Origin of the sequence: Nocardia sp. NPDC050717 (genome assembly GCF_040654275.1) — a bacterium.
GTDB lineage: Bacteria > Actinomycetota > Actinomycetes > Mycobacteriales > Mycobacteriaceae > Nocardia.
The window spans coordinates 114,571-169,322 of record NZ_JBFAHR010000003.1 but is presented as its reverse complement, the minus strand read 5'-3'; the positions used below and the strand labels follow the sequence as shown (position 1 = coordinate 169,322).

The following is a 54,752-nucleotide window of genomic DNA, read 5'->3' as shown; positions in this document are numbered from 1 at the left end:
GAACTGCTCGCGAACTGGCACGAAGACCTCCGCTGGTTCCCCTCCTGGTCCGACGAGCAGCGCGAACGCGGCTACCGCCGCTGGCTCAAGGCGGTCGAACGCACCCTCGACTGGGCCGAACTCGACTGATGACCGATCACCTCACCAAGGAGCAAGCCGTGTCCGTTTCCCTGGACCCCACCTACCGCGCCGCGGCGATCGCCGCCCTCGGCGACCGCGAGATCGACGTGCTGGTGATCGGCGGCGGTGTCACCGGTGCCGGCGCCGCGCTCGACGCGGCCGCGCGCGGCCTGTCGGTGACCCTCGTCGAGGCCCGCGATTTCGCCGCGGGCACCTCGAGCCGCTCGTCCAAGCTCATCCACGGCGGCCTGCGCTATCTCGAGCAGCTGGACTTCGCGCTGGTCCGCGAGGCGCTGAAAGAGCGTGGGCTGCTGCTGAACACGCTCGCCCCGCACCTGGTGCATCCGGTGCCGTTCCTGTTCCCGCTGCAGCATCGGGTCTGGGAGCGCGCCTACATCGGCGCAGGCGTCGCGCTCTACGACACCCTCGGCGGAGCGCGCGCGGTGCCGATGCACAAGCACCTGACCCGTTCCGGCGCACTGGAACTCGCCCCAGCCCTGCGCGAGGACGCGATGACCGGCGCGATCCGCTACTACGACGCCCAGGTCGACGACGCCCGCCACACCATGATGATCGCGAGGACCGCCGCCGGCCACGGCGCGACCGTGCTGACCCGCACCAAGGTCACCGGGCTCGTGCGTGACGGCGAGCAGGTCGTCGGCGCGCACGTGGTCGACCTGGAAACCGGTGCGGCCCACACGATCCGGGCTCGCAGCGTGATCAGCGCGACCGGCGTGTGGACCGACGACATGATCAAGATGACCGGCGTCGATTTCCCGTTCCACGTCCAGATGTCCAAGGGCGTGCACATCCTGGTGCCGCGCGACCGGCTCGACCTGCACACCGGCCTGATCATGCGCACCGAGAAGTCGGTGCTGTTCGTGATCCCGTGGGCCGAGCACTGGATCATCGGCACCACCGACACCGCGTGGTCGCTGGACAAGGACCACCCCACGGCCACCGCCGCCGATGTCCGCTACATCCTCGACCACGTCAACGCGCTGCTGCGCGAGCCGCTGACCAGGGCCGACATCGTCGGCACCTACGCCGGGCTGCGCCCGCTGATGACCGGCGCGTCCAAGGAGACCGCCAAGCTGTCCCGTGAGCACGCCGTCGCCGAGCCGGTGCCGGGGCTGTACGTGATCGCGGGCGGCAAGTACACCACCTACCGCGTGATGGCCGCAGACGTGGTCGACGCCGTCACCGCCCGCCTCGGCGGCGACATCCCCGCCTCGACGACCGCGCGGCTGCCGATCGTCGGTGCCGAGGGGTATGCCGAGATGCTCGCCGAGGCCGCCGACCTGGCCGCGTCGGTGGGGCTGCCGCTCGATGTCGTCGAGCACCTGCTCGGGCGCTACGGGTCGCTGGCCGCCGACATCTTCGAGCTGATCGCCGCCGACGCCACGCTGCGCCTACCGATTCCGGGCGCCCCCGACTACCTCGCCGCGGAGGCCGTCTACGCGGTCACCCACGAGGGCGCGCTGCATCTGGACGACCTGCTGACCCGCCGCACCCGCATCTCCATCGAGGTCCCGGACCGTGGCCTGGCCGCCGCGCCGGAGATCGCCCGGCTGATCGCGCCGCTGCTCGGCTGGGACGCGGAGCGCACGAACACCGAGATCAACCGCTACTTCGATCGGGTACACGCCGAACTGGCCGCGAACGAGGCCGTCGACGACGAGTCGGCGAACTCCGCCCGGCTGGTCGCCGTGCGCTGACCGGATCGGTGACGCCGGGGGCGCCGGGTGGCTACCGTGGGCGCATGGAATCCCACATCGAGCCCGTGTCGGCCCCGGCGGTGACGCCGTGAGCCGGGGCACCATCGTGATCACCGGCGCCAGCTCCGGCCTCGGCGCGGAGATGGCCCGCCAGTTCGCGGCACTCGGTTATGACCTCGGCCTGTGCGCGCGCCGCACCGAACGCCTCGACGAACTGCGCACCGAGATCCTCGCCGCGCACCCCGAGCGCATCGTCTCGGTGAAACAGCTCGACGTCACCGACGACGCGGCCGTGTTCACCGTCTTCGACGCCTACGCCGCCGAGTTCGGCGCCATCGACCGGGTGATCGTCAACGCGGGCCTCGGCAAGGGCGCGCCGCTGGGGACCGGCAAGCACGCCGCCAACCGCGAGACCGCGGTGGTGAATTTCCTTGCCGCCCTGGCGCAAACCGAGGCCGCGATGACGATCTTCCGCGCCCAGGGCCGCGGCCACCTGGTGATGATCTCCTCGATCTCCGGCCTGCGCGGCATGCCCAAGACCCTCACCACCTACGCTGCCACCAAGGCGGGCGTCGCCGCGCTCGCCGAGGGTCTGCGCGCCGAAGCCGTTCCCGGCGTGGATGTCTCGGTGATCTATCCGGGCTACATCCGTTCGGAGATGAACGACCGGATCAAGCACGAACCGAAGTTCATGGTCGACACCGAGACCGGCGTGCGCGCCATGGTCGCCGCGATCGAGAAGCGCCGCGCCAAGGCGTATGTGCCGGACTGGCCGTGGATTCCGATCGCCTTCGCCCTGCGCACCCTGCCGCTGCCGCTGGTCCGCAAGCTCCTCTGACAGCCTCACCCAACCACTACGCCCCGACCTCGAGGAGGGGAGGCCGACGCAGTCGGCCGTCCCGGCGGGACAGAAGGGGCCGCGACTCGAGCGCGCCAGCGCTCCAGGACTACTGCCGCGGCAGCAGGTGCCTGCCCTCGCGGTCCGTGGACAGTGCCAGCGAGCTGATGTACTGGACTTCACCCTCGGGCCCCGGCACCGCGGAGGCGATCATGTCGGGCCGCTCGAATTCGAGCCCGGTGACGTGGCAGGGCAGCAGGTCGCCCGACGGGTTGCCGTGCTCGTCGAACATCGGCAGCTCGATGCCGTCGTCGGCGCGGCGCAGGTAGTACTTGCCCTTGGTGAGGATCGCGGTGAGCGGGGTGGCGATGAAGGCCACCAGCACCGCGACCAGCGGCGAGTAGGGCTTCAGCAGCTCGCCGAAGAGGCCGAAGAAGGTCATGATCGACAGCACGGCCGAGAGCCCGAAACCGACCAGGCCCACCGGGTTGAAGTCGTAGAGCATGCCGCGCCGGAATTCCGGCACCTTCGGCGAGATCTTCAGCAGGTACTTGTTCACCGCGATGTCGGTGGCCACGGTGACGATCCAGGCGATGCCGCAGTTGGCGTAGAAGCCGAGGATGTTGTTGAGGAAGTCGAACATGTCGGCTTCCATCAGCACCAGCGCGATGGCCAGGTTGATCACCAGGAACACCAGGCGGCCCGGGTAGGTCTTGGTGACGCGGGTGTAGGAGTTGGTCCAGGCCAGCGAGCCCGAGTACGCGTTGGTGACATTGATCTTGATCTGGCTGATCACCACGAGCACCACGGCCAGCGTCATGGCCAGCCAGCCCGGCACCATGTCGCGGTAGATCTCCAGGAACTGGTGCACCGGCTGGTTGGCGATGCCCTGCGCGGCAGGCAGATTGGCGATCAGGTAGACGGCCAGGAACAGGCCGACGACCTGCTTGGCGGCGCCGAAGATCACCCAGCCCGGCCCGGCGAGCAGCATCCAGCCCCACCACTTGGCGCGGTTCTCGGGGGTGCGCGGCGGCATGAAGCGCAGGTAATCGATCTGCTCGGCGATCTGCGCGATCAGCGACAGGCAGACACCGGCGGCCAGCAGCGCGCCCGACAGGCTCACCCCGGCGCCGTCCTTGCCGCCGTAGGCGAAGAACGACCCGACCGAGTCGGGGTGGCGCAGCAGCAGGAAGCCGAACGGCGCGACCATCAGCAGCAGCCACAGGGGAGTGGTCCACACCTGCAGTTTCGCCAGCGTGTTCATGCCGTAGATGACGAGCGGGAAGATGATCACCGTCGAGGCCAGATAACCCAGCCAGAGCGGAATTCCGAGGCCCAGTTCCAGGCCCTGGGCCATGATCGAACCTTCGAGCGCGAAGAAGATGAAGGTGAACGAGGCGAACACGATATTGGTGATCACCGAGCCGTAATAACCGAATCCGCTACCGCGCGTGATCAAATCCAGATCGATGTTGTAGCGCGCCGCGTAGTAGGCGAGCGGGAAACCGGTGAGCATCACGACGATGGCGAAGATACCGATCCCGATCAGGGCGTTTCCGGTGCCGTGGGCGATGCCGATATTCGCGCCGATGGCGAAGTCGGCCAGATACGCGATACCGCCGAGCGCCGAGATTCCGACCACCGCCGGGCTCCATTTGCGATAGCTCCGTGGGGCGAAACGCAGCGTGTAGTCCTCGAGTGTTTCTTTGGCAGCGGTATCTGCTCCGGCCATTGCCTCTCTCCCTCGTCTGCTCGCCCCACGAATTCGTGCGACTCACCGACGGTCGTCGATGGATGTAGACGGGGATTTTCCGAACCGTTACGCCGCTGTTACGCGCCCCGATGGTGACCGGCGTCACCGAAACCGGGGCACGGCGCGACACGCCGGTCGCGGACGGCCTCGGTGTCGTCGGGTGTTCAGACCGCGCGCAGGTGTCCGCGGCTGGCGTAGATGTGCTCGGCGATGAGGGTGGCGATTCGGTCCGGCGCCTCCAGCATCGGCACGTGGCCGACCCCGTGGACCAGGATGCGGTCGGCGGATTCGGGCAGTTCGCGCAGGTAGCGGGTGGCGTAGACGTGGTTGGGGATGATCCGGTCGTATTCGGCCAGCAGCATCCGCACCGGGGTGGTGAGCTCGCCGAGATCGTCCATCCCCGGTGCGCGCAGGCTGCCGAGGATCAGCGGGAGCATCGCGTCGCAGTGCAGCACCGCGGTGATGATGGTCGCCAGGTCGCGGCGGGCGACGGCGCCGGTGTTCTTGCTCAGCAGGAACGCGGCCACCTGCTGGATGAGGGCGTTGTTGCTCGCGAACCCGCCCAGGCGCTTGCCGATCTGCACGAACGGGATCATGGAGGCGAATTTCAGGCCGATCCGGATCTGGCTCACCGACGGTGAGGCCCAGCCGCCCGCCGCCGCCACCGTGGTCAGCGTGCGGGCCCGGCCGCGGCGCGCCAGTTCGAGACCCACCCAGCCGCCGAGGGAATTGCCCGCGATGTGACACGTACGCCAGCCCAGCTCGTCGAGCTGATCCTCGATCTGGTCGGCGAGCGCGTACACATCCAGCAGTGAGCCCTCGACGCGCGGGCCGCCCCAGTGCCCGGCGAAGGCGGGCGCGTAGACCTCGCAACTGGCCGACATCCGGCGCGCGACCTGCTCCCAGCAGTGCGGCGACAACAGGAAACCGTGCAGCAGCAGCACCGGGTCACCGGTCCCGAGGTGCAGGGCCGCGACGGGTGCGGGCGGGGCAGCGGGCTTGGCGGTGCGTGACGTCATCGTCATTCACCCCTTCCTGGACGACGGTGTCCTCAGGGCGCTTTCCTGACCTGTCATTGTACGGTTTCCGGATGGCTCTCATCCTCTCTACCGTGAACGTCAACGGCGTGCGTGCCGCGGCGACCAAGGGCATGGTGCCGTGGTTGGCCGCGACCGAGGCCGACATCGTCTGCCTGCAGGAGACCAGGGCGACCGACGCGCAGGTCGCCACCGCCCTCGCCCCCGCGCTGGACTCGGGATGGGTGCTCACGCACGCCGAGCCGGAGTCCAAGGGCAGGGCCGGGGTGGCGATCCTGTCGCGGCGCACGCCCGACGCGGTGCGGATCGGGTTCGGGAGCAGCGAGTTCGCCCAGTCGGGACGCTACCTCGAGGCCGATTTCGGCGATCTCACCGTCGCCAGCGTCTACGTGCACTCGGGCGAGGAGAACACCCCGAAGCAGGACGAGAAGTACCGGTTCATGGCCGAGTTCGGCGCCTACCTGAAGACGCGCACCGGCGATTTCGTGGTGAGCGGCGACTGGAACATCGCCCCCGCCGAGGTGGACCTGAAGAACTGGAAGGGCAATCAGAAATCGGCGGGCTTCCTGCCCGAGGAGCGGGCCTGGATCGCCGAGCTGCTGGCCGCCGGCTACGTCGACGTGGTGCGTGCCCTGCATCCCGACGTCGCGGGCCCCTACAGCTGGTGGTCCTACCGCGGCCGCGCCTTCGACAACGACTCGGGCTGGCGCATCGACTACCAGCTCGCGCGGGGCGAACTGCCGGGCCGGGCCAAGCAGGCCGTCGTCGAACGCGCCGCGGCCTACGACCAGCGCTGGTCCGACCACGCACCCGTCACCGTGCAGTATCGCTGACCTGGGCCGCGCGGGGAGTCTCCCGCTCAGCGGAAACGGTGACGCACGCCATATCACCGGGTTCCTACGGTTCCGCACGGGGCGACCGGAAGGAACGCGCATGGGCGAGAACGAGTTCGGCTTCCTGACCGGCTCACCGACGTGCCGCTGTGGGGCTGTACGCGGCGGGCGCGGTGAGCTTCACCTACAGCTGGGCCAAGGACGGCGGTTTCCACATCGCCGACTGCCTGGCCTTCGGGCGGGTGGCCGGTCGCGAAGCGGCTGCGCGCCGGTAGCGGCCGGAGCCGGGGACGCCGGGCCGCCGCCGAACGCGCCACGGCCGAGGGGCGGCGCCGTTTCGGCGGCGCACCGATTACGGTGCAGTATCGATGAACCTTTCACGGAAAACTCTCGGACTGCTCGGTGGGCTCGTCCTGCTCGTCGCGGCGGTGGGGCTGACTCTCCTCACCGGCCGCGGCGGTGACACCACCGCGACGACCAGCGCTCGTCCCGTCCCAGGGGTCAGCACCACCGCGGTGGCGCCGAAACCGGGTCCGCCCGCCGGGAATTCGAGTGCCGCGCCGGTCACCAAGACCGCGGGCGTGCCCGATCGCGCCTACGCGACCCTCGTGGAGATCGACGCGGGTCGCTGGCCCGGCTCGGCGAACGCGCCCGGCACCAAGGGCGGCGAGCAATGGATGAACCGGGGGACCAAACTGCCGCCCAAGGATTCGGCGGGCAAACCGGTGACCTACCAGGAGTGGGATGTCAATCCCAAGCAGCGCAACCGGGGTCGCGATGCCGAACGCATCGTCACCGGCAGCGACGGCACCGCCTGGTACACCGGCGACCACTACGAGACCTTCACGAGGATGCGCTGATGACACAGCGAATGACGCTGTCGCAGTTCCTTGCTCGTCCCGCCACCGACGCACCGGCCACCGTCGCGCGGCCGGTGCTCGGCGCCCTCGCGGTCGACGCGTCGGCGTTCAGCGGCGTCCGCTACGACGCCCCCGCCGACTACCGCGTGCGCGAACTGCGCGGGGCGAAGATGCGTGACATCGCCGCGCTCTTCGACGAGTTCGCCGCCGCCTTCCAGTTCCCGTACTACTTCGGCGCCAACAAGGACGCCTTCGACGAATGCCTGCGCGACCTGGACGATTTCGTCGGCGACGCGCCCGGTTACGTGGCCGTGGTGCGCGACGGGGCCGACCTGCTCGCCGGGCAACCCGACGAGCGCGCCTGGTTCGACAGCGCCATGCGCGACTGCGCGGCCTACTGGTCGCGTCGCGACGTCGTGTTCCGGGTCGTCCTGCAGGGCGAGCCCGGGGCCTTCGGCGCGGTGTCGCTCACCGACTGACCGCGCCTCAGCGGTGCCGCTCGGCCAGGTCGTCACCGAGGAGCACGAAGACCTCGGTGACCTGGTCGATCAGTTCGTCGCGGGTGAGATCCAGGTCGCCTGCCAGCCAGGTGGTGAGGGTCTGGGTCAGCCCGCCGATGAGATAGATCGCGCGGAAGTCGACGAGCTTCTGCGGCACCTCGACCCCGTAGAAGCCGGTGCCCTCCGCGGCGACCAGCCGGGAGAACGCCCGCACGGTGCGGGCGGTGCGGGCCCGCAGTTCCGGTGTCGCCATGCCCGCGATCAGCGCGGCCTTCGCCTTGCGCGGGTCGTCGATGAGCACCGCGATGCCCGCCTCGATCGCCGCGTGTGACTGGGACCTGCTGTCGGCGGGAGCCGTGGTCAGCGCGGCGACGATGGCGCCGGTCAGTTCCTCGGCGATGCGGTCGAGCAGGGCCTCCAGGACGCCGTCGCGGTGCTCGAAGTTCTCGTAGTAGTAGCGCTCGTTCAGTCCGGCGCGGGCGCAGAGCCCGGCGACGGTGAGCTTGGCCTGCCCCTCTTCGGCGACGATGTCGAGCGCCGCGTCCAGCAGGGCGGTCCGGCGTTGGGCCCGGCGTTGTTCGGCCGAGACGCCACCGTAGGTGCGTTGTGCTGCCACAGCTCCCATTCTGCGTCCTGCCGTCGGGTGCCCTATTTCTGGTAGAGACTCTTGCCAGATTACCAATTCTGGTGGATTCTATTGCCAGATGCACTCGACGAGGAGGCGCAGCATGGCCGCACGGCAGGGCGAACCCGGATATTTCGCCGACGATTCGATGATCCGACGGGTGATGAGCAAGCGGGCGGTCGGCCTGACCTACGGCGTGCGAGCGCTGGTGATCGGCGCGGTGCATCCGTTGCTGTTCGTCGGCACCAGCGAGCACACCGCTCATCGCGCGACGCCCTACACCCGGCTTGCCGTCACCGGCGCGCTGTTCGAGGCGGTCTTCCTCGGCAGCAGGAGCGAGGCCGACCGCGCGCTGGCCTTCACCCGGCGCAAGCACGAGCGGGTGATCGGCACCCTGCCCGAGGACGCGGGCGTCCACCACCCCGCGGGCACCCCCTACGCGGCCCACGATCCGCACCTGATGTTCATGACCATGGCGTTCACCTTCGATTCCGCGGAGGCGATGTACGACCGGCTCGTCCGCGCGCTCACGCCCACCGAACGCGAGGACCTCTACCAGGACTACGTGCGCTGGGGCGAGCTGTTCGGGATGCCCCGTGCTGCCGCGCCTGCCGACTACCCCGCTTTCCGCCGCTACTTCGACGGCTACCTGAACTCGGCGGAGCTGTTCCTCACCGACGAGGCCCACCTGGTCGGGTCCTATCTGGCCGGCCACCGCAAGGCCTATCGCCTGCGGCCGCCCGCCGAGCAGGTCGGCGCGACGCTGTACCTGCTTATCCAGGGCAGTCTGCCGGAGCGGATCCGGCGGATGTACGGCATCGACTGGGGTCTGGCCGATCAGCTCGCCTACAGCACCCTGTGCCGCAGCCTGCGCACCGCGCACGTCGCCCCGCCGCTGGCGCCGCGCGTCCTGGCCGGTGCGCTGGCCGGACCGAGCGCACCGTCCTACCAGCTGCTGGCCCGCCGCGAGCGGCGCATGGTGCGCGCGGGCAAGCCGAGCATGCCGGGTGTCGATCCGCGCAACTGGGTGCAGCGAAATTCCGCTTGATGGTCATGGAAAGATCGGGGGCATGTCCAGTCCTGCCCCGGCCGCGACGGCCGAACGTAAGCAGCGGGTGCTGTCGGGCATCCAGCCCACCAGCGACTCCTTCCACCTCGGCAACTACCTGGGTGCGCTGCAGTACTGGGTGACCATGCAGGACGAGTACGACGCGCTCTACTTCATCCCGGACATGCACGCCATCACCGTCAGCCAGGACCCCAAGGCGCTGCGCGGCCGCACCAAGGCCGCCGCCGCGCAGCTGCTCGCGCTGGGAATCGACCCGGCCAGGTCCACGCTGTTCGTGCAGAGCCAGGTCCCCGAGCACGCCGAGCTCGCGTGGGTCCTGAGCTGCATCACCGGTTTCGGCGAGGCGAGCCGGATGACGCAGTTCAAGGACAAGTCGGCCAAGCAGGGTTCGGAGAACGCGACCGTCGGCCTGTTCACCTACCCGGTGCTGATGGCCGCCGACATCCTGCTCTACCGCCCGCACCAGGTCCCGGTCGGCGAGGATCAGCGCCAGCACCTGGAGCTGACCCGAAACCTGGCCCAGCGCTTCAACACCCGCTTCAAGAAGACCTTCGTCGTGCCGGAGCCGCACATCGTCAAGGGCACCGCGAAGATCTTCGACCTGCAGGATCCGACCGCGAAGATGAGCAAGTCGGCCAGCACCGACGCCGGGCTGATCAACCTGCTCGACGATCCGAAGGTCACCGCGAAGAAGGTCAAGTCGGCCGTCACCGACACCGAGCGCGAGATCCGCTACGACCCGGAGCACAAGGCGGGCGTGAGCAATCTGCTGGTGATCCTGAGCTCGCTCACCGAAACTCCGATCGTCACCCTGGAGGAGAATTTCGCGGGCAAGGGCTACGGTGATCTCAAGGCCGAGGTGGCCGACGCGCTGGTCGAATTCGTGACACCCGTGCAGAAGAAGGTGCAGGAGTATCTGTCGGATCAGGCAGAACTGGACCGGATTCTCGCGGCGGGTTCCGAGCGGGCGCGGGAGATCGCAGGCAACACACTGGCCCAGGTGTACGATCGGGTGGGCTTCCTCGCTCGCTGAGACGTTGTGCGCCTGGGGTTTCGGCTGAAGGGGCGCGCGGGGTATGCAGGTCATCGACAACATCTCGGCCACCGTCAAGCGGCAGGTCGAGCAGCGGCCCTGGCTGGATCATCTGGTCAGGGCGGGTGCGCGGTTCCAGAGCCAGCGCGGCGACTATTTCGCCGCGGGCATCACCTACTTCACGGTGCTGTCGCTGTTTCCGCTGCTGATGGTGGCGTTCTCGGTGGCTGGCTTCGTGCTGGCCGGGCGCCCGGAACTGCTCGCCGAGCTGGAGGCGAGCGTCGTCGAGAACATCCCCGGCTCGTTCGGCGACCAGATCAACGACCTCATCGACCAGGCGATCTCCTCGCGCGGCACCGTCGGTGTGATCGGTCTGCTCGTCGGCCTCTACACCGGGCTCGGCTGGATCGCCAACCTGCGGGCGGCGCTCACCGAACAGTGGGACGTCAAGAGCCCCGAAAAGCCTTGGTGGCTGGGCAAATTGTCAGATCTGGGCGCGCTCGTCGGCCTCGGCCTCGCCTTCGTCGTCTCGCTCGGGCTCTCGGCGATCGCCTCGAGCGGGCTGGCGCGGAAGCTGCTGGAGCTGGTCGGGGCCGATCAGCTGCCGGGCGCGTCGGTGGTCCTGCGCGTCTTGTCGATCGCGCTCGGCCTGCTGGCCTCCTGGGCCGTCTTCGCCTGGATGATCGCCCGGTTGCCGCGCGAACCGGTCTCGCTGCGCAGTGCGATGCGCGCGGCCGCGCTGGCCGCGGTGGCCTTCGAGGTGTTCAAGTTCGTCGCGGCGATCTATCTGCAGATGGTGCTGCGCAGCCCCGCGGGCGCCACCTTCGGCTCGATCATCGGTCTGATGGTGTTCAGCTACACGACCTACCGGATCCTGCTGTTCGCCACCGCGTGGGCGGCGACCTCGGCCGAGAACGAGCACGCGGCCGCGATCGCGGCGCCGGGCGCGGTGGTCATCCGGCCGCGCGTGGTCGAGCACGGCATGTCGACCGGGGCAGGCGCGGCCTATTTCGGCGCCGGCGCGATCGCGGCGCTGGCGCTGGTGCTGTTCGGCAAGCGCCGCTGACTCAGCGGCCGCGCCGGTACACGCGCCGGATCCACAGCAGCAGCACCAGCACCAGCAGCGGCGCGCCGATCAGCACGCCGACCCGGGCGGCCTGATGCGGCGGCTGGTCGGGCTGGACCTGGGTGCCGTCCGCGCGTGGCGGCGGTGAGGCCAGCGGCACGCTGGGTTGCACTGCCGCGCTGCCGGATTCGGGCAGCTTGCCGACCCTGGCGTCAGCGTCGAGCGCGAAGCCGTAGTCGAGCAGCCGGGCGGCCTGTTCCCACGGGCGGATCGGTCGCACGTCGGCCTTGAGCAGGGTGACGACGAGGCGATGCCCGTCGCGCTCCGCGGCGGCGACGAAGGTCTGCCTGGCGTCGTCGGTGAAACCGGTCTTGCCGCCGATCGCGCCCGCGTAGTTGTAGAGCAGCTGGTTGTCGTTGGCGATCGGGAAGCCGGGGTGGTCCTCGTCGCCGGGGATCTTCGGGTCGGCGGGGTAGCCGGGAAAATCGACCTGTTCGGTGTGGAGCAGCTCGGCGAACAGCGGGATGGTCATGGCCTCGCGGAACAGCACCGACAGGTCGTAGGCCGAGGTGCTCATGCCGGGCCCGTCGAGGCCGGAGGGCGTGGCCGCGCGAGTGTCCATGGCGCGCAACGACTTCGCGAGATCGTTCATCTTCGCCACCGCGGCCTTGTCGCCGCCGAGCTGGGCGGCGATGGCGTGCGCGGCGTCGTTGCCCGAGCACATGATCAGCGCCTGCATGAGCTGGCGGTTGGTGTAGCGGCCGCCCGGCCCGATCCCGACCCTGGTGCCGTCGACATCGGCGTCGGCCTGGGTGCCGGTGACGACGGTGTCCAGGTCGAGGGTGCGCAGCGCGACGACGGCGAGGGCGACCTTGATGGTGCTGGCCGGCCGGTAGCGCCCGTGCGGGTCCTTGGCGGCGAGCACCCGTCCGGTGTCGAGGTCGGAGACCATCCAGGCCGTCGCGGAGATGTCGGCGGGCAGTGCGGGCGCGCCCGCGGGCAGCACGACGCCGCATTCGCTCATCCGGTCGCCGCCGATAGCGGGGGAGGGCACCGGCAGTGCGCTCGGGGTCGGCTCGCCGGGGGCGGGGACCTCGGAGGTGTCGATCGGCGGCGGCGGTTGTGTCCGCTGCGCGCAGTTGTCGGTGTTCGGTGTGGTGAACGGCGGCGTGGTGGTGGTGCTGGAGCCGCCGCTCGGCGGCGTGCTCGGCGCCGGGACGGCGAGAACGGGAGCGGCGGTGAGGGCGGCCGCGATGGCGGCGGCGCCGAAAGTGCTGGCGGCGCGCACGCCGTGTTCGCGGAGCTTCATCGCCTCAGAGCCTAGCGAGCCGCCGCGAGCGGGTCGCGGCGGCCGGACTCGACTATTGACATGCACGGTCAAATGAGAGTTACTGTCAAATGATTGTAACTCTCATTTTGGAGGAGATATGCGGACGGAATCCACGCGCCGCTGGCTCGCCCTCGGCGCACTGGCCCTGGCGATGCTCACGATCGGGCTCGACGTCACCGTGCTGACGGTCGCGATCCCGACCCTCGCGGTCGATCTCGACGCGAATACCGCGGCGCTGCAATGGTTCAGCAGCGCCTACACCCTCGCCCTCGCGGCGCTGATGCTGCCCGCGGGCGCGCTCGGCGACCGGTACGGGCGCAAGAAGGTCCTGCTCGCCGCCCTGCTGCTGTTCGGCGTGGCCTCGGTGGCCTGCGCCTTCGCCGGCTCGGCCGGACAGCTGATCGCGGCCAGGGTCCTGCTCGGCATCGCGGCGGCGGCGCTGATGCCGCTGTCGATGTCGGTGCTGCCGGTACTGTTCACCGATCCCGGCGAGCGGCAGCGCGCGCTCACCATCTGGGTCACCTCGACCGCCGTCGGCCTGCCGCTCGGCCCGATCCTCGGCGGCTGGCTGCTGCAGCACTTCTGGTGGGGGTCGGTGTTCCTGATCAACGTGCCACTGGTGCTCGTCGGCGCGGTCGCGGTGGCGGCGCTGGTGCCGGAATCACGCAGTGACAACGAGTTTCGCGTCGATGTCGCCGGTGCGCTGCTCTCCGCGGGCGGCATGCTCGGGCTGACCTACGGATTCATCCGGATCGGCGAACGCGGCTGGGGCGACCCGCTCGCGTGGCTCGCCGTCGGCGCCGGAGTCGGGCTGCTCGCCGTTCTGCTCTGGTGGCAGCGCCGCAGCAGTCACCCGCTGATCGATGTCACGTTGTTCGCCGCGCCCGGCTTCCGGTGGGGCACCCTGATCGCCATCGGGGTCAGCTTCGCGATGTTCGGCCTGTTCTTCACGGTCCCGCAGTACTTCCAGGCGGTGCTCGGCGTCGACGCACTCGGTAGCGGCCTGCGGCTGCTGCCCCTGATCGGCGGACTCGTCGTCGGCAGCAGATTGGTCGACCCGCTGCTGCCCCGCCTCGGCGCGCGGGTAGTGGTCACCGTGGGGCTGCTGGTGGTGGCTGGCGGTGTCGGCCTCGGCGCGTTCACCCGCGTCGACAGCGGCTACGGGCTCACCGCGCTGTGGACGACGGTGTTCGGCGCCGGGCTCGGCGTGGTCATGCCCGCCGCCATCGGCATGGCGATGGGGGAGCTGACAGCGGACCGATCCGGGTCGGGTTCGGCTCTGCTGCAAGCACTTCGGCAGGCGGGCGGCACGATCGGCGTCGCCGTGCTCGGCACCGTGCTTTCCACCGCCTATCGCGCCGATCTCGGCGAGCTGGACCGGGCGCCGATCTCGGACGGAGTGAACGCCGGTGTCGCCGTGGCGCGGGCGACGGGTGATCCGGCGATGCTGGCCCAGGTGCGGCACGCCTTCGTGTTCGGCATGGACACCATGCTCGGCGTGTGCGCGGCACTGTGCCTGGTCGCCGCGCTCGCCACGGGGCTGCTGCTGCGGCAGGCGCCCCCGGCGCGGCAGCCGGATGCGGCAGAATCGATGCATGTCGGTTGAGATGTCGCTGCGCGAGCGGAAGAAGGAGCGGACCCGCCGAACCATCAGGGTCGAGGCGTTCCGGCTGTTTCGGGAGCAGGGCTACTCCGAGACGACGGTCGAGCAGATCGCGGCGGCCGCCGAGGTCTCCCCGAGCACCTTCTTCCGCTACTTTCCGACCAAGGAACAGCTGGTCGTCGCCGACGATCAGGACGCGGTGATGATCGAGGAGCTGGCCACGCTGCCGCGCGGCATGAATCCGATCACCGCCATCCGCACCGCGGTCGCGGCGGTGTTCGGGCGGATGTCACCCGCCGATCTGGCCTTCGAACAGGAACGCCAGGCCCTGCTGTTCCACGTGCCGGAACTGAGCTCGGCGATCGGCCTGGAGTTTCTGCGCAGTATCGAACTCGCCGCCCAGATGCTGGCCGACTACACGGGCCGGTCCGCGGAGGATTTCGAGGTGCGGGTGGCCGCCGGCGCGATGATCGGCGCGATGCTCGCCATCGCGCCGGCGACCCCGATGAATGTCGGCAATGTCAGCGCCGCGCTGACATTCCTGCAGGCAGGCCTGCCGCTCGACGAGAAGCCCTGATCACTCGGGCGTGCCGTGCGGCACCGGGCAGCCGTGCGCCAGCGGGCCGAGCAGCTTGTTGTTGTCGTAGAAGTGCTCCAGCTCGAGGATGCGCAGGTCCTCGCTCACGCGGGCGATGGTGACACCGAACATCTCGATCTGCTCGCCGGTGGGCTGGTGGCCCTTGTACTCGCCCTCATACTTTCCCCAGTGCCGCCACCGGAAGCTCACCGACGGCGGGCCCGAGAGCACCTCGACGACCTCCCAGAAGAAGCCGCCGGGGAACGCGGTGTGGAACACCTTGTGCGAGGACTCGAAGGTCTCGTTCGCCGCGTCGTAGAACGGGTTGTCGCCGATCAGAATGTTGTAGCTGCCGATCCGCGCGAATTCCTCGGCGTCCTGCCACTGCCCGCCGTTGACCCGCCCGCGGTACTGCTCGGCGACCACCGAGAGCCAGGTGGCCGGGTCGCCCTTGTGCGAGACCTCCATCTCGAAGACCTTCACCAGATCCTCGACGATCGCCTCCAGCGAGCCGGGGGCGTGCTCGGTGCTGCGCTCACGCGGGATCACCACGTGGCTGAGGTGGTAGTCGGGCGCGCCGTCGCGCCATTCCTCCGGCGCGGCCGCGGCGATGACCGCTTCGCGGCCCTGCAGCCACAGAGGCGTCGCTGGTTCGGTGTTCTGCGTATCCGTCTCGTCCACAGTCATTTTCGGTCTACCGACCCTTTCGCAAAGCTCGAACAACCGGACGAAACTAACAGCCGACCGGAGTCCGCGCGCGGCCAGATCTCAGTAGGTGAGACGGCGCGAAATGATGAACTGCGTTCTGTGGCAACGATTTCGAGGTTTGCTAGGCGACCGGATGGAGTCGTGCGGGGGTGTCGTCGTCCATGGTCGCGAAGAATTCGCCGAGCACGTCGACGATCTGGTCGACGGATTCGGCGCAGAACAACACCGGCTGGTAGTGGGTGATGTCGTAGGAGATGGTGCCCATCTCGGCGACATTGAGCGGGCGTAGCCGGGCCTGCCGGAATTCGTCGATCTCGCCGTAGGAGGAAAGCAATCCGGCGCCGTAGCAACGGACCTCACCGGCCTCGCGCACCACCCCGAATTCCAGCGAGAACCAGAAGACGTCGGCGAGGAATTTCAGCGCGGTCTCGGTCTCGAGGCGGCCGACCGCGTTGCCGACCGTCTCGTAGAGCGCGGCGAATCGCGGACTCGCGATCTGATTGGCGTGGCCGATGATCTCGTGGATGGCGTCGGGTTCCGGGGTGTACAGCGGCGCCGAGTGATGGCGGATGTACTGCGTCGAATGGAAGGTGCGCTCGGCGAAGGAGCCGAAGAATTCGCGCAGCGGAACCAGCCCGGCCGCCGGGACGTACCGGAATCCGGTCAACGGCGCGAGCAGCGCGGAGACCTCGTCGAGCTGGGGGATGTGATCGCGTGGCAGGGCGAGCGCGGCCGCCGCGTCGCGCACCTCGGCGCAGGCGTAGATCTCGTGCTTGCGGGCCAGCTCGGCCGAGGCGATCCGCCACACCCGCTGCTCTTCCTCGGTGTAGTCGACGTGTGGCAGCGGCCTGTCCGGCGTGTAGTCGAGCGCCATCGCTGCGATCGCGTTGCGCCTCGCGCGGTAATCTCGATCGTTCACACCGGGGTGGTCGGCGCTCAGATGAACGGTGACATCGCCGTCGTTCGCGCGCGTCACCGGAGAATACAGCTGCGCCTCGGTGAACATGACTCAAGGCAAGCACCGGACCGGCACTTCGACAACAACGACGCGCACAACTGTGCAAACTGCGCAGTTTCGGCCGGGCTCTCGTCGCGATTCCGACGATCATCAGGGTTTTCTGTGCGCTTGCTGACGGCAGCGACGGGCCGCCGGAAAGGTGCGATGTGCGTGTTTGCGAACGAGCGCGTCCGGTAACGAGACGGTGAATAGACCGACGCGTCCGCGGCGCATAACGCAAGATTGCGATCAGACGAAGGAGGACGATTGCGATCCCTGCGGATAGATCTCGATCAGCACCTGCTTGCCGCGGCGGCCGACATCATGGGCACAGCCGACAGCAACGCGACCGTCAACGAGGCGCTGCGCCGCATCGTCGTCCACGAGCGCCAGCTTCGCAATCTGGAGCGTTTGATGGCCGATTCGATCTTCAGCACACAACCGGAGGATGAGTCCGGCCTCGCACTCGACGGCGAACCGGTGGCCGAACGATAGCTCCCGCGCGAATCTGTCGGTACCCGCTGGGAACATCGAGCCCGTCACCGATCCGCAGGGGGAACGATGTCGGTACCGATCGCGCACTTGCCGGCGGCCCAGCGCCCGCGTGAGCGCCTGTTGCTGCTCGGCCCGCACGCACTGAGCGACGGCGAGCTGCTCGCGCTGTTGCTCGGCCAGGGCACCAGAGGGCTCTCCGCGCTCGAGCTGGCCGCCCAATTGCTCGGCGAATACGGCGGACTGGCCGAACTCGCCGCCGCGCGCCCGGAGGAACTGGCTCGAAGGGCCGGCATCGGCCCGGCCAAGGCGGCGACGGTGATCGCCGCATTCCACCTCGGCACCCGCTCACGCACCACCGGGTCGGTGCCGCAACTGGCCACACCCGCCGACATCGCCCGCGTCGCGGTGCCGCTGTTCGCCGGAGCCAGGGTCGAGCGCCTGCTCGTGCTCATCTGCGACACCCAGAACCGCCTGCGCCACCGCGCTTTCGTCGCCGAGGGCGCCATCGACCACGTCGCGGTCCCCGTCCGCGAGGTGCTCAACACCGTGCTCCGCCACGACGGCCGCGCCTTCGCCGTCATCCACAACCACCCCTCCGGCGACCCGACCCCGAGCACCGACGACCGCAGAGCCAGCACCCTCCTCGCCACCGCGGCCACCACCGTCGGCCTGCGCTACCTCGACCACCTCGTCATCGCGGGCGAATCCTGGTGCACCGCACCACCACTGGACTAGCGCTCGATGTCGGCGGCGGCGAGGCGGGCCATGGCTTCGGGGGAGGGCCAGGTGCGGGCTTCGAAGCGGGTGGGTTCGATGGTGGGGAGTGGGGTGAGGCCGAGCACCTCGACGACGGTGGGGAAGGGGACGGTGCAGACCAGTTCGACCTCGCCTGCCTCGTCGCGGCGCAGGAAGCGGACCACGTCGGTCTCCGGGAGCAGGTACTCCACGCCCTCGCCCCACACCGCCGAGGTGAACGCGCCGTCGGTGGACTCCTCGTAGTTCACCGAGGCGGCGTAGGCGGGTTCGATGTCGAGCTCGGGCAGCTCCAGGTACTCCTCGAAGGTGTTGTTCAGGTACTCGGTCTGGATGCTGTACTCGGTCGCGGCCAGGCCCGCGCGTGCCCGCAGGGCCAGCGGCATCGACGGGTGCTCGCCCGCCTCGTCGAACGGCACGACAGCGCCGTCGGCGTTCACCGTGTAGCCCTGCGGCGAGATCGGCCGGGCGGCATCGCGGTACTGCTGCTCGATCATCTCGAACACCTCGACGAGCAGCTCGGGATCGTCGGGAACCACGAGCAGCGAATCGTTCTCGGCGATGAACGCGACCGGCCGGAACCGCCCGCCCGCGTACCCGGCCAGCCAGCCCGGCACCAGCAGCCACGAGGCCGCGTAGGAGTCGCCCGCGTCGAGGAAACGCAGCACCTGCAGGTTCTCCGGCGCACCCGGCTGCGCGAGCGCGGCGAGATTGGCCCGCGCCTGCGCGAACACCTGGTCAGCGCCGACACCCCACTGCGCCGGCTGGGTCACCGACACGAAGGACCTGGTGCGCGGCAGGTCGACAACGACCACCTCGTCGATGAACGGGAACGCGGCACGGTGCAGCGGGCGCGGCCCGTCCTGCCCGAGGGTCACCGGCCGCAGCACCGAACGCAACAGCGGACGCACCGACTCCCAGTCGGCAGGGACTTCGTCGGAGCTGGTCAGCGCGGCGACGAAGGCGTCGATGCGGTCCTGGCTCTGCGCCGGGTCGAGCTGCTCGCATTCGCGGAAGATGTTGCCGAGGAAGATCACCCGGCCGGTGCCGAGCCGCACACTGAACTCGTCGTCGGCGTACTCGGCGTCGTCGATGCCGTGATCCCGCACGCTCGCCAGCACGGTCCGCACGAACTGCTCGCGCTCCATCGCTTGTCACTTCCCGTCCCTGTCGGTGTCGTCTCGATCTTGGCCCACCGCAGTGGGTTTCGTCGAGGCGAGGCCGGGTTAGGAGGCGAAGCCGGTGGTGCGGGCCAGCTCGGCCAGCATCGCGTCGAACATGATCTCCGGCTCGGCAAGCGGGATCGGGTAGTTGCCGAACACCTCGAGCGTGACGTGCCCGAACAGCCTGGCCCAGATCTGCACCATCAGGTACGTGACGCCGAGGTCGAGCTTCTCGGCGGGAAACTTCTGCCCGGACTCCGAGAGCATGGCGAGCAGTTCGGTCTGGAAGCTGACGAGGTCGTCGCGCAGTGCGGGCGGGATGGTCTCGCCCGGCGGGGTGGCGATGTCGAAGTTCGCCAGCAGCCTGCCCGCCGCGGCGAGGAAGATCCGGCCGAAGGGTTCGTCGAAACGGCCGATCATCGGCCGCCCCGACGCAGGCGAGGCGAAGACCAGCGTGAACGCCCGGGGATTCGCCAGCGCCCAGCGCCGGAACCCGCGGCAGATGGCGAGGAACTGTACCGCGCCGTCGTCGGGCAGCGGTGCGATCTCGGTGGAGAGGTATTCGGCCAGATCGGCGCAGAACTCCACCCGCATCCGCTCGATCAGCTCGTCGCGGGAGGCGTAGTGCCGGTACAGGGCGGGAGCCGTCACCCCGAGCGCGCGGGCGATGGCCCGCAGGGTGACGGCTTCGGGCCCCTGCTCGGCCAGCAGCGCCCTGGTGACCCGCCGGATGTCGGCATCGGTCACCACGGGCGCCCGGCCGCGCGCCTTTCCCGTCACCCGGCGGTCCCTTCGATCATGGTCTTGCTCAAGCGTATTCGACTTCCCAGCGCTTGATGCCGTTGAGCCAGCCGCTGCGCAACCGCACCGGCTCGGCCACCTGGCGCAGGTTCGGCATCGCGTCGGCAATGGCATTGAACATCAGGTCGATCTCCAAGCGGGCCAGATTCGCCCCGACGCAGTAGTGCGTTCCGGTTCCGCCGAAGCCGACGTGCGGGTTCGGGTTGCGCAGCACGTCGAAGGTGAACGGGTCGGCGAAGGCCTCCTCGTCGAAGTTGGCCGAGCTGTAGAACAGGCCGATGCGCTGGCCCTTCTTGATCTGCTGCCCGCCGAGTTCCAGGTCGCGGGTGGCGGTGCGCTGGAACGCGGTCACCGGGGTCGCCCAGCGCACGATCTCGTCGGGGGCCGTGCGCGGCCGCTGCTCCTTGTAGAGCTCCCACTGCTCGGGGTTGTCGACGAAGGCCTTCATGCCGTGGGTGATCGAATTGCGGGTGGTCTCGTTGCCCGCGACGGCGAGCAGGATGACGAAGAACGCGAACTCGTCCGAGCCGAGATGTTCACCGTCGACGTCGGCGTTCACCAGCTGGGTCACGATGTCGGCGGCCGGACAGCCGCGGCGCTGCTCGGCCATGTTCCACGCGTAGCCCATCACCTCGGCGGTGGCGGTGTGGTGGTTGCCCTCGAACTCCGGATCGTCGTAGGAGATCATCTGGTTGGTCCAGTCGAAGATCTTGCGGCGGTCCTCCTGCGGGACGCCGAGCAGTTCGGCGATCGCCTGCAGCGGCAGTTCGACGGCGACCTGCTCGACGAAGTCGCCGCGGCCGGACTTCTTGGCCTCCCACACGATCCGCTCGGCGCGCTCGGTGAGCGCGGCCCGCAGGTTCTCCACCGCGCGCGGGGTGAAGCCCTTCGACACGATCCGGCGGATCTTGGTGTGCTGCGGCGGGTCCAGGTTCAGCATGAGCATGTTGCCGAGCATGTCGATCTGCTCGCGCGTGGTCTCCTCGTTGAACCGGATGATGGCGGTGTTCTCGTGCGAGGAGAAGTCGTCGGGGTTCTTGGAGATCTCCTTGATGTCGGCCAGCTTCGACACCACCCAGTAGCCGCCGTCGTCGAACCCGCTGGCCCGGTCGGGCTGTGCGCACCACCAGACCGGCGCGGTCCGGCGCAGTTCGGCGAACTCCGCGATCGGCAATCGGCTGGCGAGCAGGTCGGGATCGGTGAAATCGAATCCCGCGGGGATGTTGGTGCTGGTCACGACTGTCTCCTCCGGTCTCAACGTGATGCGGACCACGTCCAGCATCGATGAAACCACGGATCGGCCCTTTATGAACAGTGTTTAGTAATACCTGTTCAGAAAGTGATCCGCCTGGCGCGGGAGCCCGATCGGCCACCACCGCACGAGCGCCTGGGCACAATGGCAGCCGTGGACCTGCCGTACCTGCGCGCGAACCCGCACCTGCTGCCCACCTTCCTCGCCCATCAGCGGCTGCGGACGACTCCCGTCGGTGGTGGATCGATCGCCGTCGCCGAACGGATCGGACTCGACGACGGGACACAGCTGTTCCTGAAGACCTGGCCCGGCGGCGTCTCCGCGGCCCCCACCGACGGTGCGCCCGCCGCGGCGCCGCCCGGGTTCTTCGCCGCCGAGGCCGCGGGGCTGACCTGGTTGCGGGCGGCGGCCGGCGTCGCGGTGCCGGAGGTGTACGCCGTCTCCGACGATCTCCTGCTCATGCAGTGGGTGGACCACGCCGAACCCGGCGCCGCCGCCGCGGAGCGCTTCGGTCGCGGGTTGGCGGACACCCATCGCGCGGGAGCGTCCACCTTCGGTGGTGGCGGCGACGGCGTCGGCTACCTGGGCAGCCTGCCGCTCGACACCACCCCCGGCGACGACTGGCCGACCTGGTTCCGCGAGCGCCGCGTCATCCCGTACCTGCGACTCGCCGTCGACGCGGGCGCCCTCGACGCCGCCGACGCCCGCCTCGTCGAAACCATCCGCATCGAAGCCCCCACTGAACCACCGTCGCGCATCCACGGCGACCTCTGGCCCGGCAACATCCTCTGGGGACCCGGCGACACCCCCTACCTGATCGACCCCGCGGCCCACGGCGGCCACCGCGAAACCGACCTCGCCACCCTCACCCTCTTCGGCGGCGCCCCGCGCCTCTCCCGAATCATCGCCGCCTACAACGAAACCCACCCCCTCGCCGCCGACTGGCGCACCCGCGTCCCCCTCCACCAGCTCCCCCTCCTGCTCGTCCACGCCGTCCTCTTCGGCAGCACCTACCGCTCCGCGGTACTCGAGGCGGCCGCGCACTACCGATAGCCGGATTCCGCGCGCTCGAGTGCGGGTGTTCTAGGCTCACCTGCGCGGAATCCAGTCGGTGCGGCACAGGGGAGGCGCGGTCGATGGGCTACATCCAAATCGGCGTCGTTGTTCTCGCGCTGCTCCTGCGACTCACCGCGTTCGGCTGGTTCGCCATGATCTATGCCGGTATCAGCGTGTTCACCCTCGGTCTGCTGCCCGCCCTCACGTTCGGGCCGTTGATCTTCGCCGGATTCGCCGCCCCGCCGATCGTGTGGCCCCTGCTCATCGTCGCCGACGCGCTGCTTCTGGTGTGTGCGTTGACCTTGGACGACGGCGGCGACAACGAATCCGCCAACCCGATGAGGGTGCTCACCGGACACGACGGTGGCCTCATGGCCGAGAAGGTGTTCCGATACAGCGGGATCACCTACCTGAGCACCCTGCCGCTGCTGGTGATCTGGACGCTCGCGACCCAGGTGTGACACGACCGCAGCGGGTCTGGCGTCCCGGTGGATACACTGGCTGAGCAGGCTCGATGGATCGAGGTGGCCGACATGTCCTGCCTTCGCCACGGTGTTCGTCGTGTGCTCGCGGGCGAGGTCGGCCTGGAAGTGGTCGTCGGCGGAACCGGGCCTCCGCTGGTGCTGATCCAGACCGGGCTGCTGGCCGAGGAATGCGCGCCGTTGGCGGACGCGCTGGCGCGCGATTTCACCACGATCCGCTACCACCGGCGCGGCTACGCGGGTAGCGACCCGGTAACCGGTCCCGGCTCGATCAGCCGCGACGCGCGGGACTGCGCGGCCCTGCTCGCCGCGCTCGGCCTCGACTCCGCGCACGTGCTCGGTCTGTCCTACAGTGGCGCCGTCGCCCTGCAACTGGCGGCCGACGCGCCGGACCGCGTCCGCTCGCTCGTCCTGATCGAACCGCCGCCGGTCCATGTCGCCGAATTTCGTTCGGCCAGTATCGAACTCCAGCGTGAGTACCGGGCGGCGGGTGCCGCCGTCGCCCTCGACCACCTGATGGGCATCGTCAGCGGCCCCGACTGGCGCGCTGTCCTCGACCGGCAGCTCCCCGGAGCAAGGGCGCAGGCGACGGCCGACGCGAGCACCTTCTTCACCACCGACCTGCCCGCACTCCAGACCTGGACCTTCACCGCCGCCGACGCCACCCGCGTCCGGGCCCCTCTGCTCTATCTCGGCGGAACCGCGAGCGGCTCCTGGTTCGCCGAGGTCAACGACCTGATCACCACCTGGTTCCCGCACGCCCGATCCCTCCTGCTCCCCAACGCCGATCACGGCCTCGCCCTCACCCACCCCACCGCCCTCGCCACCGCCATCACCACCTTCGCGGCGGAGCTATGAGGACTTTCGGCACCGGAGGAACCCTCAGTCGACGGTGCCCGCTGGGACGACCAGACATGCGGCTGGCGGATGACGGCGACGATGTGTTCGAGACCGACCCGTGCCGGAACGGTGCGCGGGGCGATGAGTTCACGGGCGCTGTACCGTCCTATCAAGCGACCCACTCAGCTCGCCAGAGGAGAATCTCGATGCGGAAAATCACCGCCGGACTGTTCATGTCGATCGACGGCGTGATCGCCGACCCCCAGGATTGGCACTTCCCCTACTTCGACGATGCCATGGGCGCCGCGGTCGATGCCCAGCTCGGGAGCGCCGACACGCTGCTGCTCGGGCGCGCCACCTATGACGGCTTCGCCGGCGCATGGCCGGACCGGGAAGCCGAGGACGGGCCGGACGCGGGGTTCGCGACGAAGCTGGGCGACGCGCGCAAGCTCGTGGTCACCCACAAGGACCAGGAGTTCACCTGGCGCAATTCCGAGCGGCTCGACGGTGAGCTGACCGAGGCCGCGGCCGCGCTGCGGAACGAGGACGGCGGCGACATCGCGATCAGCGGCTCGGTGTCGGTGGTGCGCCAGCTGCTGGCCGCGGGCCTGCTGGACGAACTGCACCTGCTGGTGCATCCGATCGCGGTGGGGAAGGGTGAGCGGCTGCTCGAGGACAGCGCGCCGATCCCGCTTCGCCTGCTGTCGTCGGAGACCTTCGGAACCGGTGTCCTGCACCTGGTCTACACCAGCGACGACAAGGCGCCCAGCGGTTCCTACGAGGAAGCCAAGACGCACCTCGAGTGACGAACGACGAAGGCCGCCTTCATCTTTCGATGGAGGCGGCCTTCGTGGACCTGGGGGAGATCAGCGGGCGAACAGCAGGGCGCGCTTGACTTCCTGGATGGCCTTCGTGACCTCGATGCCACGGGGGCACGCGTCGGTGCAGTTGAAGGTGGTGCGGCAGCGCCACACGCCCTCGACGTCGTTGAGGATGTCGAGACGCTCGCGGGCGCCCTCGTCACGGCTGTCGAAGATGAAGCGGTGCGCGTTCACGATCGCGGCCGGGCCGAAGTAGCTGCCGTCGCTCCAGTACACGGGGCAGGAGGTGGTGCAGCAGGCGCACAGGATGCACTTGGTGGTGTCGTCGAAGCGGGCGCGGTCGTGCTGGGACTGGATGCGCTCGCGGGTGGGCTCGTTACCCGAGGTGATCAGGTACGGCTTGACGGCACGGAAGGCGTCGAAGAACGGCTCCATGTCGACGACGAGGTCCTTCTCCACGGGCAGGCCGCGGATCGGCTCGACGGTCATGGTGAGGGTCTTGTCGCCCTTGGGCAGCAGGTCCTTCATCAGCACCTTGCAGGCCAGGCGGTTCACGCCGTTGATCCGCATCGCGTCCGAACCGCACACGCCGTGGGCGCAGGAGCGCCGGAAGGTGAGGGTGCCGTCCAGGTAGGACTTGATGTAGATCAGCACGTTGAGGAAGCGGTCGGTCGGCAGGACCGGCACCTGGAACGAATCCCAGTACGCGCCCTTGTCGTTCTCGGTGCTGAACCGGGCCACCTTGACGGTGACCATGACCGAGCCCTCGGGAACGGGCGCGGGCTTCTGCGTGGTGGGTTCGGCGACAGCAGTCATCAGTACTTACGCTCCATCGGCTCGTAGCGGGTCTGCACCACCGGCTTGAAGTCGAGGCGGATCTCGGAGATGAGTTCCGGCCCCTCCTTGTACGCCATGGTGTGCCGCATGAAGTTCACGTCGTCGCGGTCCGGGTAGTCCTCGCGGGCGTGGCCGCCACGCGATTCCTTGCGGTTGAGCGCGCCGACGACGGTGACCTCGGCCAGCTCGAGCAGGAAGCCCAGCTCGACGGCCTCGAGCAGGTCGCTGTTGTAGCGCTTGCCCTTGTCCTGCACCGTGATCCGGGTGTAGCGCTCCTTGAGCGCGTGGATGTCGGTGAGGGCCTGCTTGAGGGTGTCCTCGGTGCGGAACACGGCGGCGTTCATGTCCATCGTGTACTGCAGCTCGGTGCGGATGTCGGCCACGCGCTCGTTGCCGTGGTCGGACAGGATCAGGGTCAGCCAGTCCTGCACCATCTGCGCCGGGTTCTCCGGCATCTCGACGAACTCGGTGCGCTGGGCGTACTCGGCGGCCGCGATGCCGGCGCGACGGCCGAACACGTTGATGTCGAGCAGCGAGTTGGTGCCCAGGCGGTTGGCGCCGTGCACGGACACACACGCGCACTCACCGGCGGCGTAGAGGCCGGGGACCACGTCGGTGTTGTTGCGCAGCACCTCGCCACGGATGCGGGTGGGGATACCGCCCATCACGTAGTGGCAGGTCGGCATGACCGGCACGAGCTCCTTGACCGGGTCGACGCCCAGGTAGGTGCGCGCGAACTCGGTGATGTCGGGCAGCTTCTCCTCGAGCACGTCCTCGCCGAGGTGGGTCACGTCGATGTAGACGTAGTCCTTGTTCGGCCCGGCGCCACGGCCTTCCAGCACCTCGAGCACCATCGAGCGGGCGACGATGTCACGCGGCGCGAGGTCCTTGATGGTGGGGGCGTAGCGCTCCATGAAGCGCTCGCCGGAGGCGTTGCGCAGGATGCCACCCTCACCACGGACGGCCTCGGAGATGAGGATGCCCAGGCCGGCGAGGCCTGTCGGGTGGAACTGGTGGAACTCCATGTCCTCGAGCGGCAGGCCCTTGCGGAACACGATCGCCATGCCGTCGCCGGTCAGCGTGTGCGCGTTCGAGGTGGTCTTGTACATACGACCCGAGCCGCCGGTGGCGAACACGATCGACTTCGCGTGGAAGACGTGGATCTCGCCGGTGGCCAGCTCGTAGGCGACGACACCGGTGGCGACGGGGCCACGGTCGGTGTCGGTCATCACCAGGTCGAGCACGTAGAACTCGTTGTAGAACTCGACGTCGTGCTTGACGCAGTTCTGGTACAGCGTCTGCAGGATCATGTGACCGGTGCGGTCGGCGGCATAACACGCGCGACGCACGGGCGCCTTGCCGTGGTCACGGGTGTGGCCACCGAAACGACGCTGGTCGATCTTGCCCTCGGGCGTGCGGTTGAACGGCAGGCCCATCTTCTCCAGGTCCATGACCGCGTCGATGGCCTCCTTGGCCATGATCTCCGCGGCGTCCTGGTCGACCAGGTAGTCACCACCCTTGACGGTGTCGAAGGTGTGCCATTCCCAGTTGTCTTCCTCGACGTTGGCCAGCGCGGCGCACATGCCGCCCTGGGCCGCGCCGGTGTGGCTGCGCGTCGGGTACAGCTTGGTCAGGACCGCGGTGCGAGCCCGGGGACCGGCCTCGATCGCCGCGCGCATGCCCGCGCCACCGGCGCCGACGATGACCACGTCGTAGCGATGTTCCTGAATCGGACGGGATTCACTCATGCGAGGTGGCCTGTTCCTAACCGGTGATGTTGGGGTCGAAGGTGAAGATGACGTACGTGCCGACGCCCATCACCAGGATCATCGAGACGACCAGGATGGTCTTGAGCCAGAACCGGGTGGAGTCGTTGCGGGCGTAGTCGTCGATGACGGTCCGCAGACCGTTGCCGCCGTGCAGCTGTGCCAGCCAGAGCATGGTCAGGTCCCAGAGCTGCCAGAACGGGCTGGCCCAGCGGCCGGCCACGAAACCGAAGTTCAGTCGCTTCACGCCACCGTCGATCATCAGCATGATGAACATGTGGCCGAGCACCAGCACGATCAGCAGCAGGCCGGAGAAGCGCATGAACAGCCACGCGTACTTCTCGAAGTTGCTGTTCGACTTGGCCCGCGGGGAGCGGGGCGCGTCCAGGCTGGCCGGGCGGTCGTAGGACTTGCCGAGGACAGGTGCAGACATATCAGTGCTCCGTCAGCAGGTAGAAGAACTGGCGGCCGACGCCGGCGGCGGAGACCAGAACCCAGATGGTCAGCACGATCCACAGCATCTGCTTCTGGAAGCGGGGGCCCTGCGACCAGAAGTCGATCAGGATCACGCGGACGCCGTTGAGCGCGTGGTACAGCACGCACACCACGAGACCCATCTCCAGCAGCGCCACGATGGGCGTCTTGTAGGTCTCGATGATCTGGTCGTAGGTGTTCGGGTTGACCCGGACCAGCGCCGTGTCGAGCACGTGCACGAAGAGGAAGAAGAAGATGGTGACACCGGTGATCCGGTGCAGAGCCCAGGACCACATGCCCGGGTCGCCGCGGTACAGCGTCTTCCGCTTCGGCTGGGCCGGAGCCGGAGCTTCTATCGTGGTCATAGAGTGCGGTGCCTCCAACGTCGTTGATGGACCCGGTCACAGATCCGACGCCAGCGTGCGTGGAGAGGCAAATGCCCAGGTGGCTGCGCTGTGTTCGCGAGCGCTGGCCCGCCGCCGGGAACCTGAACCGATCTTCGGCTGACTCTAATCCTCTCTGTTTCGCGGAACTAATTCGGCGTGCCGTGCGTTGCGTGCGAATCCGCCGAGTTAGGTTTACCTTTCTCAATGCCGGATACTGGTGCGGAGACCGCTTCGCCGACGCGTTCGGCGGTATCGGCTGGAGGTTCGTGATGCCCGAAATCGACTGGAATACCTTGCATGACAAGGCAATTCACGCTATGGGCCTGGCGTATGCCCCGTACTCGGGTTTCCCGGTCGGCGCCGCTGCTCTCACCGCGGATGGCCGAATTGTGAGCGGATGCAATGTGGAAAATGTCTCATATGGGTTAACCCTGTGCGCCGAATGCGTACTCGTCGGTAACTTATTCGGTTCGGGTGGCGGCCGTCTCATCGCGGTCTCGGTGACCGATTCCAGGGGCGAAATCCTGATGCCGTGTGGGCGCTGCAGGCAGCTGCTGTACGAGCACGGCGGCGCCGAGTTGCTCGTCGACCACGCCGCGGGCCCCAAGCCGCTTGCCGAGCTGCTGCCCTACGCGTTCGGGCCCGACGATCTGGCGGCCGGTCAGGCTGGCGAACGCGGGTGACCACTGGTTGAGTGGGCCCATGGGCAACAGCCACGACGCGGTATCGGTCATCAGGACCAAACGGGACGGCGGGGAGCTGTCGGACGGGCAGATCGACTGGGTGGTGGACGCGTTCACCCGGGGGATCGTCGCCGACGAGCAGATGTCGGCACTGGCCATGGCGATTCTCTGGCGGGGGATGACCCGCCGCGAGACCGCCCGCTGGACCGCCGCGATGATCGGCTCCGGCAGCCGCATGGACTTCACCGACCTGCCGCGCCCCACCGTCGACAAGCATTCGACCGGCGGCGTCGGCGACAAGATCACCCTGCCGCTGGCCCCGCTGGTGGCGGCCTGTGGCGCCGCCGTGCCCCAGCTGTCCGGGCGCGGGCTCGGGCACACCGGCGGCACGCTGGACAAACTCGAATCGATCCCCGGCTGGCGGGCCGACGTCACCGTCGCCCGGATGCGCGAGATGCTCACCGACCCGGCGATCGGCGCGGTGATCTGCGCGGCGGGCGCCGACCTGGCCCCGGCCGACAAGCGGCTCTACGCGCTGCGCGATGTCACCGGCACGGTCGAGTCGATCCCGTTGATCGCCAGTTCGATCATGAGCAAGAAGATCGCCGAGGGCACCGCGGCGCTGGTCCTGGACGTGAAGGTCGGGTCGGGCGCCTTCCTCAAGACCCTCGACGGGGCGCGGGAACTGGCGACCGCGATGGTCGAACTGGGCCGCGACGCCGGTGTGCGCACCGTCGCCCTGCTCACCGCGATGGACACCCCGCTCGGCCGCACGGCGGGCAACGCGCTCGAGGTCGCCGAGTCGGTCGAGGTGCTCGCCGGCGGCGGCCCGGCCGACGTGGTCGAGCTGACGTTGCTGCTCGCTCGCGAGATGGTCGCCCAGGCTGGCCTGCACATCGACCCGGCCGACGTGCTCGCCGACGGCCGCGCCATGGACCACTGGCGCGCGATGATCCAGGCCCAGGGCGGCGACCCCGACGCCACGTTGCCCACGGCGCGCCACACCGAAACCGTCCGCGCCGACGCCACCGGCACCCTCACCCGCCTCGACGCCATGGACGTCGGCATCGCGGCCTGGCGCCTCGGCGCGGGGCGGGCCAGACAGGGCGAGCGCGTGCAGGCCGGTGCCGGGGTCGTCATGCACGCCAAGCCGGGCGACCCGGTGACCGCGGGCCAGCCACTGTTCACCCTGCACACCGACACCCCGGACGCCTTCCCGGCCGCGTCGAGCGTCCTCGCCGACGCGGTGACCATCGAGTCGACCTCCGAGTTCAAGCCCGGCGAACTGTTCCTCGGTCGCATCGGCTGAGCCGCCTGTCCCGGCTACGCTGTGCGGTATCTGCCGGGAGTTCTGTGGGGGCGTCGATGACCGAATGTCGTGCGGGCGATCGGCGGACGGCTGTCGTCGCCCAGGTACTCACAGGCGTCAGTGCTCTGGTCATCGTCGCGATCGTCGGCCACATGGTCTCCGAGATCGTCCACCAGCTGACCGCGGAGCCGAACCAGGACGGAGCCGACTTCCGGCTGGTCAACGCGGCCTTCGTGCTGATCATCGCCACGATTTCCGGCGCGATCGGCGTCCTGCACCTGGTCGGTCTGCGCCTGTTGCTCGCGCGGAACCGGCGCGGGCGCGGCGTGGTGCTCCTCGCGGCGCCGCTGGCCATGACGGCGGCCTTCCTGTTCAGCGCGTTGGAGATACCGCTGATCACGCTCACGCTGATGGCGCTGTTCGCCACCCCCATGGTGGCGGTCGCCCTGCCGGGAACGAAACGCTGGCTTCTGACGAAGCCTGCGGCGCCCGAGCCTGCGTGGCCGGCGGAGCCGGAATGGCCCGCCCGCTGAGCCGGCGGGGTGCACTCCGGGTGGCCCGCACTGGTCCGTCACCGGTCGGGTAGTCAACGAGACGGTTGCCACGGCGCGAGTTCGCTGCCGGGAACCGCCCGCACGGCTACCGTCTAAACATGACTGGACCGGCGCCCCTAGACCTTGCTTCGATCCGACGCGCACCGAAGGCCCTGCTGCACGATCACCTCGACGGTGGTCTGCGGCCCGCGACGGTGCTCGAGCTCGCCGCCGACTGCGGCTATGACGAATTACCCGCCCACGATGCCGAGAGTCTCGGCGCGTGGTTCCGCGATGCCGCCGACAGCGGATCGCTGGAGCTGTACCTGGAGACCTTCGCGCACACGGTCGCCGTGATGCAGACCCCGGAGGGTTTGCGCCGGGTGGCGCGCGAATGCGCGATCGACCTCGCCGCCGACGGCGTGGTCTACGCCGAGGTGCGGTTCGCGCCCGAACAGCACCTGGAGAAGGGCCTCACCCTCGACGAGGTCGTCGAGCACACCATCGAAGGGTTCCGCGAGGGTGAGGCGATCGCGGCCGAACAGGGCCACCGCATCCGGGTGACCTGTCTGCTCACCGCCATGCGGCACGCGGCGCGGTCCCGCGAGATCGCGGAGCTGACGGTGCGGTTCCGCGATCGCGGCGTCGGCGGGTTCGACATCGCGGGCGCCGAGGCCGGGTACCCGCCCACCCGTCACCTCGACGCGTTCGAATATCTGCGGGCCAATCACGCGCACTTCACGATTCACGCGGGGGAGGCGTTCGGCCTGCCGTCGATCCACGAGGCGCTGGCGTTCTGCGGCTGCGACCGGCTCGGCCACGGCGTGCGCATCACCGACGACATCAGCGTGCCGGGGGGCGAGATCGCGGACGCCCAGCTCGGCCTCGTCGCCAACTATGTGCGCGACATGCGCGTACCGCTCGAGCTGTGCCCGTCGTCGAATGTGCAGACCGGCGCGGTGCCCTCGCTCGACAAGCACCCGTTCGACCTGCTGGCCCGACTGCGGTTCCGCGTCACGGTGAACACCGACAACCGGCTGATGAGCGACACCAGCATGAGCGAGGAGATGCTCAAGCTCGTGACGACCTTCGGGTACGGCTGGAGCGATCTGGAGCGGTTCACCATCAACGCCATGAAGTCGGCGTTCATCCCGTTCCCCGACCGGCTCGAGATCATCGACGAGGTGATCAAGCCCGGGTACGCGGTGCTGGTGGGTTGACGGAAACGGGGTGGGCTCGCGCCCACCCCGTTGCCCGGTCTATTCGCTGATCAGCCGCGCTTCGAAGGCGCGCTGCAGCTCGCGGAAGCTCTGCGCCTCCGCGGCGAACGGCGGGTTCGGCGCCATCCGGTTCGGGTCGGGGTTGAGCAGGTAGGAGACGTACCAGCCGAGCGGGTTCGACGGCGCCAGCGCCTGTTCCACGCTGTCGTCGTCGGCGTAGTCGGCCGCGTCGCTGAACAGTTCGACCGCCAGGTCGAGCTGTTCGATGTCGACCGCTTCCGGACCCTCGGCCAGGTCGTCGACCAGACCGGTGAGCACGTACACGTTCTCGTCGGTCACCTCGACCTCGAGCGAACCGTCCACCGCCGCGGTCTGCACGTCGGCGAAGGTGGAGACGCGCGCCAGCTCGTGCTCGTGATCGTCGGCCAGGTACCGCGCCAGCGCCCGCTCGGAACCGAACACGGTGATGGTGCGGCCGTTGCCGAGGAAGATCGGCTCGTCGTCGAGGTAGCAGCGCAGCGTGTAGTGCTCGCCGTCGGAGGTGACGATCTTGACCGGGTCGATGCCGACCTCGTGCCAGAAGGAGTCGTCCTCGTCGTCTTCGTCGTCGTCCTCGGCGTCGAGGTCGACGGGCTCGAACTCCTCGTCCTCCTCGGCGGCGTCGTCGGCGTCGACCTCGTTCTCCTCGGCGGCCAGCAGCTCGGCCTCGGCGACCGCGACCGCGGCCGCGTCGACCTCGGGCGTGGTGACCACACCGTCGATCGCGTCGAGCACGTCGTCCCAGCCCTTGACGATCGCGGCGCCGATCTGGTCCCACAGCTCCTCGCCGTCGCGCCCGGCGTAGGTGTTCACACCGCCTGCCAGGGTGTCGAGCACCGGGTTGGAGCCGAAGAACTTCGTCACCACGTCGAGCTCGCACACCTCGCCGATGTTGCGCACCATCGCCAGGGTGTCCTCGAGCTCGCCGACGACCTCGACATCCGGATCGCCCGCGGCGAGCTCGGGCACGGCGACCAGATCGAAGCTGAAGTTCTCCTCCGGCTCCAGCTCGGCGGCCGACAGCCCGGCGATGATCGCCCAGGCGGGGTGGTCGACGAGGTCGTTGTCGGAGTTGGTGCGGATGAACGCCGCCAGCTCCGCAACGGACTCGAATCCGTAGAGGTCGTCCTCGTGACCGAGGAACGCCTCCCACTCGTCGTCACCGTCGCGCCAGCGCGGTGCCCACAGGGTGACGAGATCGCCATCGGTCAGACCGAGCTCGATCGGGACGATGTCTCCAGAAGCCATGACGCGAAGCCTATCGACCTTCAGCCCCGCGCACTATCCGGCCCGGGTGCCAATTGCTCCGACGCCTTCGGCGCCGACCCGGTGAGTGATTCGTTCAGTGTCGCAATGATGTTGGAACGTGCCGAACCGGCCGTCTCGGTGGCCTGCTTGCAGGCGTGCAGGATGAGCTGCGAGGCCTCGGCGGGGGCCAGTGCGGTGATGCCCTCGTCGAGGGTCAGCGCGACCAGGGCGCCGTCGCTGTTCACCTCGGCGGTGACCAGTCCGTCCTCGGTGGTGAAGCGTCCGTTGACCTGCTTCAGCCCGTACAGCGCCGCCTCCAGCGCCTCGAGCTTGCCGGTGACCCCGGCGACCAGGGCGTCCATTTCCGCGCTCACAGCGGCCTCATCCAACTCGTCTGGCCGGTGTCGGCGTCGTCGATGCGGTCGAGCTCGTCGACCGCCTGGCGGCGGGTCGGCAGGTTCATCCGGTCGAGCAGGTGATCGGGGATCTGTGCCTGCTCGCTGTAGATCTCGCGCAGCCTGGCGGCGGCGGCGATGGTCGAGCGTCTGGTCAGTCGCAGGATCTCATCGGCGAGCGCCTGCGCGCCGTACTGGTATTCGCTGCGCTCGAACTTGATCGCGATGGGCAGACCCATGCTGGTCGCGCGGACCGAGATCGTGCCCGACCGGTTGGTGCTGACCGCGGATTCCACATTGGGAACCTCGGGGATCGGCGTGCCGGTCATGAGGTAGGCCTGTAGAAGCCGTAGAACTCCATGCCACTGTTCTCCGTTCGGATGGAACTGATCGAGACCGGGTCACCGGCCTCGACGAGCTGCCCGTTGCCGACCACCATGGCGACGTGGCCGTCCCACACGGCCAGGTCGCCCGGCATCAGATCACCGGGGGAAACCTGAGGATGTCCGATGTGCTGTTCCTGCGCGAGCCGGGGCAGCTCCACCCCGGCCTCCCCGTAGGCGTACTTGGTGAGCCCGCTGCAGTCGATGCCGGAGCCCGGGGTGTTGCCGCCCCACACGTACGGCGTGCCGACGGCGCTGATGGCCGAGCGCACCGCGGTCGCGGCCTCCTCGTTGGGCGCCTCGACCACGCTGCCGTCGGGCAGGGTGATCTTGACGCCGGTGCCGTCGGCGGAGCCGGTCGAGGAACCCGCCGACGAGCCGGTCGGGGTCTTGCTGCCGTTGTTGCCACCCGAGGTGGCCGTCTTCGACCCGTTCGAGGTGCCGCTCATGGCGGTGGACAACCCGGACGACACCGCGCTGAGCACCGTGCTGCCGCTGCCGGAGAGCAGGCTGGACGCCGTCGAGGCGAGGCCGCTCGCGCCCGAGGACACGCTCGCCAGCGAGGTGCTCGACGGCGCGGGGGTGAGCTCCTGGATCGCGGCGGTCTGGGTGCCCAGCTCGTCCTGCACGCGGCCGACGACGCCGAGGCCCTGGCCGATGTGGTCGATCGCCGAGCTCACGACCGCGGCCAGGCCGACCGGGGTGCCGAGAGTGGGACTGAGCGCGGACACATCGCTGAGGAACGAGTTGACGATGGTGTCGAGGTCCTTCTGCCCGGTCTCCACGTACGCGGCGGCCTGGTCGACCACGGTCGCCATCTCGTTGCCGGTGTCGGACAGGTTGGCCGAGGAGTTCTGCACGCGCAGGGCTTTGGCCGTGGCCGCGTCGACGGCCTGGCCGTCCCACGCGGTGTTCACGTTGTTGATGCCGGTGCGGCCGAGCTGATAGATCTGGTCGAGATTGGTCGAGGTCGAGCGCAGTCCGTCGGAGGCGCCGCCGGTGCCGGAGACGTTGAGGCCGAAGCTCGACAGCAGATCGTAGAGCGGCTGGGCCAGCCCGCTGAGGTCGATCATGCGCCGGTCCCGATGTCGCCCGTCAGCGCGGTGATCGGCGCCGCGTTGTTGAGGTCGGTGTCGACCAGCGTGGTCGCCGCGCCCGCGGTGGCGGCGCCCATGCTGGCCATCACGGCCGAGAGCTGGGCGATCGCGGCGACGTGACCGGCGTGCGCCGCGGAGTAGGCGGCCACGAAGTCGCCGCCGATCAGGCCCATGATGGGGCCGAGCACGGTGGGATCGGAGGCCACCGAGCCCGCGGCCGCTGTCGCCAGGTCGGTGGCCATGACTTCGGCTGTCGCGCTGTAGGCGATGATGCCCTCGGCATCGGCCGACATCTTTGGCATCGAACTTCCCCCAATCCTCGAGTTCCCGGGCAGAGTACGTCACTCACATGGTTCGACGCACCGAGGCCGCTCCCGGTTCCCTCGACCGCGAAATTTCCCCGGTGGCCGTACCAGGAGCGCCTGGTGACCCTATCGTTTTTTCATGCGCACCGACACCGTCGACCATCCGCTCGCCGCGGCCCTGCTGAGCACCATGCGGGACGCCCGTACCGACAACGCCGCCTTCCGCACCGCGTTGCGCGACCTCACCGGCATCCTCATGTACGAGGCCCTGCGCGACGCGCCGGTCGTGCGCGCGCCCATCGACACGCCGGTCGCGGTCACCGAGGGGGTCCGGCTCGCCGCGCCGCCGCTGCTGGTCCCGGTGCTGCGGGCCGGACTCGGCATGGTCTACGCCGCCGCCGATCTCGTCCCCGAGGCCAGGGTCGGCTTCGTCGGCATCGCGCGCGACGAGGACACCCATCAGCCCGTGCCCTACCTGGAATCGCTGCCCGCCGACCTGTCCGAGCTGCCGGTCTTCGTGCTCGACCCGATGCTCGCCACCGGCGGCTCGATGCGCCACACCCTCGAACTGCTCGTCGCCCGCGGCGCCACCGACATCACCGCGGTCTGCGTCGTCTCCGCGCCCGAAGGCGTTGCCGCCCTGGCCGACTCGGGCCTGCCCGTTCGACTGGTCACCGCCGCCGTCGACGAGAAGCTCAACGAGAACGCCTACATCGTCCCCGGCCTCGGCGACGCTGGCGACCGGCAGTTCGGCCCACGCTGAATCCGCTGCCGGTCGGCGGGCCCTGTGCGATCCTGCCTCTATGGGGAGTGGTGAAGACAGCGGGGACGAGCCGGTCAGAACGGCCTACGACGACCTGATGGAGTGGGTCACCGGGTATTTCGTGATCCTGGTCGGCGACGACGTGGGTTACCGCGGTGAGCAGATCCACTGGTGCCCGCAATGGTGGCGGCATCCGGGCGCGGTGGTGCGGTTGCACGCGCTCTGGCAGTCCTGGGAGTACTGCAGGCGCGTCGGTGCGTGCGGTATCAGCCAGTGGCTCCTCGACCACGCGGATCCCCATGTGCGGGTGTTGCTCTCGTCGTCGGGGCCGTTTCAGCACTGCTCGGGTGAGCACGGCCATCGGGACACCGAGCCGTTGCCGGTCGCGGAGCTGCCGACGGACGTTCGTGGCGTGTTCTCGTCCCCGAAGCTGCCCGGCGACAGCGTGGTCTAGCCGAGCGACCGGCAGTAGGCGGCGAGCTCGGCGAGGCGGTCGGCGGCCGCGATGCGGGCGGCCGGGAGCGCGGCCTGGTCGGGGACCGGGGCGAACACCTCCAGGTAGCACTTGAGTTTCGGCTCGGTGCCGGACGGGCGGATGACGATGCGGAAGTCGTCGGCGTCGAAGACCAGCGCGTCGGTGCGCAACCGCCCGCGGACCTGGGCCTGGTCGGTGAACTTCACCGGGGTGCCGGCGATCTCGCTGGGCGGGGCGGCGCGCAGGGCCGCCGTCAGGGCGATCGCGGTGGCCTGATCGGGCAGGCGCAGCGACACCTGGTCACCGGCGTGCAGACCGAATTCGACCGCGTAGGAATCGAGTTCGTCCTGGAGGGTCCGGCCGGCCGCCTTCAGCAGGGCGACCAGGTCGGCGGCCGAGACCGCGGCGGAGATGCCGTCCTTGTCCCGCACGGTGGCCGGGTCGACGCAGTGCCCGATCGCCTCCTCGTACGCGTACACCAGGCCCTCGCCCGCCCTGGCCAGCCATTTGAAGCCGGTGAGCGTCTCGGCGTAGCGGGCCGAGCGCGCGGGCGCCAGCCGCGAGAGCAGCCGGGAGGAGACGATCGTGGTGGCCACCAGCGCGTCGGCGGGTGCGGTGCGCAGCACGTAATCGGCCAGTAGCACCCCGGTTTCGTCGCCGCGCAGCATGTGCCAACCATCCGGGCCCGGCACGCCGACGGCACAGCGGTCGGCGTCGGGATCGAGGGCGATCGCGACATCGGCGTCGACCCGCGCGGCCAGCGCGAGCAGCAGATCGGCGGCGCCCGGTTCCTCGGGGTTGGGGAAGGCGACGGTGGGGAAGTCGGGGTCGGGCGCGAACTGCTCGTCGACCACGTGCACATCGGTGAACCCGGCCGCGGCCAGCGCCCGGACCGCGAGCTCGCCGCCGACGCCGTGCAGGGCCGTCAGCGCGATCCGCACCCCGGCCCGCTCGCCCGCGCCGCCGAGCACGCGCGGCAGTTCGGCGACGCGCGCGAGATACTCGTCGACGAGTTCCGTGCCGGAGGGGGAAACGGGCTGTCGCGCAATGGGTTCGGTGGCAGCCTCGATGCACCGCTCGATCTCGGTGTCGGCGGGCGCGATGAGCTGGGAGCCGCCGTCCAGGTACACCTTGTAGCCGTTGTCGGCGGGCGGATTGTGCGAGGCGGTGACCTGCACACCGGCCACCGCGCCGAGCCGCTTCACCGCGAACGCCACCACCGGCGTCGGCACCGGTTCGGGCAGCAGCGTCACCGGGAAGCCCGCCGCGGTGAAGATCTCGGCGGTCGCCGTGGCGAACTCCGCCGAACCGTGCCTGGCGTCGCGCCCGACGACGATCGCGCCGCCACCGAGGCACCGCTCGCGCAGCCAGGCCGCGACACCGGCCGTCGCCCGCGACACGGTGGTCACGTTCATCCCGTCCGGGCCCTCGCGCAGCGGTCCGCGCAGGCCCGCGGTCCCGAACCGCAGCATCTAGACGCGCTCCAGGATCCCGCGCAGCAGCTTGCCGAGGCGGGGCGCGGCGGCCTGCCCCTCGGCGAGCACCTCCGCGTGCGACAGATGTTCACCGGTGACACCGGCCGCCAGGTTCGTCACCAGCGAGATGCCGAGTACCCGCGCACCCCGCGAGCGGGCCTCGATCGCCTCGAGCACCGTCGACATGCCGACCAGATCGGCGCCGAGGGTGGCCAGCATGCGGATCTCGGCGGGCGTCTCGTACTGCGGGCCGGTGAGCCCGGCGTAGACGCCCTCGGTCAGGCTGGGATCGATCTCCCTGGCGACCGCGCGCAGCTCCGGATCCCACGCGTCGACCAGGTCGACGAACCGGGCGCCCTCGAGCGGGGTGCGCGCGGTGAGATTGAGGTGATCGGCGATCAGCACCGGTTCGCCGACCCGCAGGCCGGGCCTGATCCCGCCCGCGGCATTGGTGAGCAGCACGATCTCCGCGCCCGCCGCGATCGCCGACGTCACCGGGTGCACCACCTGCTGGGGGGTGTAGCCCTCGTACAGGTGCTGGCGGCCCATCAGCAGCAGCACGTGATCGTCGTTGACCGGGATCGAATGGATCATCCCGCCGTGACCCTGCGCGCTGGGTTTGCCGAAGCCGGGCAGCTCCGGCATGGCGATCGAGGCATGCGGTGCGCCGATCTCGGCGGCTGCCTCCTGCCACCCCGATCCCAGCACCACGGCGACGCGATGACGCGGCACTCCCGTACGTTCGGCGATCGCCTGAGCGGCCTGTTCGGCAAGCATGCTGAGAGTCTAGCGGCGCGGGCGCCGCGTGTTCACGGCCCCGAGGGGCCGCCGGTCAGGCACCGCGGCTTGCTCCTTCGTCGCCTGCGCCACGGCACCTGACCGGCGACCCGGCCGCGAACCGGCCGCTGCGCGGCCGCCCCTCCTCGAGGTCGGGGGTGCGGGGCCGGTGGGCGTCGATGGCGCCTATCGGTACGGGCGCTGCCTACCCGCAAGTAGGTAGCTGCCCAGCTGCGGTTTATTCTTCCCGCATGCCGTATTTGGAGCGCTCCGGTGACGTGTTCGTGCTGTACCTCGGGAACGAGGGCGAGACCGACAACGAGAACCGTTTCTCGCTGGCCTGGATGGACGCCTTCCACGCCGCCCTCGACGAGGTCGAGGCCTCCGAGGGTGCCGCCGCGCTGGTCACCGTGGCGACCGGCAAGTTCTACAGCAACGGCCTCGACACCGACTGGGTCTTCGGCAACCTCGACAAGATCCACGGCTACCTCGACCGCGTGCACACCCTGTACACCCGGCTGCTGACCTTCCCGATGCCGACCGTCGCCGCCGTCAACGGGCACGCGTTCGGCGCGGGCGCCATGCTGGCCACCGCGCACGACTTCCGGGTGATGCGCGGCGACCGCGGCTTCTGGTCGCTGCCGGAGGTGCACCTGGGCATGCCCTTCACCGTCGGGATGAACGGCCTGCTCAAGGGCCGTCTCGCCAACCAGGTCTGTGTGCGGGCGATGACCACCGGGCACCGTTTCGCCGCCGACGAGGCGATCGCCGCCGGCATCGTCGACGCCAAGGCCGACGCCGACGCGGTGCTGTCCACCGCCGTCGCGCAGGCTGCCGCGCTGACCAGCCTGCGCAAGCCGATCACCCCGGTGATCAAGGCCGCGCTGCACGCCGAGACGCTGGCCGCGCTGGCCACCCCGGTGACCCCGGAGAACCTGCCCTTCGGCAGCTGACCGCTCGCCGGTGCGCCCGTGACACCCCCTGATGCGAGACTGGGGGTATGGCACTCTCGCGCACCGGCGAATTCTCGGCCACCACCTGCGACGCCGCGATCACCGCGGCGTCGGCGGAGTTGATCGGGCTCTCGCACGCGATTCACGCCGAACCCGAGCTGGCCTTCGCCGAGACGCGCAGCGTCGCCAAGGTGCTCGCGCCGCTGGTCGAGCGGGGTTTCGCGGTGACCACCGGGGTCGCGGGCCTGCCGACCGCCTTCCGTGCCGTCTACGGCGGCGGGCAGCTCACGGTGGGCCTGTGCGCCGAATACGACGCGCTGCCCGAGATCGGGCACGCCTGCGGGCACAACATCATCGCCGCATCCACGGTCGGCGCCGCGCTCGGCCTCGCCGAGGTCGCCGATCAGCTGGGTCTCACCGTCGTCGTGCTCGGCACGCCCGCCGAGGAGAGCGGCGGCGGCAAGGTGCTCATGCTCGAGGCGGGCGCCTTCGACGACATCGCGATGGCGATGATGGTTCACCCGGGTCCCGCCGACATCGTCGGCGCGCGCTCGCTGGCCCTGGCCGACCTCGCCATCACCTTCCACGGCCGCGAGGCGCATGCCAGCGCCGCGCCGGAACTGGGCCGCAACGCCGGCGACGCGGTGACGTTGACCCAGGTCGCGGTCGGCTTGCTGCGCCAGCATCTGCGGCCTGGTCAGCAGCTGCACGGTATAGTGTCCGACGGCGGCGTAGCCCCCAACATCGTGCCCGGACGGGCGGAATTGCTGTACTACCTCCGCGCGGCCGACTCCGCGTCACTCGACGACCTGATGCGCCGAGCGAAGGCGTGTTTCGAGGCGGGCGCCCTGGCGACCGGCTGCACGCACGACATACGGACGCTCGCGCCCACCTATACCGAGCTCACCCCCGATCCGGTTCTCTCGGCTGCCTACCGCGCGCAGATCACCGGACTGGGCAGGGCGCCGATCGCGCCCGAGCTCGAGGTGCTGCGACCGCTCGGGAGCACCGACATGGGCAATGTCACCAACGTCATCCCCGGTATCCACCCGGTGATCGGCATCGACGCCGGTGGCGCGGTGACCCATCAGCCGGACTTCGCCGCCGCCGCGGTGAACGCCTCGGCCGATCGGGCGGTGCTCGACGGCGCGCTCGCGTTGGCGCGTACCGCTGTCGCGGTGGCACGCGATGAAGTACACAGAGACAGGTTGTTGCAACGGCTGGTCGAACGACAGGAGGACATTCGGTGAGCATTTCCGGCTATTCGGGCACCGCGCGCGCAGGCGCCGAGCCGCTATCGATGGACGTGGACGTCCACTCGGTGATGCGCGAGAACGCGGCCTGTCCGACCATGCCGGACGCCGAGCGAATCGAGATGTCAGGAGCGGAAATCGTCGACGCGTGGCTGGCCGAGCACACCGCCGACCTGGTGCAGTGGCGCAGGCACATCCACGCCAATCCGGAACTGTCGCGCGCGGAGTTCGCCACCACCGAGTTCGTCTCGGGCTGGCTCACCAAGGCGGGCCTGAGCTGGGAGGTGCTGCCCGGCGGCACCGGCTTGATCTGCGATCTCGGCCCCACCGACGCCCCGCGGATCGCGTTGCGCGCCGACATGGACGCCCTGCCGATGCAGGAGTTCACCGGCCTGAGTTTCGCCTCCACCGTGCCGGGCGTCTCGCACGCCTGCGGGCACGACGCGCACACCACGGTGCTGCTCGGCGCCGCGCTGGCGCTGGCCGAGGCCGAGGACAAGCTGCCGGTGGGCGTGCGGCTGGTGTTCCAGCCCGCCGAGGAGGTGATGCCGGGCGGCGCGCTCGACGTCGTCGCGGCGGGCGCCATGCGTGGCGTCGACCGGATCTTCGCGCTGCACTGCGACCCGCGGCTCGAGGTCGGCAAGGTGGGCATGCGCACCGGCGCGATCACCTCCGCCGCCGACACGGTCGAACTCGTCCTCGACTCGCCGGGCGGGCACACCTCGCGCCCGCATCTCACCAGCGATCTGGTGTACGCGATCGGCACCGTCATCACCGGCCTGCCCGGGCTGCTGAGCCGCCGGGTCGACCCGCGGACCAGCACCGTGATGGTCTGGGGCGCGGTGAGCGCGGGCAAGGCGCCCAACGCCATCCCGCAGACCGGCATGCTCACCGGCACCGTCCGCACCGGCGACCACGCCACCTGGCTGGAGCTCGAACCGCTGGTCCGCGAGATCGTCGACAGCCTGCTCGCCCCCACGGGAGTGCGCTTCCAGCTCAACTACAAGCGCGGCGTGCCGCCGGTGGTAAACGACCCGACCTCGGCGCTGATGTTCGAGAACGCGATCCTGGCCCTCGGCCCGGACGCGCTGGCCGACACCCCGCAGTCCGGCGGCGGCGAGGACTTCTCCTGGTACCTGGAGGAGGCCCCCGGCGCCATGGGCCGCCTCGGCGTCTGGTCGGGCACCGGCGAACAACTCGACCTGCACCAGCCCACGTTCGACATCGACGAACGCGCCTTGGCGGTCGGTGTCCGCACCTTGACGAACATCATCCTGCAGGCCCCGAGCAGCACCGGAGAACACGGGTAACTCACCGGGCTGACTCGTCCATGGGATGACCGCCGGCCGCCGACGTCACGTCAGCGGCCGGCGGGTCCGGCCTGAATCCGCGGAGCGGCGCTCAGGCGCCCGGGCCGACGTTCTTACTGTTGCGGGTGCGCAGGGCGTGCACGTATTCCTCAGGGGCGCCGGCCTTTTCGGCCGCGTCGGCGATGACGCCGATGTAGCGCGCCGACGGCAGCCCACCCTCGTAGGCGTCGAGCACGTACAGCCAGGCCAGCCGGGATTCACCCTGGGTGCCGGTGACCCGCAGCCTGATCTTCTTGTGGATCCCGAAGTCCGAGCCCTCCCAGCGGTCGAGGCGCTCCTCGTCCTCGGGGGAGACGTCGTAGAGGACGACGAACACCCGGGAGCCCGGATCCTCGACGACGGTGGCCAACGGCCCTTCCCAGCCGATGTCGTCACCGGCGAAGGTCAGGCGCCAACCTTCCAGCCACCCGGTCCCGGACATGGGCGAATGCGGGCAGCGTTCCAGCATCTGCGTCGAGTCCATGTTGGACCCGTAAGCGGCATAGATCGGCACCTGACGAACTGTAGCCAATAACAGCAGCGGAATTCCCGTCTCCCACCCAGATCGGCTGACGGTCACAGTCGTGGCGCCGTCGAACACGCCGAACACGTTCACCGATCCGGGCCCTGGTCGTCCTCGCGCACCTGAAATGATGGGGCGACAGTACGGGCGGGTCCTCACAAGGGGCGCGGCCGTTGCGGCGAATACAGGGAGCGTGGCTGTGGCACGGATTGCGATCATCGGTGGCGGACCGGCGGGATACGAGGCGGCACTGGTGGCCGCGCAGCACGGGGCCTCGGTGACCCTGGTCGACGCCGACGGCATCGGCGGCGCGTGTGTGCTGTGGGATTGCGTGCCCTCCAAGACCTTCATCGCCTCGACCGGCCTGCGCACCGACCTGCGCCGCGCGCGCGATCTCGGCATCACCCTCGACGCCAGCCAGGCACAGGTGCATCTGCCCGAGGTGAACGGCCGCGTGAAGGCCCTCGCGCTGGCCCAGTCCTCCGACATCCGCGCCAAGCTGCAGGCCGCCGGGGTGCAGCTGCTGGCCGGGCGTGGCGAATTGGTCGGTCCCGCCGCCGGTTTGGCGCATCGGGTGCGCGCGACCCTGGCCGACGGCAGCACCGAGGAGTTCGAGGCCGAGGTCGTGCTCATCGCCACCGGCGCCAGCCCGCGCGTGCTGCCCGGCGCCGAACCCGACGGTGAGCGCATCCTGAACTGGCGCCAGCTCTACGACCTGCACGAACTCCCGGAAACCCTGGTGGTGGTAGGTTCCGGCGTCACCGGTGCCGAGTTCGTCTCCGCCTACACCGAGATGGGTGTGCGGGTGAAGCTGGTCTCCAGCCGGGACCGCGTGCTGCCCGGCGAGGACGCCGACGCGGCCCTCGTGCTCGAGGAGGCGCTGGCCGAGCGCGGCGTCGAGCTGGTCAAGCACGCCCGCGCCGACGCGGTCGAGCGCACCGCCGACGGCATCGTGGTGAAGCTGTCCGACGGCCGCACGGTCACCGGCTCGCACGCCCTGATGACGGTCGGTTCCACCCCCAACACCGAGCACCTCGGCCTCGACCGGGTCGGCATCGAGCTCGATCGCGGCGGCTACCTGCGGGTGGACCGGGTCTCGCGCACCTCGGTGCCCGGCATCTACGCCGCGGGTGACTGCACCGGCCTGCTGCCGCTGGCCTCGGTGGCCGCGATGCAGGGCCGGATCGCGATGTACCACGCCCTCGGCGAGGGCGTGAGCCCGATCCGGCTCAAGACGGTCGCCTCCGCGGTGTTCACCCGTCCCGAGATCGCGACCGTCGGGGTGAGCCAGACCGCCATCGACAACGGCGAGGTGCCGGCCCGCACGGTGATGCTGCCGCTCAACACCAATCCGCGCGCCAAGATGTCGGGGCTGCGCCGCGGCTTCGTGAAGATCTTCTGCCGCCCGGCGACCGGCGTGGTGATCGGCGGTGTCGTCGTCGCGCCGATCGCCTCGGAGCTGATCCTGCCGATCGCGCTGGCGGTGCAGAACAACCTCACCGTCACCGATCTGGCGCAGACGTTCTCGGTGTACCCCTCGCTCACCGGTTCGGTCACCGAAGCCGGACGTTTGCTGATGCGCCACGACGATCTGGACTGAGTGCCGCCGCCGAAATGTGAAACGGATCACTCTGGCGCGCCCGTATCGAATTGTCTTGTTCGCCAAGGGTCGTCAGGGGTTCCGTGAAACCTACTGCCGCGTTGCCTGTCTCGGCCTCATGTGGTTGACTCACGGCCGAGGCGCGATCGGCATCGATCGCGTGGTGGAGTAGTGGGGGATTCCCTCCGGGAAAGGGATAAGCGAAAAGTGAAGCATCGTAAGCCGAGTCGGGCGCAGCGAGCGATGGCAAGCACGTCGTTGCCCCTGGCTGCCGCGGCCGCAGTGGCAACCCTCCTTGCGGCCCCCGCCGGCGCGGTCCCCAGCGACCAGCCGACGACGCCGGCCACGCCGGCTCCCGCGCAGCCGGGCACCAACCAGAGCGAGGCCCCGGAGTCCCCCGAGCAGGAGACTCCGGAGAACGCGAAGCCGGGCGAGAAGAAGCCGGGCGAGACCAAGCCGACCCCGGCCCAGCCGGGCGTCACCAGCCCCGCGCCGGGTCAGCCGGGCCAGGCCACGCCTGCCACGCCGACGCCGAGCCAGCCGGGCGTCACCACCCCGCGTGTCGCGCCGCTGCCGGTGCCGGGTCAGACCGGCCAGAACGGCGAGGCGCAGTCGGCCGTGCAGCCGGAGCGCGCCGGCACCACCCCTGAGCAGGAGACCACTCCCGGCCAGCCGGGCACGACTCCGGGGCAGCAGGGTGGCACCACCCCCGGCCAGCAGTCGCAGGGTCAGCCCGCGCAGCCGTCGCAGACCCAGCCGAGCGCGCCGACCGAGGAAGGCGCCGAGGCCGAGGGTTCCGACCAGCTCGTCCAGACGCCGACCTGGCAGGCCCCGCACTTCGCCGACGCTCCGGCCGCGCCGGTCGTCGAGATGGAAGGTCCGCACCAGGAGCTCGGCGTCTCCGTCGACGGCGGCGGTGTGCTGCCCGGTGTGGTCAACACCCATCACTACAACAACGCGTCCGGCTACGTCGGCACCGTCGGCTACCGCACGCCGACCGGTTTCGGTGACGCGGGCGTCTCGGTCGAGTACATCGGCGAGAACTCGGTCAAGGTCACCAGCTACACCGGTGGCGACGGCCGTGCCGACAACACCACGGTCACCGTGCTCGACACCACCCAGGCCAACCTGGCCAAGGCGGCGGTCGAGAACTGGATCAAGGCGCAGCCGGGCGGCGTCGCCGCGATGGAAGCGGCCGCGAAGGCTACACTGCCCGTGCCGGGGGAGCTGCTTCAGACGGTGAACGTCGCAGGTGTCACCACCCAGTGGGGTGGCTCGCTCCAGTACTGACACGCAGTACGTCGTGTGGGGCGGTCGGATGCGACCGCCCCACACGTGTGTTCTGGGGAAAGGATTGGAATTGGGCACCGACGGTGACGACAACGAGCGCGGCGAGCGGCGGCCCGGGGCCGAATTCGGTCCTCCGGTAAGCGATTTCGGCCCGCCGCTCGACGACGCCGCGGGTTTCGGCGCGCCGCTGGCCGCCCCGCCGCCGACGCCGCCGGGCACGTTGCCGGAAATGGGCTGGCGTCCGGCCGGTGCTCCCGGTCCCTCGCCGGCGACTCCACCGCCGGGCCCGTTCGGTGCGCCCGTCGCGGGAACGCCGCCGGTCGCTCCGCCGCCGGGTCCGCCCACCATGCCCCCGCGCGGCCCGGTGCAGCCGCCGCGTTCCGCGCCCACGTCCGTCTTCGGCGACGCGGTCGCCACGCCGCCGCCGGTGCCGCCCCGCGCCCCGGACGCGTCGCCGTTCGGCGCGCCTGATCCGCGCGTCTCCGCGCCGTCGGAGGATCAGACCGTTCGCTTCAGCGGTGAGCGCAGGGAGGGTTCGCCGTTCGGTGACGCGGTGCCGGTCTCATCCGGCCGCGAGGCCACCGAGGTGATCCGGCGCGACAAGCCGGGCCCGCGCGCGCAGGCGCCCGCCGCCGAACCGGCGCCGGAGACCGTGCGTATGTCCACTCCGGACATCGTGCGCCAGCCCGAGCGCGCCCCCGGCGCCGACGACGCCGAGGACAAGGCCTGGTGGAACAGTCCCGACGAGGGCGGGGCCGTGCCGAAGCCACCGGAGGCCGGGCTGTCGTGGGCCGACGATCCGATCGCGCGGCGGCTCGCGCCGAAGAACCCCGTGACGCCCGCCGCCGAGCAGCACAAGACCAAGGAATCCGATCGGCGGCTGCGCTGGATCATCGGTGGCGCGGCCGCGGCCGTGCTGCTCGTCGTCGCGCTGGTGCTGACGATCGGCCTGGTCAAGCGGGGCGGCGGGGACGACCCCGGCGTGACCGCGGCGCCGATCCCGTCCGTGGCCTCGCCCACCGAGTGCAAGGCGATGTCGGAGCAGGCGGTCACCGTGGGCAACGGCCCCGGCGACACCTCGACCGGTGCCAAGGCCATCCTCGGCTTCCAGTACGCCTTCTATGTCGACCGTTCCGGCGCCAAGGTGCGCGAGTACGTGGCGCCCGACGCCGAGAACATCTCGCCCGCCGAGACGATCCAGAAGGCGATCGACGACCTGATCCCCGCCGGGTCCACGCACTGCGTGCGGATGCGCGAGACCTCGGTCGGCCGCTACGACGTCGAACTGCGCGAATGGCATCCGGACGGTTCGGCGATCGTGTACAAGCAGGAGATCGTCACCACCAACACCGACGGAAAGTGGCAGGTCAAGTCGATCACCGCGCGCTAACGTCTCAGTGTTTGGGACTGCAATTTCACATTCTGGTGGACGATATGCAATCGTAGGATGATTGCTCCCCTTGTCGTCCCCGGAGGTTCCCATGTCGCAGACCACTCCAGCATTGGCGGGCAAGCTCGCGGGTCTGCAGAGCTCGGCGATCCGGGACCTGCTCAAGCTCACCGCGCGCGCCGATGTCATCAGTCTGGCCGGTGGCCTGCCGGACGCCGCGCTGATGCCACGGGAGCGGATCGCCACCGCCGCGGCGGCCGCGTTGGACGACGCCGCGGTCCTGCAGTACACCGAGTCGCCCGGCTGGCCCGCGCTGCGCGCGGTGCTCGCGGCCAGGGAGTCGGCCAGGGTCGGGCGGGCGGTGCCGGAGGCCGAGGTGTTCATCACCCACGGCTCGCAGCAGGCGCTGTCGTTGCTCGCCGAGGTGCTGCTCGATCCGGGCGCGCTGGTGGTCGTCGAGGATCCCGCGTATGTCGGTGCGCTGCAGGTGTTCCGGGCCGCGGGCGCGCGCATCGTCGCGGTGCCACTGGATCGTGACGGCATGCGGGTGGACGCGCTGGAGGAACTGCTGGCTGCGGGCGAGCGTCCCGCTGTCGTCCACACCGTCTCCAATTTCCACAACCCCGGTGGCGTCACGCTCGCGCCCGAGCGGCGCCGCCGCCTCGCGGAACTCGCTGAGGCGCACGGGTTCTGGATCATCGAGGACGACCCGTACGGCGAACTGTGGTTCGACGCGCCTGCCCCGGCCCCGCTCGCCGCCTACTCGCCCCAGGTGATCCGGCTCTCCAGCGTCTCGAAGATCCTCGCGCCCGCCCTCCGCGTCGGCTGGATGGTGGCCCCCGATCGAGTCTGTCGCGCGGTGGAACTCCTCAAGCAGGGCGCCGATCTCTGCGGTTCCGCGCTCACACACCGCATCGCCACGGATCTGCTCACCGACACCGACTGGCTCGCCGCCCACGTGAATTCGATCCGCACCGCCTACGGCGCCCGCGCGAAGTCCCTGGTCGACGCCGTCCGCACCACCTTCGGCGACCGCGTGACCTGCACCGACGCCACCGGCGGCATGTTCGTCTGGGCCGACTTCACCGACGGCACCGACACGACCGCCCTCCTCCCCGCCGCCCTCGAGGCCGGCGTCGCCTACGTCCCCGGCTCCGCCTTCGCCGTCTCCGACGCCTACGGCTCCTCGATGCGCCTGTGCTTCACCACCTCCGACGAACCCACCCTCACCGAAGCCGTCACCCGCTTGGCAAAGGCTGCCCGCGACTGAATTCGATACCGGTCCCCAGCGATGACCTGCCACGGCGAGTTCGCGCAGGGTTGATCTCCTGGTACGGCGGGTAACCGATCGTGGTGACCGAATCGGCTCAGTCCATCGAAAAGGATTCGTCCGCACCGATATTCGTGTTCGTGCACGGGCTGGCGAGTACCGGGTTCTATTGGGCGCCGGTGGTGCGGGAGCTGGCGTTGCTCGGGCATCGGGCGGTAGCGGTGGATCTACCAGGGCACGGGTTGGATGCACCGTTCCGGATGTCGTACCAGGCCCCGCAGGACGTCGCGGGGTTCACCGCCGCTGAGTCGCCGCTGGCGCAAATCACGCTGCGGGACAATGTGTCTCACGTGGTCGAGGTGGTGCGGCAGGTGCGGCGGCACGGGCCGGTGGTGCTGGTCGGGCACAGCCTGGGTGGGGTGACGATCGGGCTGGTGGCGGAGGAGATTCCGGACGACATCCATCGGCTGGTCTACCTGTCGGCGTTCTGCCCGACCACGGCCGAGGCCCCCAGCGCGATGGCGCTCGCGCAGCTGCCCGAGGCCGCCGAGGGCGTCCCCGCGCCGGATCCCGCGCATTCGCTGTTCCTCGGCCTCGACGCGGTGCCGCCCGGGATCATTCGCTTCAATCTGCGGTCAGCCGATCTCGCCGCCGTCGAGAACTTCCGGCTCGTCAACATGCCCGAGGCGACCTTGGCGCAGACCCTCGCGGTGCTCGAGTTCGGGATGCAGCACGAGGACGGCGCGCACACCCAGTTCGCCGATGCCAGGGTCGGTGCCGAACGATGGGGCCGGGTGCCGCGCAGCTATATCCGCCTCACCGAGGACAACGTGCTCTCCGCCGCGCTGGTCACCCGCATGATCGCCGACGCGGACCGTCTCACCCCGGACAACCCCTTCGACGTGCACAGCCTGTCCGCGGGCCACGTGGGCGTCGTCCTCAGGGCACGCGAACTGGCCGCGCTGCTCGACGGCCTCCCGTGACTCACACCCAGTCGTAGGTGCGTTCGACGGCCTTGTTCCATTCGGTGTAGCGCCGGGTGCGTTCGGCTTCGGGCATCGCGGGGGTCCAGGTGTGGTCGGCGATCCAGTTGGCGCGCAGGTCGTCGAGGCCGGACCAGTAGCCGACGGCCAGGCCTGCGGCGTAGGCGGCGCCGAGGGCGGTGGTCTCGCTGACGACGGGGCGGACCACGGGGACGTCGAGGATGTCGGCCTGGAACTGCATGAGCAGGTCGTTGCCGGTCATGCCGCCGTCGACCTTGAGGGTGGTCAGTTCCAGGTCGAGGTGCTGGGCGGCGGCGTCGGCGCGCATGGCGTCGACCACCTCGCGGGTCTGGAAGGCGGTGGATTCCAGTGCGGCCCTGGCCAGGTGGGCCTTGGTGACGAAGCGGGTGAGTCCGGCGACCACACCGCGCGCGTCGGGCCGCCAGCGCGGCGCGAACAGCCCGGAGAACGCGGGCACGAAGTAGGTGCCGCCGTTGTCGTCGACGCTGCGGGCCAGCGGCTCCACCTCCGCCGCCGAGCCGATGATGCCGAGGTTGTCGCGCAGCCACTGCACCAGCGACCCGGTGACGGCGATCGATCCTTCCAGCGCGTAGACGGCCGGTGCGTCGCCGAGCTGGTAGCAGGCGGTGGTGAGCAGGCCGTGCTTGCTGAACACCGGTGTCGTCCCGGTGTTGAGCAGCATGAAATTGCCCGTGCCATAGGTGTTCTTGGCCTCGCCGGGCGACAGGCAGGCCTGGCCGAAGGTGGCGGCCTGCTGATCGCCGAGGATCCCGGCGACCGGTGCGCCCGCGAACGGTCCCGCGTGGATCTCCGCGTACACCTCCGAGGAACTGCGGATGCGCGGCAGCAGCGACTCCGGGATGCCGAACTCGGCGCAGATCCGCGAATCCCATTGCAGCGTGCGCAGATCCATCAGCATGGTGCGCGAGGCGTTGGTGACGTCGGTGAGGTGCTCGCCGGTCAGTTTCCACAGCACCCAGGTGTCCATCGTGCCGAAACACAGGTCGCCCGCCTCGGCCCTGGCCCGCACACCGTCGACATTGTCGAGGATCCAGCGCAGCTTCGGCCCGGCGAAATAGGTCGACAGCGGCAGGCCGGTGCGGTCGGCGTAGCGCTGCGGGCCCTGGTCGCCTGCGAGTTCGGCGCACAGCTGATCGGTGCGGGTGTCCTGCCAGACGATCGCGTTGTACACCGGCTCCCCGGTCGCCCGATCCCAGACGACGGTCGTCTCGCGCTGGTTGGTGATGCCGATGGCGGCCAGGTCGCCCGCCGAACAGCCGCTGTTGCCCAGCGCCGCGCCGAGCACCCATTCGGTATTGCGCCAGACCTCCACCGGATCGTGCTCGACCCAGCCCGGCTTCGGGAAGATCTGCCGATGTTCCCGCTGCGCGGTCCCGACGATCCGGCCCTGCCGGTCGAAGACGATGCAGCGACTCGAAGTCGTGCCCTGATCGATGGCGGCCACATAGCGACGCATGGCAGCAGGTTACCCAAGCGGACCGGCCCGCCGGCGCCACTCGCGAGCTTCGATACCGGCGTCGACTGGCCGGTAGTCGGCAGCCACGCCCCGCCGTAGGCGTCGCGCGCGCCGCCGAGGCACTACGTTTAGCGTGTACGCAGCGGTGCCGGACGTGGCCCGGCGCCCCACCCCACTGTCGGCCGAACCGGCCGCCCGGTCGGCGAGGAGTCCAGCATGTCGCAGACACCGGAGTTCCCGTTCCTGCACCCGGGGGAGTTGGTCGCGGGCGGTTCGCGGCTCGGCCCCGGGCAGCTCGGCCCCGAGCAGCGCCGCACTGCCTGGGAGCGCCTCGGCAAGGATCAGTTCGATGTGCTGGTCATCGGCGGCGGCGTCGTCGGGGCGGGCATCGCGCTCGACGCGGCCACCCGCGGCCTGTCGGTGGCGCTGGTGGAGGCTCGCGACCTGGCCTCGGGCACGTCGAGTCGCTCGTCGAAGATGTTCCACGGCGGGCTGCGCTATCTCGAACAGCTCGAATTCGGGCTGGTCAGGGAGGCGCTCAAGGAGCGCGAGCTGGCGCTGTCGACGCTGGCGCCGCACCTGGTGAAGCCGCTGCGGTTCCTGTACCCGCTCACCCACCGGATCTGGGAGCGGCCCTACGTCGCCGCGGGCCTGACCCTCTACGACACGATGGGCGGCGCGAAATCCGTTCCGGGACAGCATCATCTGACCAGGCACGGCGCGCTGCGGCTGGCGCCGGGCCTGCGCCGGGATTCGCTGATCGGCGGTGTCACCTACTTCGACACCGTCGTCGACGACGCCCGCCACACCATGACCGTGGCCCGCACCGCCGCCCACTACGGCGCGGTCATCCGGACCTCCACCCAGGTCGTCGGCCTGCTCAGGGAGGCCGACCGGGTGGTCGGGGTGAAGCTGCGCGACACTGAAGACGGGCGCACCGCCGAGGCGCGCGCGAACGTGGTGATCAACGCGACCGGCGTGTGGACCGACGAGGTGCAGAGCCTGTCGCGGCAACGCGGCCGATTCCATGTGCGCGCGTCCAAGGGCGTGCACATCGTGGTGCCGCGGGACCGGATCGTCAGCGACGCGGCGATCATCCTGCGCACCGCCACCTCGGTGCTGTTCGTCATCCCGTGGGGCGCGCACTGGATCATCGGCACCACCGACACCGACTGGAACCTCGACCTCGCCCACCCGGCGGCCACCAAGGCCGACATCGACTACCTGCTGGACCGGGTGAACGAGGTGCTGGTCACCCCGCTCACCCACGCCGACATCGACGGCGTCTACGCGGGCCTGCGGCCGCTGCTGGCCGGCGAGAGCGACGAGACCTCCAAGCTGTCGCGCGAGCACGCCGTGGCCAGGGTCGCGCCGGGACTGGTGAGCATCGCCGGCGGCAAGTACACCACCTATCGGGTGATGGCCGCCGACGCGATGGACGAAGCGGCACAGGACATTCCGGCGCGGGTCTCGCCGTCGATCACCGAGAAGGTGGCGCTGCTCGGCGCCGACGGCTACTTCGCCCTGGTGAACCAGACCGTGCAGCTGGCCGAGCACTACGGCGTGCACCCCTACCGGATGACGCACCTGCTCGACCGCTACGGCTCGGTGGTCGACGAGGTGCTCTCGCTGGCCGTCGGCAAACCCGAACTGCTGCAACCGATCACCGACGCACCCGCCTATCTGCAGGTCGAGGCCGTGTACGCCGCGGTGGCCGAGGGCGCGCTGCACCTGGACGACATCCTGGCCCGCCGCACCCGCATCTCGATCGAATACCCCGATCGGGGCGCGCACTGCGCCGAGCAGGTGGCCCATCTCGTCGCGCCCGTCCTCGGGTGGGATGTCGACGAGATCGACCGCGAGGTGGCCAACTACCAGGCCAGGGTCAGGGCCGAGATCGAATCCCAGACCCAGCCCGACGACGCGTCCGCCGACGCGCTGCGGGCGGCCGCGCCGGAGCCGCGGCCGCAGTTGCTCGAACCGGTGCCGCAGGATCGCTGACGACGTGACCCGGCCGCGAGCCCGCGTTCGCTGTCTGTGATCGTGCGGATCACACTACGGTGGACTGCAATTCGCGCAGTTCGCCGGCGTTGTGCGCGCAGAACACCGTCACCTCGTCGCCGTGGCCGCGCAGGAGCTCACGCAGGCGCTCCTGATTGTCGATGCGGGCGGCGGCGACGGTCTGGACGAGACGTTCGAACAGCGCGGCGGCCGGCGGCTGGTGCGGGTGTTCCAGGTCGAGTCGGCCGGGATGGAAATAGGCGTCACCGACGGAGAACTTCCATCCGGCGCCGGTGTCGATCGCGATGCCCGCGTGCCCACGGGTGTGGCCGGCCAGCGGGATGATCAGGAGTTCGGCGGGGAGGCCGCGCAATTGCCGCACCGCGTCGAAACCGAACCAGGATTCGCCCAGTTCGTCGTAGCTCTCCCAGTGCGGTCCGTGCGCGAATTGCGCCGCGCGGTAACGGAACTTCTCGCGCGGGCCGTAGTGGCCCTCGAGCGCGCGTAGTTCTTCGCCGTAGACATGGACCTTCGCCCCAGGGAAGTCGGCGAGGCCGCCCGCGTGGTCGAGATCGAGATGGGTGAGGACGATGTCGGTGACGTCCTCGCGGCGGTAGCCGAGCGCCTCGATCCGGCGGGCCACCGTGCGCTCGAGTTCGAGGACGGGACGGGTCATCCGGATGAATTGGCGGCCCAGCCACTCGTCGGGCCTGCGCACCGCGCCCTCGCCGATGCCCGTTTCGATGAGGACGAGGCGGTCGTCGAGCTCGATCAATACACAGTGGCAGACCATTTCGGCGCGCCGGGTGAGGCCGCCGACGCCGTCGAGCAGGCGGCCGCCGAAGGGGCGCAGGGTGCCGCCGTCGAGGTGATGGATACGCATCAGGAGAGCTCCTGTTCGAGAGTGGCGCGCAGGTGGTCGGCGACCATGCGCAGGGGGGTGAGGTCGCGGCGGGTGCGGGCCAGCAGGAGTCCGCCCTCGAGCATGGCCAGCGCGACGGTGGCCAGTTCCTCGGCGCGCAGGTCGGGAATTCCCTTGGCGCGCAGGAACTCCTCGATGGCGGTGCGCCAGGATTCGAATCCGGTGACGCAGGCCTCGCGGATCGGCTCGCTGTCGCCGCCCGCGTCGAGCGCGATGGTGGCGATCGGGCAACCGCGCTGGAAGTCCGAGTCGGTGAGCATCGTGCCGAGCGCGTCGAACACGCCGTCGACGTCGCCGTGTTCGAGGGCGGCAGTGAGCATCGCCCGGAGCGCCTCGGCCGATTGGACCAGCGCCTCGGCGGCGAGCTGTTCCTTGCCGCCGGGGAAGTGGAAGTAGAAGGAACCCTTGGGCGCGCCGCCCGCGCCGACCAGCTGGTTGACGCCGGTGGCGTGGTAGCCCTGGGTGTGGAACAGGTCGGCGGCCGCGTCGAGGAAGCGCTGCCGGGAATCCGTGCGTGGAGTCACTCCCCGAGCGTAGCTCGAGTATGACGACCGGTCTAGTTATTGGGTTCGGGCTGGCACCGGGGGCAGAAGTAGATGCCGCGTTCGCGCTGGGTGATGCGGTCGGCCGGATCGTCCTCGCCGAGCAACCGGGAGACGATGGCGGTGCCGCAGCGGGGGCAGGGGCGCCGGGTGCGGCCGTAGACCATGGCGCGCCACGGCGGCTCGTGCGCGGCTTTGCCCAGGACGCGATGGGCCTCGTCGACCAGGGCGGGCAGGTCGGCGATGTCGCCGGCGGGGGTGGCCGGATGCACGCGACGCAGGAAGCAGATCTCGCTGCGGTAGATGTTGCCGATCCCGGCCAGGTTGCGCTGGTCGAGCAGGGCGAGACCGATGGCCCGGCCCGGGTGTGTCCCGAGCCTGCGCAGTGCCTCGGCCGCGTCCCAGTTCGGGCCGAGCAGATCCGGACCGAGGTGGTCGATGACGGTGTGTTCCTCCGTGCGCGGCAGCACCTGCACCTTGCCGAGCGCGAAGCCGACGGCCTCGACCTCGTCGGTGGCGAGCACGACCCGGGCGGTGACGCGCGGTTTGGTCCAGCGTTGGCCGCAGTGGAAAACCCGCCACACGCCCTCCATCTTGAGATGGGTGTGAATGCTGACGCGGTCGGTGCGGATGAACAGGTGCTTGCCATAGCTGCCGACCTCGGTCACGAGATCGCCGACGAG

The 54,752-nt window shown here is 69.7% G+C and carries 58 protein-coding genes (2 of these 58 only partly in view); 33 read left to right on the top strand and 25 right to left on the bottom strand.

The window, feature by feature from the left end; genetic code table 11:
• The 3 genes from glpK (AB0H56_RS09215) to AB0H56_RS09205 form a co-directional block, all read left to right on the top strand.
• Positions 1-129, top strand: partial view of a glycerol kinase GlpK gene (gene glpK / locus AB0H56_RS09215; RefSeq protein ID WP_357159575.1) — the 3' portion only. Its footprint begins 1,389 nt before the window's first position; the window shows 129 of its 1,518 coding nt (coding positions 1,390-1,518); its start codon lies beyond the left edge, outside the window; the stop codon is at positions 127-129.
• A 29-nt stretch (positions 130-158) separates the two neighbouring features.
• Positions 159-1,838 carry a glycerol-3-phosphate dehydrogenase/oxidase gene (locus tag AB0H56_RS09210; RefSeq protein WP_357159572.1) on the top strand — a complete coding sequence of 560 codons (1,680 nt, stop codon included), beginning with the start codon at positions 159-161 and terminating at the stop codon, positions 1,836-1,838.
• Between the two features lie 88 nt (positions 1,839-1,926).
• Positions 1,927-2,676 carry an SDR family oxidoreductase gene (locus AB0H56_RS09205; RefSeq protein ID WP_357159569.1) on the top strand — a complete coding sequence of 250 codons (750 nt, stop codon included), beginning with the start codon at positions 1,927-1,929 and terminating at the stop codon, positions 2,674-2,676.
• Between the two features lie 109 nt (positions 2,677-2,785).
• On the opposite strand, the gene AB0H56_RS09200 is transcribed toward AB0H56_RS09205, so the two are convergent.
• Together AB0H56_RS09200 and AB0H56_RS09195 are read right to left on the bottom strand one after the other, a co-directional pair.
• Positions 2,786-4,408 (bottom strand): hypothetical protein, encoded by a 1,623-nt coding sequence (locus AB0H56_RS09200; RefSeq protein WP_357159566.1) that lies wholly within the window; start codon positions 4,406-4,408, stop codon positions 2,786-2,788.
• Between the two features lie 185 nt (positions 4,409-4,593).
• Positions 4,594-5,448 carry an alpha/beta hydrolase gene (locus tag AB0H56_RS09195; protein WP_357159563.1) on the bottom strand — a complete coding sequence of 285 codons (855 nt, stop codon included), beginning with the start codon at positions 5,446-5,448 and terminating at the stop codon, positions 4,594-4,596.
• Between the two features lie 71 nt (positions 5,449-5,519).
• Here AB0H56_RS09195 and AB0H56_RS09190 point away from each other — a divergent pair, with 71 nt between their 5' ends.
• From AB0H56_RS09190 to AB0H56_RS09175, 4 genes are all read left to right on the top strand, one after another.
• Complete coding sequence (locus AB0H56_RS09190) at positions 5,520-6,299, top strand: exodeoxyribonuclease III (RefSeq protein WP_357159560.1); 780 nt, start codon at positions 5,520-5,522, stop codon at positions 6,297-6,299.
• Positions 6,300-6,448: 149 nt separating this feature from the next.
• The gene (locus AB0H56_RS09185; RefSeq protein WP_357160277.1) at positions 6,449-6,574 is read left to right on the top strand and encodes a hypothetical protein; all 126 of its coding nucleotides are present in this window, start codon (positions 6,449-6,451) and stop codon (positions 6,572-6,574) included.
• A 93-nt stretch (positions 6,575-6,667) separates the two neighbouring features.
• Positions 6,668-7,159: a ribonuclease domain-containing protein gene (locus tag AB0H56_RS09180; protein WP_357159557.1), complete on the top strand. Its 492-nt coding sequence runs from the start codon at positions 6,668-6,670 to the stop codon at positions 7,157-7,159.
• Entirely contained in the window at positions 7,159-7,638 is a 480-nt protein-coding gene (locus AB0H56_RS09175) for a barstar family protein (protein WP_357159554.1), read from the top strand. The genes AB0H56_RS09180 and AB0H56_RS09175 overlap by 1 nt, the downstream gene beginning before the upstream one ends.
• Positions 7,639-7,645: 7 nt before the next feature.
• On the opposite strand, the gene AB0H56_RS09170 is transcribed toward AB0H56_RS09175, so the two are convergent.
• Positions 7,646-8,284 carry a TetR/AcrR family transcriptional regulator gene (locus AB0H56_RS09170; protein WP_357159551.1) on the bottom strand — a complete coding sequence of 213 codons (639 nt, stop codon included), beginning with the start codon at positions 8,282-8,284 and terminating at the stop codon, positions 7,646-7,648.
• Positions 8,285-8,387: 103 nt separating this feature from the next.
• Here AB0H56_RS09170 and AB0H56_RS09165 point away from each other — a divergent pair, with 103 nt between their 5' ends.
• Genes AB0H56_RS09165 through yhjD form a run of 3 tightly spaced genes read left to right on the top strand, consistent with a single transcriptional unit; the run spans position 8,388 to position 11,452 of the window.
• Positions 8,388-9,332, top strand: coding sequence for an oxygenase MpaB family protein (locus AB0H56_RS09165; RefSeq protein WP_357159548.1), 945 nt, complete (start codon positions 8,388-8,390; stop codon positions 9,330-9,332).
• 22 nt (positions 9,333-9,354) lie between these two features.
• Complete coding sequence (gene trpS / locus AB0H56_RS09160) at positions 9,355-10,386, top strand: tryptophan--tRNA ligase (RefSeq protein WP_110037033.1); 1,032 nt, start codon at positions 9,355-9,357, stop codon at positions 10,384-10,386.
• A gap of 43 nt (positions 10,387-10,429) precedes the next feature.
• The gene (yhjD, locus tag AB0H56_RS09155) at positions 10,430-11,452 is read left to right on the top strand and encodes an inner membrane protein YhjD (protein WP_357159545.1); all 1,023 of its coding nucleotides are present in this window, start codon (positions 10,430-10,432) and stop codon (positions 11,450-11,452) included.
• 1 nt (position 11,453) lies between these two features.
• On the opposite strand, the gene AB0H56_RS09150 is transcribed toward yhjD, so the two are convergent.
• The gene (locus tag AB0H56_RS09150; RefSeq protein ID WP_357159542.1) at positions 11,454-12,761 is read right to left on the bottom strand and encodes a D-alanyl-D-alanine carboxypeptidase family protein; all 1,308 of its coding nucleotides are present in this window, start codon (positions 12,759-12,761) and stop codon (positions 11,454-11,456) included.
• A 118-nt stretch (positions 12,762-12,879) separates the two neighbouring features.
• Between AB0H56_RS09150 and AB0H56_RS09145 the strand changes: the two genes are divergently transcribed.
• Together AB0H56_RS09145 and AB0H56_RS09140 are read left to right on the top strand one after the other, a co-directional pair.
• The gene (locus AB0H56_RS09145) at positions 12,880-14,388 is read left to right on the top strand and encodes an MFS transporter (RefSeq protein ID WP_357159539.1); all 1,509 of its coding nucleotides are present in this window, start codon (positions 12,880-12,882) and stop codon (positions 14,386-14,388) included.
• On the top strand, positions 14,378-14,962 hold the full coding sequence (locus AB0H56_RS09140; RefSeq protein ID WP_357159536.1) for a TetR family transcriptional regulator: 585 nt from the start codon (positions 14,378-14,380) through the stop codon (positions 14,960-14,962). Before AB0H56_RS09145 ends, AB0H56_RS09140 begins: the two co-directional genes overlap by 11 nt.
• Here the strand turns inward: AB0H56_RS09140 and AB0H56_RS09135 are convergent, their stop codons facing one another.
• Together AB0H56_RS09135 and AB0H56_RS09130 are read right to left on the bottom strand one after the other, a co-directional pair.
• Positions 14,963-15,649: a SnoaL-like polyketide cyclase gene (locus tag AB0H56_RS09135; RefSeq protein ID WP_357159533.1), complete on the bottom strand. Its 687-nt coding sequence runs from the start codon at positions 15,647-15,649 to the stop codon at positions 14,963-14,965.
• 142 nt (positions 15,650-15,791) lie between these two features.
• The gene (locus AB0H56_RS09130; protein WP_357159530.1) at positions 15,792-16,676 is read right to left on the bottom strand and encodes a phenylalanine 4-monooxygenase; all 885 of its coding nucleotides are present in this window, start codon (positions 16,674-16,676) and stop codon (positions 15,792-15,794) included.
• A gap of 258 nt (positions 16,677-16,934) precedes the next feature.
• Between AB0H56_RS09130 and AB0H56_RS09125 the strand changes: the two genes are divergently transcribed.
• Together AB0H56_RS09125 and radC are read left to right on the top strand one after the other, a co-directional pair.
• Positions 16,935-17,162 (top strand): type II toxin-antitoxin system VapB family antitoxin, encoded by a 228-nt coding sequence (locus AB0H56_RS09125; RefSeq protein WP_357159528.1) that lies wholly within the window; start codon positions 16,935-16,937, stop codon positions 17,160-17,162.
• Between the two features lie 66 nt (positions 17,163-17,228).
• Positions 17,229-17,897, top strand: a complete 669-nt coding sequence (radC, locus tag AB0H56_RS09120) for a DNA repair protein RadC (protein ID WP_357159525.1) — start codon at positions 17,229-17,231, stop codon at positions 17,895-17,897.
• Here radC and AB0H56_RS09115 read toward each other — a convergent pair.
• The 3 genes from AB0H56_RS09115 to AB0H56_RS09105 all read right to left on the bottom strand — a co-directional run bounded on the left by AB0H56_RS09115 (position 17,894) and on the right by AB0H56_RS09105 (position 21,116).
• The gene (locus AB0H56_RS09115) at positions 17,894-19,063 is read right to left on the bottom strand and encodes a hypothetical protein (protein WP_357159522.1); all 1,170 of its coding nucleotides are present in this window, start codon (positions 19,061-19,063) and stop codon (positions 17,894-17,896) included. The genes radC and AB0H56_RS09115 overlap by 4 nt on opposite strands.
• Before the next feature lie 78 nt (positions 19,064-19,141).
• Positions 19,142-19,858 carry a TetR/AcrR family transcriptional regulator gene (locus tag AB0H56_RS09110; protein ID WP_357159519.1) on the bottom strand — a complete coding sequence of 239 codons (717 nt, stop codon included), beginning with the start codon at positions 19,856-19,858 and terminating at the stop codon, positions 19,142-19,144.
• A 28-nt stretch (positions 19,859-19,886) separates the two neighbouring features.
• Positions 19,887-21,116, bottom strand: a complete 1,230-nt coding sequence (locus tag AB0H56_RS09105; protein ID WP_357159516.1) for a cytochrome P450 — start codon at positions 21,114-21,116, stop codon at positions 19,887-19,889.
• A gap of 159 nt (positions 21,117-21,275) precedes the next feature.
• Here AB0H56_RS09105 and AB0H56_RS09100 point away from each other — a divergent pair, with 159 nt between their 5' ends.
• The 4 genes from AB0H56_RS09100 (at position 21,276) to AB0H56_RS09085 (ending at position 24,315) form a co-directional block, all read left to right on the top strand.
• Positions 21,276-22,184, top strand: a complete 909-nt coding sequence (locus tag AB0H56_RS09100) for a fructosamine kinase family protein (RefSeq protein ID WP_357159513.1) — start codon at positions 21,276-21,278, stop codon at positions 22,182-22,184.
• An 83-nt stretch (positions 22,185-22,267) separates the two neighbouring features.
• Positions 22,268-22,648 carry a hypothetical protein gene (locus AB0H56_RS09095; RefSeq protein WP_357159509.1) on the top strand — a complete coding sequence of 127 codons (381 nt, stop codon included), beginning with the start codon at positions 22,268-22,270 and terminating at the stop codon, positions 22,646-22,648.
• A 72-nt stretch (positions 22,649-22,720) separates the two neighbouring features.
• Positions 22,721-23,527 carry an alpha/beta hydrolase gene (locus AB0H56_RS09090; RefSeq protein ID WP_357159506.1) on the top strand — a complete coding sequence of 269 codons (807 nt, stop codon included), beginning with the start codon at positions 22,721-22,723 and terminating at the stop codon, positions 23,525-23,527.
• A 188-nt stretch (positions 23,528-23,715) separates the two neighbouring features.
• Positions 23,716-24,315, top strand: a complete 600-nt coding sequence (locus AB0H56_RS09085) for a dihydrofolate reductase family protein (protein ID WP_357159503.1) — start codon at positions 23,716-23,718, stop codon at positions 24,313-24,315.
• 60 nt (positions 24,316-24,375) lie between these two features.
• Here the strand turns inward: AB0H56_RS09085 and AB0H56_RS09080 are convergent, their stop codons facing one another.
• From AB0H56_RS09080 to sdhC, 4 genes are read right to left on the bottom strand one after another with little or no spacing between them, the layout of a single operon-like run.
• Positions 24,376-25,146: a succinate dehydrogenase iron-sulfur subunit gene (locus AB0H56_RS09080; protein ID WP_110037017.1), complete on the bottom strand. Its 771-nt coding sequence runs from the start codon at positions 25,144-25,146 to the stop codon at positions 24,376-24,378.
• Entirely contained in the window at positions 25,146-26,915 is a 1,770-nt protein-coding gene (gene sdhA / locus AB0H56_RS09075) for a succinate dehydrogenase flavoprotein subunit (protein WP_280306275.1), read from the bottom strand. The genes AB0H56_RS09080 and sdhA overlap by 1 nt, the downstream gene beginning before the upstream one ends.
• 16 nt (positions 26,916-26,931) lie before the next feature.
• Positions 26,932-27,366 (bottom strand): succinate dehydrogenase hydrophobic membrane anchor subunit, encoded by a 435-nt coding sequence (locus AB0H56_RS09070; RefSeq protein WP_110037015.1) that lies wholly within the window; start codon positions 27,364-27,366, stop codon positions 26,932-26,934.
• A 1-nt stretch (position 27,367) separates the two neighbouring features.
• The gene (sdhC, locus tag AB0H56_RS09065) at positions 27,368-27,772 is read right to left on the bottom strand and encodes a succinate dehydrogenase, cytochrome b556 subunit (protein WP_357159499.1); all 405 of its coding nucleotides are present in this window, start codon (positions 27,770-27,772) and stop codon (positions 27,368-27,370) included.
• Between the two features lie 290 nt (positions 27,773-28,062).
• On the opposite strand from sdhC, the gene AB0H56_RS09060 reads away from it, so the two are divergent.
• The 4 genes from AB0H56_RS09060 to AB0H56_RS09045 all read left to right on the top strand — a co-directional run bounded on the left by AB0H56_RS09060 (position 28,063) and on the right by AB0H56_RS09045 (position 31,538).
• Entirely contained in the window at positions 28,063-28,476 is a 414-nt protein-coding gene (locus AB0H56_RS09060; protein ID WP_357159496.1) for a cytidine deaminase, read from the top strand.
• Positions 28,477-28,495: 19 nt separating this feature from the next.
• Positions 28,496-29,785, top strand: a complete 1,290-nt coding sequence (locus tag AB0H56_RS09055) for a thymidine phosphorylase (RefSeq protein WP_357159493.1) — start codon at positions 28,496-28,498, stop codon at positions 29,783-29,785.
• A gap of 56 nt (positions 29,786-29,841) precedes the next feature.
• Complete coding sequence (locus AB0H56_RS09050; protein ID WP_357159490.1) at positions 29,842-30,318, top strand: hypothetical protein; 477 nt, start codon at positions 29,842-29,844, stop codon at positions 30,316-30,318.
• A 119-nt stretch (positions 30,319-30,437) separates the two neighbouring features.
• Positions 30,438-31,538 carry an adenosine deaminase gene (locus tag AB0H56_RS09045; RefSeq protein ID WP_110037011.1) on the top strand — a complete coding sequence of 367 codons (1,101 nt, stop codon included), beginning with the start codon at positions 30,438-30,440 and terminating at the stop codon, positions 31,536-31,538.
• A 39-nt stretch (positions 31,539-31,577) separates the two neighbouring features.
• Here the strand turns inward: AB0H56_RS09045 and AB0H56_RS09040 are convergent, their stop codons facing one another.
• From AB0H56_RS09040 to AB0H56_RS09020, 5 genes are read right to left on the bottom strand one after another with little or no spacing between them, the layout of a single operon-like run.
• Complete coding sequence (locus AB0H56_RS09040) at positions 31,578-32,825, bottom strand: primosomal protein (RefSeq protein ID WP_357159487.1); 1,248 nt, start codon at positions 32,823-32,825, stop codon at positions 31,578-31,580.
• Positions 32,826-32,845: 20 nt separating this feature from the next.
• Entirely contained in the window at positions 32,846-33,199 is a 354-nt protein-coding gene (locus AB0H56_RS09035; RefSeq protein ID WP_232996815.1) for a YbaB/EbfC family nucleoid-associated protein, read from the bottom strand.
• The gene (locus tag AB0H56_RS09030; protein WP_110037008.1) at positions 33,196-33,549 is read right to left on the bottom strand and encodes a hypothetical protein; all 354 of its coding nucleotides are present in this window, start codon (positions 33,547-33,549) and stop codon (positions 33,196-33,198) included. Before AB0H56_RS09030 ends, AB0H56_RS09035 begins: the two co-directional genes overlap by 4 nt.
• Entirely contained in the window at positions 33,546-34,676 is a 1,131-nt protein-coding gene (locus AB0H56_RS09025; RefSeq protein ID WP_357159483.1) for a C40 family peptidase, read from the bottom strand. The genes AB0H56_RS09030 and AB0H56_RS09025 overlap by 4 nt, the downstream gene beginning before the upstream one ends.
• Positions 34,673-35,002, bottom strand: a complete 330-nt coding sequence (locus AB0H56_RS09020; RefSeq protein WP_232996818.1) for a hypothetical protein — start codon at positions 35,000-35,002, stop codon at positions 34,673-34,675. Before AB0H56_RS09020 ends, AB0H56_RS09025 begins: the two co-directional genes overlap by 4 nt.
• A 142-nt stretch (positions 35,003-35,144) precedes the next feature.
• On the opposite strand from AB0H56_RS09020, the gene upp reads away from it, so the two are divergent.
• Positions 35,145-35,768, top strand: coding sequence for a uracil phosphoribosyltransferase (upp, locus tag AB0H56_RS09015; RefSeq protein ID WP_357159480.1), 624 nt, complete (start codon positions 35,145-35,147; stop codon positions 35,766-35,768).
• A gap of 40 nt (positions 35,769-35,808) precedes the next feature.
• Positions 35,809-36,222, top strand: coding sequence for a DUF4913 domain-containing protein (locus AB0H56_RS09010; RefSeq protein ID WP_357159478.1), 414 nt, complete (start codon positions 35,809-35,811; stop codon positions 36,220-36,222).
• Here the strand turns inward: AB0H56_RS09010 and AB0H56_RS09005 are convergent.
• Both AB0H56_RS09005 and AB0H56_RS09000 read right to left on the bottom strand, forming a co-directional pair.
• Positions 36,219-37,715, bottom strand: coding sequence for a phospho-sugar mutase (locus tag AB0H56_RS09005; RefSeq protein ID WP_357159475.1), 1,497 nt, complete (start codon positions 37,713-37,715; stop codon positions 36,219-36,221). The genes AB0H56_RS09010 and AB0H56_RS09005 overlap by 4 nt on opposite strands.
• Positions 37,716-38,495 carry a purine-nucleoside phosphorylase gene (locus AB0H56_RS09000; RefSeq protein WP_357159472.1) on the bottom strand — a complete coding sequence of 260 codons (780 nt, stop codon included), beginning with the start codon at positions 38,493-38,495 and terminating at the stop codon, positions 37,716-37,718.
• 251 nt (positions 38,496-38,746) lie between these two features.
• Here AB0H56_RS09000 and AB0H56_RS08995 point away from each other — a divergent pair, with 251 nt between their 5' ends.
• From AB0H56_RS08995 to AB0H56_RS08985, 3 genes are all read left to right on the top strand, one after another.
• The gene (locus tag AB0H56_RS08995) at positions 38,747-39,448 is read left to right on the top strand and encodes an enoyl-CoA hydratase/isomerase family protein (RefSeq protein ID WP_357159469.1); all 702 of its coding nucleotides are present in this window, start codon (positions 38,747-38,749) and stop codon (positions 39,446-39,448) included.
• 47 nt (positions 39,449-39,495) lie between these two features.
• On the top strand, positions 39,496-40,698 hold the full coding sequence (locus tag AB0H56_RS08990) for a M20 family metallopeptidase (protein ID WP_357159466.1): 1,203 nt from the start codon (positions 39,496-39,498) through the stop codon (positions 40,696-40,698).
• Positions 40,699-40,823: 125 nt separating this feature from the next.
• Complete coding sequence (locus tag AB0H56_RS08985) at positions 40,824-42,011, top strand: M20 family metallopeptidase (RefSeq protein ID WP_357160248.1); 1,188 nt, start codon at positions 40,824-40,826, stop codon at positions 42,009-42,011.
• Positions 42,012-42,102: 91 nt separating this feature from the next.
• On the opposite strand, the gene AB0H56_RS08980 is transcribed toward AB0H56_RS08985, so the two are convergent.
• The gene (locus AB0H56_RS08980; protein ID WP_110036999.1) at positions 42,103-42,564 is read right to left on the bottom strand and encodes a gamma-glutamylcyclotransferase; all 462 of its coding nucleotides are present in this window, start codon (positions 42,562-42,564) and stop codon (positions 42,103-42,105) included.
• A 208-nt stretch (positions 42,565-42,772) separates the two neighbouring features.
• Here AB0H56_RS08980 and AB0H56_RS08975 point away from each other — a divergent pair, with 208 nt between their 5' ends.
• From AB0H56_RS08975 to AB0H56_RS08955, 5 genes are all read left to right on the top strand, one after another.
• Positions 42,773-44,173 (top strand): NAD(P)H-quinone dehydrogenase, encoded by a 1,401-nt coding sequence (locus AB0H56_RS08975; RefSeq protein ID WP_232996825.1) that lies wholly within the window; start codon positions 42,773-42,775, stop codon positions 44,171-44,173.
• A gap of 243 nt (positions 44,174-44,416) precedes the next feature.
• Entirely contained in the window at positions 44,417-45,463 is a 1,047-nt protein-coding gene (locus AB0H56_RS08970; RefSeq protein ID WP_357159461.1) for a hypothetical protein, read from the top strand.
• Positions 45,464-45,533: 70 nt separating this feature from the next.
• Positions 45,534-46,853, top strand: a complete 1,320-nt coding sequence (locus AB0H56_RS08965) for a hypothetical protein (RefSeq protein WP_357159459.1) — start codon at positions 45,534-45,536, stop codon at positions 46,851-46,853.
• 91 nt (positions 46,854-46,944) lie between these two features.
• Positions 46,945-48,123: a PLP-dependent aminotransferase family protein gene (locus AB0H56_RS08960; protein WP_357159456.1), complete on the top strand. Its 1,179-nt coding sequence runs from the start codon at positions 46,945-46,947 to the stop codon at positions 48,121-48,123.
• An 83-nt stretch (positions 48,124-48,206) separates the two neighbouring features.
• Positions 48,207-49,106 carry an alpha/beta fold hydrolase gene (locus AB0H56_RS08955; RefSeq protein ID WP_357159453.1) on the top strand — a complete coding sequence of 300 codons (900 nt, stop codon included), beginning with the start codon at positions 48,207-48,209 and terminating at the stop codon, positions 49,104-49,106.
• A 1-nt stretch (position 49,107) separates the two neighbouring features.
• On the opposite strand, the gene glpK (AB0H56_RS08950) is transcribed toward AB0H56_RS08955, so the two are convergent.
• Positions 49,108-50,604: a glycerol kinase GlpK gene (glpK, locus tag AB0H56_RS08950; RefSeq protein WP_357159451.1), complete on the bottom strand. Its 1,497-nt coding sequence runs from the start codon at positions 50,602-50,604 to the stop codon at positions 49,108-49,110.
• A 216-nt stretch (positions 50,605-50,820) separates the two neighbouring features.
• Here glpK (AB0H56_RS08950) and glpD point away from each other — a divergent pair, with 216 nt between their 5' ends.
• Positions 50,821-52,605: a glycerol-3-phosphate dehydrogenase gene (gene glpD, locus AB0H56_RS08945; protein ID WP_357159448.1), complete on the top strand. Its 1,785-nt coding sequence runs from the start codon at positions 50,821-50,823 to the stop codon at positions 52,603-52,605.
• A 49-nt stretch (positions 52,606-52,654) separates the two neighbouring features.
• Here the strand turns inward: glpD and AB0H56_RS08940 are convergent, their stop codons facing one another.
• The 3 genes in view from AB0H56_RS08940 to AB0H56_RS08930 are tightly spaced (at most 32 nt apart) and all read right to left on the bottom strand, a layout consistent with a single transcriptional unit that may run on beyond the window.
• Positions 52,655-53,488 (bottom strand): MBL fold metallo-hydrolase, encoded by an 834-nt coding sequence (locus tag AB0H56_RS08940; protein ID WP_357159445.1) that lies wholly within the window; start codon positions 53,486-53,488, stop codon positions 52,655-52,657.
• Positions 53,488-54,051 (bottom strand): TetR/AcrR family transcriptional regulator, encoded by a 564-nt coding sequence (locus AB0H56_RS08935; RefSeq protein ID WP_357159442.1) that lies wholly within the window; start codon positions 54,049-54,051, stop codon positions 53,488-53,490. Before AB0H56_RS08935 ends, AB0H56_RS08940 begins: the two co-directional genes overlap by 1 nt.
• Before the next feature lie 32 nt (positions 54,052-54,083).
• Positions 54,084-54,752 carry the 3' portion of a DNA-formamidopyrimidine glycosylase family protein gene (locus AB0H56_RS08930; RefSeq protein WP_357159439.1) on the bottom strand. The gene runs 111 nt beyond the window's last position, so the window shows 669 of its 780 coding nt (coding positions 112-780); its start codon lies off the right edge, out of view — the gene reads right to left on this strand; it ends in the stop codon at positions 54,084-54,086.

Coding starts and splice junctions, on each gene's coding strand:
- AB0H56_RS09025 (WP_357159483.1), bottom strand. CDS start 34,676: ATGATCGACCTCAGCGGGCTGGCCCAGCCGCTCTACGATCTGCTGTCG.
- AB0H56_RS09070 (WP_110037015.1), bottom strand. CDS start 27,366: ATGTCTGCACCTGTCCTCGGCAAGTCCTACGACCGCCCGGCCAGCCTG.
- AB0H56_RS09200 (WP_357159566.1), bottom strand. CDS start 4,408: ATGGCCGGAGCAGATACCGCTGCCAAAGAAACACTCGAGGACTACACG.
- trpS (WP_110037033.1), top strand. CDS start 9,355: ATGTCCAGTCCTGCCCCGGCCGCGACGGCCGAACGTAAGCAGCGGGTG.
- AB0H56_RS09190 (WP_357159560.1), top strand. CDS start 5,520: ATGGCTCTCATCCTCTCTACCGTGAACGTCAACGGCGTGCGTGCCGCG.
- AB0H56_RS09045 (WP_110037011.1), top strand. CDS start 30,438: ATGACTGGACCGGCGCCCCTAGACCTTGCTTCGATCCGACGCGCACCG.
- AB0H56_RS09080 (WP_110037017.1), bottom strand. CDS start 25,146: ATGACTGCTGTCGCCGAACCCACCACGCAGAAGCCCGCGCCCGTTCCC.
- AB0H56_RS09010 (WP_357159478.1), top strand. CDS start 35,809: ATGGGGAGTGGTGAAGACAGCGGGGACGAGCCGGTCAGAACGGCCTAC.
- sdhC (WP_357159499.1), bottom strand. CDS start 27,772: ATGACCACGATAGAAGCTCCGGCTCCGGCCCAGCCGAAGCGGAAGACG.
- AB0H56_RS09050 (WP_357159490.1), top strand. CDS start 29,842: ATGACCGAATGTCGTGCGGGCGATCGGCGGACGGCTGTCGTCGCCCAG.
- AB0H56_RS09005 (WP_357159475.1), bottom strand. CDS start 37,715: ATGCTGCGGTTCGGGACCGCGGGCCTGCGCGGACCGCTGCGCGAGGGC.
- AB0H56_RS09090 (WP_357159506.1), top strand. CDS start 22,721: ATGTCCTGCCTTCGCCACGGTGTTCGTCGTGTGCTCGCGGGCGAGGTC.
- AB0H56_RS09150 (WP_357159542.1), bottom strand. CDS start 12,761: ATGAAGCTCCGCGAACACGGCGTGCGCGCCGCCAGCACTTTCGGCGCC.
- AB0H56_RS09060 (WP_357159496.1), top strand. CDS start 28,063: ATGCCCGAAATCGACTGGAATACCTTGCATGACAAGGCAATTCACGCT.
- AB0H56_RS09030 (WP_110037008.1), bottom strand. CDS start 33,549: ATGACCGGCACGCCGATCCCCGAGGTTCCCAATGTGGAATCCGCGGTC.
- AB0H56_RS09000 (WP_357159472.1), bottom strand. CDS start 38,495: ATGCTTGCCGAACAGGCCGCTCAGGCGATCGCCGAACGTACGGGAGTG.
- AB0H56_RS09055 (WP_357159493.1), top strand. CDS start 28,496: ATGGGCAACAGCCACGACGCGGTATCGGTCATCAGGACCAAACGGGAC.
- AB0H56_RS08985 (WP_357160248.1), top strand. CDS start 40,824: ATGTCAGGAGCGGAAATCGTCGACGCGTGGCTGGCCGAGCACACCGCC.
- glpK (WP_357159451.1), bottom strand. CDS start 50,604: ATGCGTCGCTATGTGGCCGCCATCGATCAGGGCACGACTTCGAGTCGC.
- AB0H56_RS08960 (WP_357159456.1), top strand. CDS start 46,945: ATGTCGCAGACCACTCCAGCATTGGCGGGCAAGCTCGCGGGTCTGCAG.
- AB0H56_RS08940 (WP_357159445.1), bottom strand. CDS start 53,488: ATGCGTATCCATCACCTCGACGGCGGCACCCTGCGCCCCTTCGGCGGC.
- AB0H56_RS09085 (WP_357159503.1), top strand. CDS start 23,716: ATGCGGAAAATCACCGCCGGACTGTTCATGTCGATCGACGGCGTGATC.
- AB0H56_RS09175 (WP_357159554.1), top strand. CDS start 7,159: ATGACACAGCGAATGACGCTGTCGCAGTTCCTTGCTCGTCCCGCCACC.
- AB0H56_RS09040 (WP_357159487.1), bottom strand. CDS start 32,825: ATGGCTTCTGGAGACATCGTCCCGATCGAGCTCGGTCTGACCGATGGC.
- AB0H56_RS08990 (WP_357159466.1), top strand. CDS start 39,496: ATGGCACTCTCGCGCACCGGCGAATTCTCGGCCACCACCTGCGACGCC.
- AB0H56_RS09130 (WP_357159530.1), bottom strand. CDS start 16,676: ATGTTCACCGAGGCGCAGCTGTATTCTCCGGTGACGCGCGCGAACGAC.
- AB0H56_RS09165 (WP_357159548.1), top strand. CDS start 8,388: ATGGCCGCACGGCAGGGCGAACCCGGATATTTCGCCGACGATTCGATG.
- glpD (WP_357159448.1), top strand. CDS start 50,821: ATGTCGCAGACACCGGAGTTCCCGTTCCTGCACCCGGGGGAGTTGGTC.
- AB0H56_RS08970 (WP_357159461.1), top strand. CDS start 44,417: ATGGCAAGCACGTCGTTGCCCCTGGCTGCCGCGGCCGCAGTGGCAACC.
- AB0H56_RS09115 (WP_357159522.1), bottom strand. CDS start 19,063: ATGGAGCGCGAGCAGTTCGTGCGGACCGTGCTGGCGAGCGTGCGGGAT.
- AB0H56_RS09095 (WP_357159509.1), top strand. CDS start 22,268: ATGGGCTACATCCAAATCGGCGTCGTTGTTCTCGCGCTGCTCCTGCGA.
- AB0H56_RS09180 (WP_357159557.1), top strand. CDS start 6,668: ATGAACCTTTCACGGAAAACTCTCGGACTGCTCGGTGGGCTCGTCCTG.
- AB0H56_RS09020 (WP_232996818.1), bottom strand. CDS start 35,002: ATGCCAAAGATGTCGGCCGATGCCGAGGGCATCATCGCCTACAGCGCG.
- AB0H56_RS08995 (WP_357159469.1), top strand. CDS start 38,747: ATGCCGTATTTGGAGCGCTCCGGTGACGTGTTCGTGCTGTACCTCGGG.
- yhjD (WP_357159545.1), top strand. CDS start 10,430: ATGCAGGTCATCGACAACATCTCGGCCACCGTCAAGCGGCAGGTCGAG.
- AB0H56_RS09195 (WP_357159563.1), bottom strand. CDS start 5,448: ATGACGTCACGCACCGCCAAGCCCGCTGCCCCGCCCGCACCCGTCGCG.
- AB0H56_RS09145 (WP_357159539.1), top strand. CDS start 12,880: ATGCGGACGGAATCCACGCGCCGCTGGCTCGCCCTCGGCGCACTGGCC.
- AB0H56_RS09170 (WP_357159551.1), bottom strand. CDS start 8,284: ATGGGAGCTGTGGCAGCACAACGCACCTACGGTGGCGTCTCGGCCGAA.
- AB0H56_RS09140 (WP_357159536.1), top strand. CDS start 14,378: ATGTCGGTTGAGATGTCGCTGCGCGAGCGGAAGAAGGAGCGGACCCGC.
- upp (WP_357159480.1), top strand. CDS start 35,145: ATGCGCACCGACACCGTCGACCATCCGCTCGCCGCGGCCCTGCTGAGC.
- radC (WP_357159525.1), top strand. CDS start 17,229: ATGTCGGTACCGATCGCGCACTTGCCGGCGGCCCAGCGCCCGCGTGAG.
- AB0H56_RS09135 (WP_357159533.1), bottom strand. CDS start 15,649: ATGACTGTGGACGAGACGGATACGCAGAACACCGAACCAGCGACGCCT.
- AB0H56_RS09100 (WP_357159513.1), top strand. CDS start 21,276: ATGGCAGCCGTGGACCTGCCGTACCTGCGCGCGAACCCGCACCTGCTG.
- sdhA (WP_280306275.1), bottom strand. CDS start 26,915: ATGAGTGAATCCCGTCCGATTCAGGAACATCGCTACGACGTGGTCATC.